The organism is Microcoleus sp. N3A4 (assembly GCF_036701805.1).
GTDB lineage: Bacteria > Cyanobacteriota > Cyanobacteriia > Cyanobacteriales > Microcoleaceae > Microcoleus.
On record NZ_JAUBRJ010000038.1, the window covers coordinates 13,367 to 71,037 of the forward strand.

Genomic DNA, 57,671 nt, shown 5'->3' on the forward strand with positions numbered 1-57,671 from the left:
CAGTTGAGCGAACGCGAAAGTTCGATCGCTTCTTTGCAGCAGCAATTAGCTACCGAAAAGCAAAATTTAGAAAGCCAATTGCAGGAAACTGTACCGAAGTCAAGTTACGAAAGTTTGCAGCAGCAGTTGAGCGAATGCGAAAGTTCGATCGCTTCTTTGCAGCAGCAATTAGCCGAAACAGAACACCGGGAACACGAGTTTCAGCAGCAACTATCAGAAAAGTCGAGTGCTCTGGAATCTTTGCAGCAGCAGTTAGCTACCGAAAAGCAAAATCTCGAAGATCAATTGCCAACAGAGTTGCAGCAAACCGTATCGAAGTCAAGTTACGAATCTTTGCAGCACCAGTTAGCAGAAAGAGAAAGTTCGATCGAATCTTTGCAGCAGCAATTAGCTACCGAAAAGCAAAATTTGGCACAGCAATTGCAGCAAACCGTGTCGCAGTCGAGTTACGAATCTTTGCAGCACCAGTTAGCAGAAAAGTCAAGTGCGATCGGCGACTTCCAACTTCAACTGACCAAGTTGCAATCTCTGGAAAATCAATTGAGCCAGAGTGCCTCGAAACAGCGAAATTACGAGGCTTTGCAGCAACAGTCTCAAGAACAGCTAAGAACCATCAAAGCTTTACGGGAACAGCTAGGTCAAATGCAGGCTGTGGCTGGGATTGGCGAAGCTTATCTCAACAAGTGGCGCCGTTCCTGATTCTCTCATCAGCACGGCACTGTCTAACGCTCCGGGTGCGCCCGGAGCACTTTACCCCTAAAACGTCCTCTAAACTAGGACTCCTTCCTCTTGTAGCGATAGATTTCAACCTGTCGCTACAAGAGCTTTTTATTGCAAAATATGAGCATAATATTAAGAAATATTACAATAAATAAATTATGACAGCCGATCGCACCCCTTTTGGCAAACCCAGTCCAGCAGACACTAAGGGCCGCGTCACGGTAATTGGAGGCGGAATCGGCGGGATCACAGCAGCCGCCCTGCTAGCCCGCAGAGGATACAAAGTGCTAGTCTTAGACCAGGCGATCGTCCCCGGCGGATGCGCTTCCACCTTCAAGCGCAAAGGCTTTACCTTCGATGTCGGCGCCACGCAGGTTGCAGGATTGGAACCCGGAGGCATTCACCACCGAATTTTTTCAGAATTAGACATAGAACTCCCCGCAGCCACACCCTGCGATCCCGCTTGTGCGGTGTTTTTGCCGGGAGAAACCGCGCCGATTAGCGTGTGGCGAGATCCGCAAAAGTGGCAGAAAGAAAGGCAGCGGCAGTTTCCCGGAAGCGAACCTTTTTGGCAATTATTATCTGCATTGTTCAAAGCTAGCTGGAACTTTCAAGGGCGCGATCCAGTTTTACCGCCCAGAAACTTCTGGGATTTCTGGCAATTAATTCAAGCAGTTCGCCCCGATACTTTAATTACTTTGCCTTTCACTTTTATGACGGTGGGTGATGCTTTGCGCTTGTGCGGGTTGGGGGACAATTTGCGCTTGAAAACTTTTCTGGATTTGCAGTTAAAATTGTATTCTCAAGTCGATACTGAAGAAACGGCGTTGCTGTACGCGGCGACGGCTTTAGGAGTTTCCCAAGAGCCGCAGGGATTGTATCATTTACAAGGAAGTATGCAGGTGTTGAGCGATCGACTCGTAAGCGCGATCGAACTCTACGGCGGCAAAGTCTTACTCCGTCACACAGTTGAAAGTATTGTCACAGCAAACGGCAAAGCAACCGGTACAGTGATTCGCAATCAAAAAACAGGCGAAGTTTGGACAGAAACTGCCGATCGCATTGTTGCCAACGTGACCGCGCAAAATCTAGTAAAATTGATGTCAAGGGAGCCTATTTTCGGTAATTTAACAGATAATTTATCCGTTAAATCAGACAGTTCAGAGACAAAAAACCCACTCCCAAATCAAATGGCAGGCTACAAATATCGAGTCGATAAATTGCCGCCCGCATCCGGTGCATTTGTCATATATTTGGGAGTGAATGAAAGCGCCATTCCAGAAAATTGTCCGCCCCACCTTCAGTTTCTCTACGATTACGAAGGCGAGATTGGGGAGAATAATTCATTATTTGTTTCTGTCAGCCATCCGGGTGATGGCCGAGCACCAAAAGGTATGGCGACGGTGATAGCTTCCTCATTTACCGATACTCGAATGTGGTGGAATTGTACGGATTATGAAGGGTTGAAGCAAAAATATACGGTAGGGGCGATCGCCCGTTTGAGCGAATATTTCAATTTAACAGCAGGGGCGATCGTACATCAAGAAGCCGCGACACCCCGCACCTTTGCCCGCTACACAGCGAGAGATAGAGGCGTTGTGGGTGGTATCGGGCAGCGAATACCAACCTTCGGCCCCTTCGGATTTGCCAACCGCACACCAATTAAAAACTTGTGGTTAGTGGGCGACTCCACCCATCCCGGAGAAGGAACGGCCGGCGTTTCCTATTCTGCTTTAACAGTAGTGCGGCAAATGGAAGCCGCCTCTAAAATCTAAGGAATGAGAATTAAATAACTTGCATTTTTTGTAGGTTGGGTTGAGAAACGAAACCCAACCCCACGCTTGATTGTTGGGCGGAGTGAAACGGAGGGTTCGTGCCACGGGCCCAACCTACGGAAGTTATTTAATCCACGATCCTAAGAGGACACGGCAATGCCGTTTCCCTACGCAAAAAATAATTAATCGCGCGAGAGATGTAACTATCGCGCGATTAAATTTAGGGAACAGTCAACAGTCAACAGTCAACAGTCAACCATCATTCCGGTTTCGCCGGAATTGATATCAACTACATTCTCTAACTACTTGATAGAAATCTTTGCGCCCACAGCTTCAAGCTGTTTCTTCAGTTCTTCAGCAGCTTCCTTAGCAATAGCTTCCTTAACTGCCTTCGGTGCGGCTTCTACCAAATCTTTCGCTTCCTTCAGACCCAGACCGGTAATCGCCCGGACTTCCTTCAGAATTGCGATTTTCTTGTCAGCAGGAACTTCTTCAAGAATCACGCTGAACTCAGTTTGTACTTCTACTTCTTCAGCAGGGGCCGCAGCGCCGCCCCCCATCATCATCATGCCGCCTACAGGAGCAGCAGCGCTGACGCCGAAAGCTTCTTCAATTTGCTTGACCAATTCAGAAGCTTCGAGCAAAGTCAGAGACTTAAGTTTATCCAAGATTTCGTCAGTTGCAGTAGACATTTTTTGAACTCCTAGTTCGATTGTAGATTTGGGATTTGGGATTTGAGATTTGGTCATTCATCATTAGTTTTTTGTCTCCAGTTTTCTATCTATTGCTAAATACTAATGACTGAGGACTAATGACTAATTACTAATGACTTACACAGATGCGCTTTCTGCTTCTGCTTCTGGTTGCGCTTCTGGTTCTGCTTCTGGTTGTGCTTCTGCTGCTACTTCTGCTGAACCGCCGTCTTTTTCAGCATAAGCTTTAAGACCGCGAGCGATCGAAGTAGGAACTTGATTGATACCCACAGCCAACTTGGTTGCGACACCGTTGATAGCGCCAGCAATTTGAGCCATGAGTTGTTCTTTCGACGGCAGATCGGCTAATGCTTTAACATCAGCTTCTTTCAGTACCCGTCCTTCCATCACGCCGCCGCGAAGTTCAGTCTTCTTAGAGACTTTTTGGAATTCTTGGTAAGCTTTAATCGCGCCGCCAATATCTTCTTGCACGAACAGAAACGCCGACGTACCCGTCAGTAATTCCTGTATCGGCTGCCAGGTTTCGTTGCCTTCAACCGCAATTCGCATCAGCGTGTTTTTTGCCACTTGGCAACTGCTGCCTTTCGGACGCAAACGCCGCCGCAAATCTGTGATTTCACCAACAGTTAAGCCCGTGTAATCAATCACGATCGCCAGTTGAGATTCGCTCAAGGTTTGCTTGAGGTCTGCAATAATCTCATTTTTTACTGCTAAAGTTTTGCCCATACTTATTTCACCTCCTTTTAGGATCGAAAACTGCCCGTCAAAAACCCCGACCTTCGAGCCGGGGCAGAGAATTAAAAATTAACAAGTCAGAATTAAAAATAGAAAATTTCTAATCTTTGAGTCTTGAGTTTTTATTTCTTCAGCCTCGGCAGGAAATTAAGCGATCGGCACCTGCGGTCTTCAGCTTATTGATTTTTGATTAGGCTATCATCAGAAGGCAGACATTAGCAAGGGTCTGGCGTAAGTCTTGTCAGAGATTTACACAGACAGCCGAAGCTGTCTTTTACCTTCTGCCTTCTGCTTAATTCTTTCTACGCAGCATCAAGTTTGGTATCGCGCAGAGCACTGATATCGACTTCGATCGACGGGCCCATTGTTGCGGATACGTACAAACTGCGCCAGTAGCGACCTTTAGCACCAGAAGGACGGTTGCGGTCAACAGTTTCTTGCAAAGCATGAAGGTTGACCAGCAAATCTTCCGCTGAGAAAGCTGCCTTGCCAAACATAACATGAACGATGCCAGTTCGATCGGCACGGAATTCTAGTTTACCACCTTTAAACTCGTTGATCGCCTGAGCAATGTCAGTCGTCACCGTGCCGCCTTTCGGAGAAGGCATCAAACCGCGCGGGCCCAACAACCGGCCCAATTTTGCCACCAACGGCATCACGTCTGGGGTAGCAATCAGGCAATCGAAGTCCATCATGCCCTTCTGAATTTCATCGATCAACTCTTCAGAACCAGCAATATCCGCGCCGGCATTCAGAGCTTCTTTAACTTTTTCGCCCTTAGCAATCACCGCAATTCTGACTACTTGACCAGTGCCTTTTGGTAGCGATACAGTTGTCCGCAACTGCTGGTCAGTATATTTCGGGTCAATTCCCAAACGGATGTGAGCTTCAGCAGATTCGCCAAACTTAGCGGTTGCTGTTTCTTTCAAAAGTTGCAGAGCTTCCAGCGGTAGGTAAGGTCTCTCTTCAACTTTCTTTTGAAGTTCTTGCAGTCTTCGGGATACTTTCTTTGCCATTGTTATCTCCTGGGGTCAGTCGATTTTAGATTTTAGATTTTAGATTTTAGATTGAACTTATCAGCCAATCCGATCTCTAAAATTTGTTCGGTTCGATTCTTAGCGAAGCTTTGCTTCTCCCCCTGAATCGATCGATTTTGGATTTTGGATTTTGGATTGAAGATTTTACCTTCACAATCAGGAATTACTGACAACTGCCAACTATCAACTATCAACTGACAACTGCCAACTATCAACTGACTTTAATCCGCGATCGCCACGCCCATATTTTTAGCCGTTCCTGCCACAATTTTCATTGCAGCGTCAACATCATTAGCATTGAGGTCAGGCATTTTGGTTTCAGCGATTTCTCGTAACTGAGCCTGTGTAATCGACCCTACTTGCTTGCGGTTAGGTTCTCCCGAACCCTTAGCAATGCCAGCGGCTTTTTGAATCAAAACCGACGCCGGCGGAGTTTTGAGAATAAACGTAAAACTGCGGTCTTCAAAAACCGAAATTTCTACCGGAACCACCAGACCTGCTTGGTCTGCGGTTCTAGCATTGTACTCCTTGCAAAACATCATAATATTGACGCCGTGCTGACCCAGGGCTGGGCCGATCGGAGGAGCTGGGTTGGCTTTTCCCGCCGTAATCGCCAACTTAATTACTGCAACAACTTTCTTTGCCATTAGTTAGTTCTGTTTCTGAACCTGATTGAACTCCAATTCTACAGGCGTATCGCGCCCAAAAATCGAGAGTAAAACTTTGAGCTTGTTTCGTTCCGGGCTAACTTCAATCACATCACCTTCAAAATCCTTAAATGGCCCGGAAAGTACCACAACGTGGTCTCCAGCAGACATCGATACTTTGACAACTGGTTCTGATTCCTGAGCGTTTCTGAAGATCCGTTCTACTTCCGAATGACTCAGAGGTAGCGGTTTGACGTGACCCCTGCCGCGCCCGTAGCGGCGTTTCTGCTCTGCCCCGACAAAATTAATTACATTCGGGGTATTCTTGATCACCTGCCACGTATCCTCGTCCATAAACATACGGATGAGTACGTAGCCGGGAAAGATTTTTTCATCTGACTGCCGCCTGGAACCGTCTTTGCCGACTTTGATTGCCGGAGTTTGCGGAATTTCGACTTGAACGATGCGATCGGCAACATCCAAAGTTTGAATCCGCTGCTGCAAGTTTGCCTTCACCCGCTTTTCGCAGCCAGAGGCAACTTGAACAGCATACCAGCGAGCATCAATCTCCGGCACATCTGGCGATGCTGCCTGTCCCGTCGCTTCTGTGGAATACTCAGATTCTTCTGATGCAAAAGTCATGGCCCAAACACCTTTCCCGCGCCCCAGTTAAAGAAATTATCCACAAAATAGATCAGACTTGCTGAGAGGATTACCATCAAAAGCACGGCCAAAGACTCGCTGATTAGCTGCTGCCGGCTCGGCCAAACCACTTTGTCGAGTTCTTCTTTCGTTTCCTTAAAAAAACCCGTAGGGTTAAACCCAGACGCCGTTATTTCTTGACTTTCTTGAGCTTCGTCTTTTTTCGCCACGATTGAATCCCCCTTGCGATTTTAGATTTTAGATTTTAGATTTTAGATGGTGTGAGTGGCTCGCGGCTCTCAGATTTTTTGACACTAACCACTTACGCCCAAGTCCTAAATCTCAAATCCAAAGCCACCACTTTTTTACAAGCCCAACCTATCAACTGTGTAACAGCCGATCGCCGAAACCGACGATCGAAAAGCCACACCGAGCATTTGTTGATGGCATTTTTTGCGAACCGCCCACAAAAACTAATTCTACCCGAAAGTTTGCGGTTTTGACTGTTGCCAGCCAATAATCCGGGCGCTTTCGGGCAGAATTTAAAGTTTGGTGATTCAGCGCGCCCTGGAGGACTTGAACCCCCGACATCAGGTTTTGGAGACCTGCGTTCTACCAACTGAACTAAGAGCGCACAGGTGAGGTTGCTGAAATTCGCTTAACCTCTAGATTGCTATTTTAACACAGTGCGCTCGTAAATGGGAAACTTTTTTTTGAAATTTCTCAATTTCCCATGAACCATTTCCCAATAGGAAGCTGGGTGCATTCCTACAGGGAGCGATCGAACCGCTGTTTGACGCGGGTAGCTTTGCCCACCCGATCGCGCAGGTAGTACAGTTTTGCTCTGCGGACTTTCCCGCGGCGCATCACTTGGACGGTGGCTATGCGGGGCGAGTGAATCAAAAACACCCGTTCCACTCCGACGCCCTGAAACACCCGGCGGACGGTGATTGTTTCATTAATCCCGCCGTTACGCATGGCAATCACAGTCCCTTCGTAGGGCTGAACCCGTTCTTTGCTGCCCTCTTTAATTTTCACGCCGACTCGAACTGTGTCGCCCACGTAAATTTCGGGGAGTTGTTTATTAAGTTCTTGCTTGACTCTATTTATTTCTGCCGTCTCGATCGAACGGATTATTTCTGCGCCTTTCATGGGATTTACCAAAACTCACAATCCCTTATCATATATCGAAATGCCCGTTTTATGTCAAAAAATTTTATGTTAGATACCTCTGGGGTCGTATTTCTGCAATTGGGCGCGATGGCTGCACTGGCATTCTACGTCGCCGCCAACTTGGGGGCAAACGATGTCGCTAACTCGATGGGGACATCCGTAGGCTCGAAGGCCCTAACGCTGTGGCAGGCAATAATTGTTGCAGGCATACTGGAATTTTCCGGCGCAGTGCTGTTCGGGCAAGGAGTTTCCGAAACTCTCGCAACAGGAGTTGTGAATGCAGAAGTGTTTGCGGCCAAACCGCAAGTATTTTTAATCGGGATGGTGTCAGTGCTGATAGCTTGCGGGATCTGGCTGCAAATCGCTACCAGTCGAGGTTTGCCGGTTTCTTCATCTCATGCAGTGGTGGGCGCGATCGCGGGTTTTAGCTGTGTTGCAGCCGGAATTAATGCAGTTGATTGGCGAACCATCGGCACCATCTCCCTAACTTGGGTGGCGACACCGATCGCCAGCGGTGCTTTAGCCGCGCTATTTTACAGTGGGGTGAAGTATTGGATTCTCGATCGGCCAGATCCTCTATTTCAACTGCGCGAGTGGATACCTTGGCTGAGTGCAGGAATGCTGAGCGTATTTGGCATAATTGTACTGCCGTCTGTTGTCGATGTCGCTTTGGTGCAGACAGGGGCGATCGCCTTTGTGTACGATCGACTGGGCTGGAATCTTCCCATTCACGATATTGTCATTGGCATCGGGAGTATTGGGGCGATCGGCCTCACACTCAATAGCTGGAAAAAATTAGAATCAGTTGAGAAGGAAGAAGAAAGAAGGAAGAAGGAAGAAGGAAGAAGGAAGAAGGAAGAAGGAAGAAGTACAAACACAAACTCTCCCACTCTCCCACTCTCCCCCCCTCCCACTCTCCCCCCCTCCGAAACTCCGAAACTGGGCCACTCTCTCATCGAGCAACAAATGGCGAGATTTCAAGTCTTGAGCGCCTGTTTTGTAGCATTTTCCCACGGTTCCAACGACGTAGGAAATGCAGTTGCTCCCCTAGCTGCGATCGCCTACATCCGGCGCACAGGTTCCTTTCCCTCAGACGATTTCAGCGTCCCCCTGTGGATTTTAGTCGTCGGAGGCGCAGGAATAGTCATCGGTTTAGCCATCTGGGGCAAAAATGTAATAGCCACAGTCGGCGAAAAGATCATCGAACTCCAACCAAGCGGCGGATTTTGCGCGGAATTAGCCACAGCCACCACAGTCTTGCTAGCATCCCGCTTCGGTTTGCCAGTTTCCACATCCCACGCTTTAGTCGGTGCAGTTGTCGGAGTCGGACTGATCAAAGCTTGGAAAACAGTACGCTGGAAAACTTTGCTGTCAATTGGTTCGGCTTGGCTGGTGACAATTCCGATCGCAGCCGCTTTGGGTGCTAGCATTTTCAGCATCGCCCAATGGATTTTAGCCAGATGAACGCAATTCGATCGATCGCGCCCAACGGCCGCTCAATCACTTAATTTCTGTTTCAAGCAAAGGTTTAGCTGTCTGGCCAGCACCTCAACACAGGGCTTTCTCAACATAGTAAGATGATTTCCTGGAACTCTAATTACCTCTACTTTTTGGGTGGTTAATTCGCTCCAGCCAAGAGTCGGATCTTGATGGCTCGTGCTTAGCTGTTCCGTCGATCTAAACAGAGTAATTCGCTGCGGATAAATTTTCGGTACATAGCCGAGAGTTGCTTGACTGTTAGCCTGAAATACAGTAAACATCGAGGGAATTGCCAGCTCGCGCCAGCTTCTTTCTTTTGACTCCCGAGATAAGATGCTAACCATAACGGCCTGTTTCCAATTCCAGCGATGCAAAAAATTAGCGGCCAAATTAAGCATCTTATTTAATTTCGGAAATCGCGCAGCAATACCGCCACTTTGAACATTTTCCGCAGCAGCCACCAAGCGAAAATAATCTACTACAAAAGGCCAGATAGAGCGCGAAACAGTAGTCAGAATAAACTTGCAACCGTCCCAAAAAGAAGGTTTGTTAGCAGAAACCGGCGCTAAACTATCCAGCACAGCAAGTAAAGCCACTTCATCCCCCGCTGCAAGCAACTGTTGAGCCATCTCAAAAGCAACCAAACCTCCAAAAGACCAGCCTCCTAAAAAATAAGGCCCTTTTGGTTGAACTGTACGCAAGGCTGCGATGTAGTCAGCCGCCATGTCTTTTATGCTAGTTAACGGAGAACTTTCGCCGTCAATACCCTTTGGTTGCAGCCCGTAAAACGGTTGATTTTTTCCTAGCTGAAATGCTAACTCGACATAAGGAAACACGACGCCAAAGATGGGATGGACGCAGAAGAACGGGGTATTTTTACCGCGAGGCTTAATTGCAACTAAAGGCGACCATTCCAGAGAATTTGTTTCTGAAGATAGCGAATCTGCTAAACCTTCAATTGTCGGATTTAAAAAAAGAGCAGACAGCGGCAACTCGCGCTGAAATTGCTGGTTGATCTCATTGATTAGGCGGATTGCCAGCAGGGAATCTCCACCCAAATCGAAGAAGTTGTCGTGAATACCAACGAGTTCGGCATTCAGGATTTCTGACCAAATTTTGGCGAGGGTTGATTCGGTTGGCGTGCGAGGTGCAATGCAGCTTAGATCTATTGAATTGCTAATTAGATTGCCCGGTGCAGGTAGGCGCAGGCGGTCAATTTTGCCATTGGGAGTTAGGGGCAGAAAATCCATCGCCACAAAGGCATTGGGAATCATGTAATTGGGGAGTTGTTGTTTGAGGAAATTGCGTATTTCCCCGGGATTAAGCGTCTGATTGTGATTGGGGACGACATAAGCAACTAGGCGTTTGTTGCCAGACAAATCCTCTTCAGCAACCGCCGCTGTTTCTTTGACTGCTGGATGCTGAACCAGCAGCGCTTCAATTTCTCCCAATTCTATTCGATAACCGCGAATTTTTACCTGTTCGTCAGTGCGGCCTAAAAACTCAATATTGCCGTCGGGAAAATAGCGAGCTAAGTCACCACTTTTATAAATTCGTTCTCCTGCTTTCGGGCTAAAGGGATTAGGAATAAATCGCTGGGCGGTTAATTCGGGGCGGTTCAGGTAGCCTCGCGCCAATCCGCTGCCGCCGATGTACAATTCACCGGGAATTCCAACGGGTACAGGCTGTAAATTTTTATCTAAAATATAGAGTTGAGTGTTGGGAATTGGGCGGCCGATTGGCGGTTTTTTGCACTCGCCAATTTCGGCTAAACTTGACCAGACTGTCGCTTCTGTAGGGCCGTAAGCGTTAAAAAATCTGCGCCCAGAAGCCCAGCGTTTAACAATATCCGGGGAACAGGATTCGCCAGCACAGATGATTGTTTGCAGTGCGGGAAGTTCGGCGTTTGGAAGGACAGCTAGCAGGGAGGGCGGGAGGGTAGCGTGGGTAATAGCATTGTCCTGCAAAAATTGGATTAATGTTTGTCCTGGCAACAAAGATTCTTTCTGGGCACAGTAAAGTGTTGCTCCGCTTCCCAAGGCCATGACAATCTCAAAGATTGAGGCATCAAAACTCAGGGAGGCGAATTGCAAAATGCGGTGATTTGAGTTTAAGTTAAAAGCTTCTATTTGAGCTATGGCTAAGTTGTAGAGTCCCCGATGTTCGATTAAAACGCCTTTGGGTTTTCCGGTTGAACCAGATGTGTAAATGACGTAGGCTAGGTTTTCTGGTAGGATATTTGTAGTTAGATTTTCTGGGCTTTGTCGGGCGATAATTTCTCTGTTGGAGTCCAAACAAACTACTGAAAAAACTCCGTAATTTTCCGGCTGCGTCAAGTTTTGGGCTAAGTGCTGCTGAGTTACCAAAATCGACACCTGAGCATCTTCTAACATGAAGTTAAGGCGCTCTTGAGGATAAGTTGGATCTAAAGGCAGGTAGGCTGCGCCTGCTTTGATAATGCCTAGCAATCCGACGATCGCATCTAAGGAACGTTCTACACAAAGGCCCACTAAAACTTCTGGTGCTGCTCCCAATTGCTGCAAGTAACGTGCAAGTTGGTTGGCTTTGCTGTTGAGTTGGCGGTAGGTTAACTGCTGGTTTTCAAAGACGGCGGCGACAGCATGGGGTGATCGCGCGACTTGCTCTTCAAATAGCTGATGGAAACACTGGTTTTGCGGATAATCTCTCTGAGTGTCATTCCAATCAATTAATAATTGCTGGTATTCTGGCGCTGTCAGCAAAGCCAAGTCGCTGAGGTGCTGTTTGGGATTAGCAACAATGGCTTCGAGCAGCGTTTGGAAATGTCCCGCCATGCGCGCAATTGTGGCGCTATCAAATAAATCTGTGCTGTAGACAAATTGCCCTTGAATACTTCCTGCATTTTCCCACAAGTGGCACTCTAAATCGAGCTTGGCGGTTCCCGCGTCAAAGTCGATCGCCTCGGAAGCGATTCCCGGCAATTCTAGCGCTGCTACAGGAGTGTTTTGCAGGCTGAAACTAACTTGAAATAGGGGGTTGCGGCTCAACTCGCGATCGGGCTGCAATTCCTCAACCAACTTCTCGAAGGGCAAATCTTGGTGGGCGTAGGCTGCCATTGCGACGTTTTTTACCCGATGCAATAGTTCCCGAAAAGTTGGATTTCCTGATAAATCTGCACGCAGCACCAAACTGTTGACAAAAAAACCGATTAATGCTTCTATTTCGCTCAGGTTGCGATTGGCGATCGGCGTTCCTACTGCAATATCTACTTGTCCTGTATAGCGGTACAGCAAAGTTTGAAAAGCGGCTAGTAGAGTGATAAATAAAGTCGCGCTTTCTTGCTGGCTCAATGACTTTAGCTGCTCGCTCAAAGCAGGTGATAGTATTATAAATTGTTTTGCACCTCGGTAGGATGAAACCGCCGGTCTTTGCCTGTCTGTTGGTAGATTGAGTGCGGTAATTCCATTTAACTGCTGCCGCCAATAAGCTAACTGGGTTTCTAATACTTCGCCCTGCAACCATTGGTGCTGCCATTCTGCAAAGTCGGCGTACTGCACGGGCAGTGCTGGTAAGTGCGATCGCCCATTTTTTACAAATGCTGTGTAGAGCGTTCCCAGCTCTCGAATTAGCACTCCAATCGACCAACCATCAGCCACAATATGATGTAAATTCAGCAACAATATATGTTCTGTTTCACTGAGTTGTAGCAGCGTTACTTTGAATAACGGCCCGGCGGCTAAATCGAAAGGGCATTGCGCTGCATCGGTTGCGAGTTGCAGCGCTGCGGTTTCCTGCTGAGTTGGCGAGAGATTTTGTAAGTCGATTGTGGGGAGGGATACGGTGAGAATGGGAGCAATAATTTGTACGAGTTCCCCTTCCAAAAGCGTAAATGTGGTGCGTAAAGTTTCGTGCCGCTGCACAATTTCGTTGAAGGTTTGCTCTAAGGATCTTAAGTTGAGGGAACCTGTTAAGCGGAGCGCAGTTGAGACATTATAGAAAGGATTGTCCGGTGCTAATTGATTGAGGAACCAAAGCCGCTGCTGAGCAAATGATGCGGGGAAGACGAAAACTTCTGTTTCTTGCTGCATATTTATCGAAATTGCACCAGTTCTACCGCCCTAATTTTTATTTACTTTCTTGATTAAAAGATGATAGCTTTCTCCGCCGACTATCGCGCGAAATCGCCACTAAAGCCGGAACTTCACTTTTAGCATTCTTATCTTTTAAATTTTCCACAATCTTAGATAATTCTGCAATTGTCGGTGCTTCAAAAACCCGGCGCAAAGGCAACTCTATCGCGAAAGTATCTCGCACTCTAGAAACAAGCTGAGTCGCCAGCAGCGAATGGCCTCCCAATTCAAAGAAATTGTCCCGGATACCCACTCGCTTTATCCCCAAAACCTCAGCCCAAATTTTCACTAAAACTTCTTCAATAGAAGTATGAGGCGCAACATAACTGCCAGCCCATTCTAACTTAATTGGCTCCGGTGCAGGCAAAGCGAGGCGATCGACCTTTCCGTTAGCCGTCACCGGTAGCGACTCCAGCACCACAAAAGCCGAGGGAACCATATATTCCGGCAGTTTTTCTGCTAGATAAGCCTGCAACTGCGGCACTAATTTCCGCGCTGCTTTAGCTTGTAAGGGATTGTTAGCATAAGAGCGCCAAGGACGCAAGCGATCGCTTCTGGTTTCTGGCACAAAATCTCTGGTTTCGCCCCGTGCAAACACTACATCGTAGCGCCCTTGACTGTCGGAATTAGACCAACTAATATTAACATTATACGGAGCTTGTAAAGCATACCAATCTTCTGGATATACTCCTAAATTATCGACTTTTTCCACAGCTTTCTGCAACTGACCTGCTGTTGGAAATTTATCGACAACAGACAGCAACTCTGCCGCCTTAACTGCTGCCGTTACCCGCGCATTAGGCACATTAGCAATTCTTAAAACATCGATTTGATTGTGCAATAATATTTGTTGCACCTTGGTAACAGTCAGATTCTGATTTTCAGCCGACCAATCCAGCCGTTTTTCGGCGCGTCCCTCCCCTTTTGGCGATGATTTTGGGCGTGCTGTTTCAGACGCAATATGCAGAATAGCATTGTACCGAAAATCAGTTAACTCATTGCGATCACTACCGCGAATTAATTGAATCTCTACGCCGCCAATCTGCGGAAAGCGGTGTTTTAATGCGCTAAAAAACTCTGGTTCAATAACTAACTCTGTTTCTTGAAAAATTTGCATTTGTACTCGCTGCTGCAACTGTTCGCCGGCGAGAGAAGGTTCGGCTTGATACAGTTGTACCGAAGCGTGAAAAGCTGCCAGCAACGGCAAGCTGCGGACATCTCCGATGAATATAAAGCCGCCGGGAGCAGTTGCTTTCACCGCACCTTCTAGCACCTGCACGAGGTAGTCGATATTCGGGAAATATTGCACGACAGAGTTGAGAATTACTGCGTCAAAATCTGCTGTCTCTACTCCTTCAAAGTCTGTCGCCATTTTCTGAAGCAGCGTTACATTAGCTAACTGTTGATTTGCCAAGTGCTGCCGAATATAGTTGAGCGAAATAGGTGAAAAGTCTGTTCCGCAATATTGAGTGCAGCGAGGCGCAATTTGGAACAGCAACAAACCTGTGCCGCAGCCAATTTCTAACACTCGGCTAGGCTGCAAAGCTAAAATTTGGGCTGCTTGATTGTTCGCCCAGTCGCGCACCTGTTCCGCTGGGATTGGCTGATTAGTATAACTGCTATTCCAGCCGACAATATTAAATGTTGGATCTGACTCAACAGCAGGTCGATCGTAAGTTTCATTGTAGAGCATTTGCCACTGCAAGACCTGTTCGTCCTGCAATTGCATTATTTGGTTTTTTTCGCGGGCAACGCTATATTCAGAATTCAGGGCAATATAAGCTACTAAACGTTTATCTCCCTGTCCATCTTCGGAAGCTATTGCTACAGTTTGCTGCACCGCCGGATGTTGAGTTAATACTGTCTCGATTTCTCCTAATTCGATGCGGAAACCGCGAATTTTTACTTGTTCGTCAATGCGTCCCAAAAATTCAAGGTTGCGATCGCCTCTGTAGCGCACTAAGTCGCCGGTTTTGTAAATGTGCTCTCCTGAATTTGGTTTAAAAGGATTGACAATAAAGCTTTGTGCGGTTAAATCTGGGCGGTTGAGGTAGCCGCGAGCGAGTCCGTTTCCGCCGATGTACAATTCGCCAACAACGCCGATCGCCACCGGCTGCAAATATTTGTCTAATATGTAGATTTGAGTGTTCGCAATGGGGCGGCCAATTGTCGGGGCGATGTCTGTTTGCTCTGTTACAGGAATATAACCGGAAGTTGTGACGACTGTGTTTTCGGTTGGGCCGTAATTATTTACTAGCTTAAATGGATGGGATTTTAAAGGATGTTTTTGCAGTTTTTCGCCGCCTGCGAGCAAGATTCGCAACGCTGTTGTTTGAGGCCAATCTAATAGCAAAACTTTCTCGGCTAAAGGTGTTGGTAAAAAGCTAATTGTAATGGCTTTTGATACTAACCAGTTTTGCAGTTTTTCAGGATCTCGCCTGATGTCATCTTCTGGAAAGTAGATGCTAGCTCCCGCGGCGAGATAAGGCCAAATTTCCCACCCGCAAGCATCAAAGCCGATCGCTGCAATTTGCGTGGCCCGATCGCCCGCTGACACCCCAAACTCTCTTTGATGCCAAAAAACGAGATTTAACAAGCTCCCGTGCTCAATTTCAACTCCTTTCGGCTTTCCCGTGGAGCCGGAGGTGTAAATCGCGTAAACCAGATTTTCGGCTGTGACTGCGCTGGTGGGATTGTCGGCGATTTCTTGGGAAATCATCTCCCAGTCTGTGTCTAGAAAAACAACCCTTGGATGGTCAATTTTATCGTCTGACTGTGTTTCTAAATTTTGCACTTCGCCATCATCCACCAGGGAATAAATTCCCTGGCTCATAGCTGAAGTCGGCTGAAGCCGACTGGAAACTTGTCCTCCTTCAGTCGTCTTTAGACGACTTTCGCTATTAGACAGGGAATTTATTCCCTGGCGGGTAAGCAATACTGACACTTGAGCATCTTTTAGCATAAAGCTCGATCGCTCAGCAGGATAGCTCGGATCTAAAATTAAGTAAGCTCCTCCCGCTTTCAGGATACCCAACATCCCCACAATCAGATCGAGCGATCGCCCGCAGCAAAGCCCGACTAAAACTTCCGCCCCAACCCCCATTTTTTGCAGATAACGTGCTAGTTGGTTGCTGCGGAGATTTAGCTCTCGATAGGTGACTCGCTCCTCTCCAAATACCAGCGCCACCGCATCCGGTGTCCGATCTGCCTGCATTTCAAATAGCTGATGGATGCACAAATCTTGCGGATAATCTGCCTGAGTATTGTTGCATTCAACTAACAAATGATAGCGCTCTTGGGCGCTCAAATATTGCAAATTTGCGATTCGCTGTTCGGGATTTGTCACAATGCTTTCTAACAGAGTTTGAAAATGCCCGATCAGGCGGGTAATCGTAGCTTCATCAAATAAATCGGCGCTGTAAATAACCATGCCGCTGATGCCTTCGGAGCTATCAACCCACAGCTTGTTGCTGGGCGATTGGTTGCTTCCCGAGCTGTTGGGCGATCGATCCCACAAATGAAACTCCAAATCAAACCGCGCTGTACCCACATCCAACTGCTGCGGGCTGAGTGTTAATTCTGGCAATTCTAACCGATTCCCCGGCGCGTTTTGCAGCGCAAACGCCACCTGAAATAAGGGATTTTGGTTCAACGCGCGATCGGGGTGCAGTTCTTCTACTAACTTCTCAAACGGCAAATCTTGGTGAGCGTAAGCTCCTAATGCTACCTCTTTGACTCGGTTTAAAAGTTCCCGAAAAGTTGGATTTCCCGACAAATCTGTACGCAGCACCAAACTGTTGACAAAAAAACCGATCAGTGCTTCAATTTCACTGCGGTTGCGATTGGCGATCGGCGAACCTACAACAATATCTTCTTGCTGCGCGTAATGGTAAAGCAACGTTTTAAAAGCTGCCAGCATTGTCATAAACAGCGTCACTCCTTCGCGCTGGCTCAAAGTTTCTAAAGCCTCGCTCAGTTGTTTTGGCAGTTGCAAAAATTGCCTTTTGCCTCGGTAACTTTGAATTGCTGGCCTGGGTCGATCCGCAGGCAAATTTAGCATAGAAATGCCGTTTAACTGCTGCCGCCAGTAAGCAAGCTGCGTTTCTAAAACTTCCCCTTGCAGCCATTCGCGCTGCCATTTTGCAAAATCAGCGTACTGGATCGACAAAGCCGGTAAAGGCGAAGGTTTTTCGCTAGCAAATGCCGTGTAAAGTGCGCCTAATTCCTGAATTAGCACTCCGATAGACCAACCATCGGAGACAATGTGGTGCATATTCAGCATTAGTAAATATTCGGCATCATCTAACTGCAATAATGTGACTCGCAGCAACAAGTCATTGGACAAATTGAAAGAGCGTTGAGCTTCCTCAGCGGTGAGCCTGTTTGCTTCAGTTTGTCGAGATTCCTTTGGCAAGTTTCGCAAGTCCACTACATTAATCGGGAGGTGGAAAGCAGCAGCTATTCTCTGAACAGGTTGGCTCGAAACTACTGCTAAAGTCGTGCGTAAAGCTTCGTGGCGGCGCACAATTTCATTGAAGGTTTGTTGCAGCGCCGAAAAATTGAGAGAACCTGTCAAACGCAATGCTGCGGGAACATTATAGAAGGGATTGTTCGGGACTAATTGGTCGAGAAACCACAAGCGCTGCTGTGCAAAGGAAAGCGGTAGATTTCCGTCCCGCCCCATAGGAACAATCGGTGTAGGAGTGAAACTATAAGTACGATTAGCTGCTTTTAAAAATGAAATAATTTCGGCTTTTTTATGAGAAATTTCGGCGCGCAGTTCGGGTGTAATAATTCCTTCGGGAGCGTTGCACCGCAGGATCTCGCCCTCAACAAAAACATTAATATCTAGACTGCGAAGGTAAGATAAAAACTCAACTAACTCTACCGTGACAGAATCTCTGGCATTTGGCGATGAGCTCGATATTTTTGGCTCGGGCATTTTGAGTCATCCTATCAATCGATTTTAGATTTTAGATTTTAGATTAAAGAATTGAAGCATTGACCCCACAGATAAATTCGGGGGGCAACTTTCATCGGATACAGGTTTTTTATTTCTGGACGGATGAATCCGGGGGCTTGTATCCTGGATGCTTTCGGTCATTACTTGGGCAAATCAATAAAAGAAATTCAACCAGCGCACAAATTAAGAGCTTAACTTACCGCTTGCTTACTGTGGTCTAACCTGAGTATGATTCTGTTTGAATCCGCAACCACAATCCTACCCAAGGTTTCAGCTTATGCCGTTCATGCCCTTCAATTTCCTGTTCCTATGGCTGGTGGGACTGCTGTCGATCGGAGTCCTTGGCGGAGGTATAGCCTTTCTCAAAAAGATGAGGTATGATTGATAGATTATATAACCACTTAAAGTAAGAGGGCTAAAGCCCAACTACGTACCTCATCTTTCTGAGAACCGCTATATATACATTATTTACGAATGGTACATCGGCGCACTTGTAGGGATTTCCTACTTAGTCAGCGGAGTGTTGATGGTTCTTTGGTCTGTTGGCTGCCGCTTTATCAGTTTGCCGCTGTTCCGCCGCCCCGGTACTGACGAATCCAAGGCGACCCGGACGGGTACGGTTCAGCGGGTAGCCGCTCTTGATTGTTGGGCGGAGTGAAACGGAGGGTTCGTTCCACGGGCCCAACCTACAAAAAATGCAAGTTATTTAATTCTCATTCCTTAAGGAAAATTGTAGCGAAAATGTTGGGCGGAGTGAAACGGAGGGTTCGTTCCCTCGGGGCCCAACCTACGCACTGATTCGGTCTAGTTCCTAGACCTCTTTGTTACCCTCCCACCTTTAACTGAAAATGCGCTTGAGGGCAGGAATACGAGCCAACACGAAATAATCCAACAGCAGAACGGTGACGAGTGAAAGTCCTACAAGCGGGAAGGCAATCCCTAAAACAGCAACGATTGCGAGTGGCACTTTCCATCCCTGAACATGGGTGGGCATTGCAGGCGCACCGAGCCAACCCGTCCCTTTCGGACGACGCTGCCACCACATCACCGTACCACTGACTGAAAGCACAATCAAAATTAAGGCTGCAAACAACATCAGTAGTTGATTGCTCAATCCAAAATATTTTCCCATGTGAATTGAAATTCCCATTGATACGACTTTGGGTACTAACCCGTAATCCTTCCACCGCACATCTGCTAATACTTTGCCACTGTATCGATCGATGTGCAAAGTGATTTCTTGCGCCGGATTATTTGGAAATGCCGAAACCGTATACACACCCGTTTTGGATTCTGGAAAACTAACACTAAATCCAGGGGGTGCGCCTTTTTCTTGAGCTAAATTTACAACAGAATCTAGATTTACGGACGTATCAGCAAGAGTTCGCTCGATAACTTCGTTGTGTCCTGAATGATGCTCATATCTAGGCGTACTCGATTTAGGAATTGGTAATTGCTCTACGGCCCAAGGCACAACTTGATTGCCCTGCTGATTGAGGGAGCCTGTGAGTGTTGTCGATTGAGGCACGTTATCCCGCATTTGTGCAGGGTAGTAGTTCGACAAACGAGCGAAGGTATCTCCCCAAAAACCTGTCCAGGGTAGTCCACTGAGGATGAGGAAGCCAATTAGCAATACCCCATAAAATCCCGAAACGGCGTGTAAGTCCCGCCAAAATACCCGCTTATTCTGGCTCCACACACGCGGAATCAGTGTTCCAAAAAAAGTTATTTTGTGGCGAGGCAACCACAGATACAATCCCGTAATCAGCAGCACAAGCCCCCAACACGAAGCAAGCTCTACTATATAATCTCCCAATTTTCCGATCATCAGTTCGCCGTGAATTTTGCGTGCGATCGCTTGGAGATTATTGTTTTCATCGCGATCGCCTAAAATCTTAGCCGTATAAGGATTCACGAAAACGGCTAGTGTTCTTTCATCTTTAGTCGCGATCGTCACTTCAGCACTACGATTAGACGCAACGCTCGGCGTAAATTTTGTTACTTTGGCATCAGGATAAGTTCGTTGAACAACTGCCACCTGTTGAGTATAAGGCATCACCGCATCCGCAGGCTGCACAAACATATTCTGGTGATACATCGCAGCATCTAATTGCGGTTTAAACAGGTAAATGATGCCTGTGATTGACAAAATCAGCATAAAAGGAATAACAAACAAGCCTGCATAGAAGTGCCATCGCCAAACGGTGCGATAAAAACGATTACTGGGAGGTTCAGCCACCAGTGAAGGGTTCAAAACGCTGTTCAATTTACTCATTGTCGTTTGCCAAAATATCGACAAAAAACCATTGTGATACACAAGTATGAACAATGTCAAAAGACAGGCTGTCAAACAGAGATGCTCCCCACTTTTGGACGGTCAATCGATTTTAGATTTTAGATTTTAGATTTTCGATTGACCCCACGGATAAATGCGGGGGCTTGAGGATTTTCGATTTTAGATTTTGGATTGATTCCACGGTTCGATCGCGTGGCGGGTACCACCTTTGAAATTCTTGGTCATTCCACAAAACAATCAAAATCATCCCGCAATTATGTAAGCCCTTAAAATTCCACATCTTCTCGCTCTTTTTCGTCGGTTCTGGGAGCATCCAAACCTTTCGCGGCCCAGCGCATTGTTTCAATGTATTTTGCCAGACTGGCCACAGTCGGAGCCTCAAACAAATTGCTGACCGGTAACTCAACTTGCAAAGCGTCTCGGATGCGAGAAATTAACTGAGTTGCTAGCAGGGAATGCCCGCCTAGTTCAAAGAAATTATCGTAGATACTAACCTGCTGTTTTCCCAAAACTTTAGCCCAAATTTTTCCCAGCATTTCTTCGAGCTCAGTCCTAGGCGCTACATAATTTTCTGTTAGATCCTCGCTGTCTGTATCTATATCGGGCAAGGCGCGGCGGTCTACTTTGCCATTAGGCGTCAGCGGCATCTTCTCCAACACTGCATAAGTTGCAGGAACCATATATCCTGGTAACTTTTCTTTCAAAAATTGGCGCAAGTCACTTGATTTTAGATTTTGAGTTTCGGATTTTTCATTAATGCCGTCAGGAATAACATAAGCTACCAAATGTTTATCATTTGGGATGTCTTCCCTCACAATTACTACTGCTTCGCGCACTTGTGGATGCTGGCACAAAGCCGCTTCAATTTCTCCCAATTCGATGCGGTAGCCGCGAATTTTTACTTGGTCGTCAATGCGACCTAAAAACTCGATGTTGCCGTCAGCTAAATAGCGGCCTAAATCACCTGTTTTATAAAGGTACGAACCAGGTTTATTGCTACAAGGATTGGGAACGAATGCAGCAGCAGTTAAATCTGGCTGGTTGAGGTAGCCTTTCGCCAATCCGTCACCGCCGACGTACAATTGACCTATAACACCGATCGCCACCGGCTGCAAATCCGCATCGAGGAGATAAATCTGCGTGTTGGCGATCGGGCGGCCGATGGGGATAGATGTTGCGGTTTCGGGTACGTCTTGCACGCAATAATAAGCCGAAAATGTGGTATTTTCTGTAGGCCCGTAAACGTGAATTAATTGAGTGGTTGGATTTTCTTTTAAAACTTTTTTAACCCATCTCATATCGACGGCTTCTCCGCCAAACAGCAAGCAGCGCAGCGAATTAAAAGCTTGCGGTAAAACTCTAGCAATTTGTTGAAATAAGGCAGTTGTTAAAAATAAGACGGTGATGCCTTGTTGGCGCAGTTCTAAGGCTAAATCGTGAGGCGAAAGGGTAATATTTGTGCTAATTCCCACGAGTTGAGCGCCGTTAAGCAAGGCTCCCCAAATCTCGAATGTGGCTGCATCGAATGAAGCGTTTGATGCTTGGGCAATTTTATCGGTAGGTTCTATTTTTATATAGTTGGTGTTGAGTACCAGCCGATTTACTGCTTTGTGGGTGACAGCAACTCCTTTCGGTTTTCCTGTTGAGCCAGATGTGTAAATAACGTAAGCTAGGTTGTCTGCTGTTACGGTGTTGGCGGGATTTTCGGCGCTTTCTTTGGCTATGTCTTCCCAATCGCGATCGAAGTAAATCACCGAGTTTGAGAAGTCTCGGAAATTCTCAATCAATTTATCTTGAATTAGCAAGACTTTAACTCGAGCATCTTCCAGCATCAAGTTTAGCCGATCGCGCGGATAGCTCGGATCTAACGGTAGGTAAGCCCCTCCCGCTTTCAGTACAGCCAACATCCCCACAATTAGGTCGATCGATCGCTCTGCACAAAGCCCCACTAAAACCTCCGCCCCGACGCCCAGTTTTTGGAGGTAGCGCGCCAGTTGGTTGCTGCGACTGTTGAGTTCTCTGTAAGTGAGGTGCTGGCTGTCGAAAGTTAGGGCGACATCCTCCAGATGCTGCCGGGCTCGCTCTTCAAATAACTGATGAATGCACTTATTTTGAGGATAATCTGTCCGAGTATCGTTCCATTCTCTAAATAATTGATTCACTTCATCCTCGCTCAATAAAGGTAAGTTAGCAATTCTTTGTTCTGGATTAGCAACAATGCTTTCCAGCAGCGTTTTAAAATGCCTCAGCATTCGGGCGATCGTAACTTCATCAAATAAATCTGTATTGTACACAGCTAAGCCTCTGAGACCTTCCGAATCTTCCCAATGTTCGCCGTATCTGCTCCTAAAGTTATCGGAAGCTTCCCACAAATACAGCTCTAAATCAAAGCGCGTGGTTTGAGTCTCCAAAGGAAAAGAACTCAACTTTAATTCTGGCAATTCTAGCTCGTCCAGCGGCGCATTTTGCAGCCCGAATACAACCTGAAACAGCGGGTGGCGATTCAGAGATCGCTCTGGGTGCAATTCCTCGACTAGCTTCTCAAAAGGCAAATCTTGGTGAGCGTAAGCTCCCAGGGTTACTTCCCGCACCCGGCCCAAAAAATCTCGAAATGTCGGGTTTCCCGAGCAGTCTGTTCGCAGCACTAAAGTATTGACAAAAAAACCGATTAATGCTTCTATTTCGCTGCGGTTGCGATTGGCGATCGGCGAACCGACAACAATATCTTCTTGCTGGGAGTAGCGGTAAAGCAAAGTTTGAAATGCTGCGAGCACTGTCATAAACAAAGTCGCTCCTTCTCGCTGCGAGAGCGCTAAAAGTGCGTCCTTCAGCTTTTTAGGCAGTTCTAAATATTGAGTTTTTCCGCGATAATTTTGCCTAGCTGGTGCAGGGCGATCCGTCGGCAAATTTAACACAGAAATTCCGTGCAATTGCTGCCGCCAATAAGCTAGCTGAGTTTCTAATACTTCACCTTGCAGCCATTCGCGCTGCCACTCGGCAAAGTCGGCATATTGAAGTGATAATTCTGGTAGGGGAGATGGCTCTCGATCGATCAAAGCTGTATAGATAGCCTCCACTTCTCGAATTAGCACACCGATCGACCAATCATCGGAGGCTATGTGGTGCATATTTAGCAAGAGAATATGCTCGGTTTCTGTCAGCCGCAGGATGGTTACTCGCATCAGCGGCCCGGTGGATAAATTGAAAGGGCGAAGAGATTCTGCTGCGGCGAGTTTTTTTGCTTCTGTTTCCCGTTTTTCTGGCAGCAAATTTTGCAAGTCTAATACTTTTAAATTAGTCTTGAAAGCGGGAGATATTATCTGCACTGGTTGCCCTGATACTGCGGCAAAAGTCGTTCGCAAAGTTTCGTGGCGCTGCACTATTTCGTTGAAGGTTTGCTCTAAGGCTGTTAAGTTGAGGGAACCAGTTAAGCGCAGGGCTGTTACTACATTATAGAAAGGGTTTTCCGGTGAGAATTGGTCGAGAAACCACAACCGCTGCTGGGCAAATGATGCCGGAAAGACAAAGACTTCGGTTTCTGAGGAAATATTCAGTTTTTGTCGATCGTTTGTAAAGGAATTGTCATAAATTTCTGATGCCATATCTATTGCTCTTGGGGGATGAGGTGTGTTAATTTTTTGATGGCGCGGGGGGGCTTTTTGACCGACAGCATTCAGGATACAAGCCCGCGGATTCATCCGTGGAGAAATAAAAAACCTGTATCCGAGAAACTGGCCCCCGAATTTATCCGTGGGGTCAATGCTTCAATGCTTCAATCTAAAATCTAAAATCTAAAATCTAAAATCGATTGACGGTGCGATCGCCTCTTAAAACTTTCGCGAGCAAAAGATCGGAACCTTTAATATAATAAATCTGGGTGCGGGAGTGCGGGAGAGACGCGGACAAAAGAAACCGGGTTTCTGGCTGTACGATCGAGTTATCCGTTGAGGGGCTAGGAGTGCCACCCCCCAATCAAATTTAGTCGCAGAAGGGGTCATTAGGCTTGTGATTCGGGTGCAATCGGGTGAGTTAGATGCGAGAATTACCGGGAGCAATCCGTGGAGAGGTCAAGCTGTAGTATGATTTCTAATTGCACAAAGTGTTCTTGGGGCGATTCCCTTCGGGATAGCTTTGCTTCACGCAAATTTTTCACATCTCCAACTGAGCGACTACTATTGATTAAACAGTGTTCGCAATCTTTTAGATCAACTCACTATAACTTGCGACCTGATTGGCCAAAATACTTAAGAACACTGAACGTGCAGTTTAAATTAGAGGTTATAGGCTAATGGCGCAGCGGAACGTATACTCGTCAAAGGGCGAGCCAGAGGATGCACAATCAGCAGAAGAAGTCCTCCACTCAGTAATGCAAGAACTGGACGCTTTGCATCAAAATGTTAAAGGCCAGTTAAATCAAGACATTACTCGGCTGCAAACTGAAAAAAATCACCTGATTGACGATATTGAAGACCTCCGGGAGCAATATCGCAAATTGCAGTCTCAGCAAATGGAATCTCTGTCGGGGCGATACATTCAGCAGCAGCAATTGTGGCTGAAGCAGTTGGCTCAAGTTTTGGCTCACAATTTGCAAGATTTGTTGGTGCAGCGCTTCAACGAACTCAGCGCTAACTCGGGACATTCTCTCAGCAGCCCGATTCCCAGCGGTGAGTTCCCGATACCCCTGCCGCCGAGCAACTACGACGAACGAGCCTCGGAGTTGTTGGCGGCGCTGGATGAAAGGATCGATCGCAGTTTCCAGATGCTGGAACAAGATTTAACCAGTTACGAAAGCGAGCTGTCGGTGCGGCTCAACAACATGAAAACCCTTGAACTGCAAGGGGAAGAGCTGTTACAAAATCTCGTCAACCGCATCAGGGAAGAACTCGAAGAAGAAGAAGCATATCTTGAGAATCCTTTCGATGCTCAAGATTCCTATCCCGAGGAATCAACTAATTCTGTCCGCGCGCAAACTCTGCTGCCAACACCTGCGGATGCGCCGCGGGAATCTGTGCCACAGCCTTCTTCAGCGCCTGCTGCAACTGCTAAAGCATCTTCTCAAGTGCAGGCAGGTTTGGTGCTGGCTTTGTCTTCGGCGGTGGTATTGTCGCTGTTTAATGTTTGTTTAAGAATTTTGATTAAAACCAAAAATCCTCGGATGGTTTTTGGCTTGTTTGAATTTCCGGGGGTGGTGACTCCAGGTTTTGGAAATTCTTTGTTAATTTTGTTGATGCGGCTGATCGTGGTGATGGCTTTGATGCCGATATTGGCGACATTTCTGTATCCTTCTGTGTGGAAAGATATTAGGCGGTTGTTCCAGTCGGGCGATCGAGCTTTGTGGGGCAAGGTTTTAGGAAGTGCATTTTTTCTGTTTTTGTCTCAGGTTTTGATTTATTTGGCGATCGGCAATATTCCAGCGGGGATTGCGATTACGATTTTCTTTATTTACCCGATCGTCACCGTACTGGGTTCTTGGATCTTGTTTGGTGCTCGCCCCAGCACAGTCGGCTTTTTGGCGATGTTGGGAATTACCGCAGGTCTGATTTTGGCTGGATCGCCCAGTTTTGCGGCGCAAGCTCCCGGCGGCGGCAATGTCGGGGTGGGAGTCACGGCGGCACTGGCTTCTGGGATTACCTTTGCAGGTTACGTATTGCTGACGCAAATGGCCGCGGGCAAGCTGCACCCGATTCCTTTTAGTTTAGTTAATTTCGCCGCGATTTTTGTATTTTCCTCCCTGAGTTTGTGGGTGCCCCTGTCGGAAAATTTTGCTCCTAAAATCGACCAAAATGTTTGGCCCGGTTTGATTGTGGGAGGCGTTGTTTTAGGGGTGCTGACGCTGTTTAGCTATCTTTTGAATAATTTTGCCATCCGGTTTGCGGGGGCGGCCTTAGCGTCAGTAATTGGCACTTTGGGGCCGGCGATGACCGCACTCTTCGGGTTTCTAATTATCAATGAGAAGTTGCAGCCTGTGGCAATTCTCGGCATGGCTGTGGTGACATTGAGCGTGGCTGCTATGAGTGTGGAACGCATGGTGGCTCCTCAGAAGAAGGCTAGTTAAGGCAATAATTTGTCCTTGATAATAGAGATCGGAACCCCGATTTTTTCAAAATCGGGGTTCCGATCTCTATCCTATTTAAAATCTAGGCATTGCTGAATCAAGAGATGAAGAACAGGTACATTTCCTAGAGGAGGTCTATTTAGGCTGAAAAAAGTCTTATTAGGATTGAAGTCAGAGACTTACGAACATCCTTTCGATCGCAAAGCTTTAGCATCTCTTGAAAAGATGCCTGGAGTTTCTTTATTGCTCAAGAAAGTGAATGAGTACGGTATCGATCGCCTACTCCGTTTGCAATGTTTGGGCAGTGATTTTCGCGTGACTCCCACCAATTTTCCGGGGTTGTCTCAGGCGTTGGAAGAAACTTGTCAAATTCTTGATTTATCTCCTTGTCCAGGTTTATATTTGTTTCGCGGTTGGGGGCATATTATTACCGTTACGATTGGTATTGAAAGTCCAATTATAACGGTGAATTTAGAAGCCTACGAATGGCTTTCTAGCCAGGAACTGATTTATGTATTGGGGCATGAAGTCGCCCACATTAAGAGTCAGCATTTGCTCTATCATCAAATAGCGATGGTGATGCCGCTTTTAAAGACTTGGGTGAATGCAGCGACATTAGGATTTGGCGGTTTGGCGGCTAATGGGGTAGAACTGGCGTTCTGGAATTGGTTAATGATGGCAAGGTTTACAGCGGATCGGGCGGGGTTACTCGCTTGTCAGGATGTGGATGTAGCGATTACCGCGTTGATGAAACTTGGCGGTTTACCCAGTTGCTATGTAACACCGGAAACGATCGCTGATTTCCTCGTTCAAGTGCGCGAATTTAGCGAAAACAGTGTAGAGTCTCAAGATACACTTACTAAGTTGCTCAGTTTCAACGAGTCCACGCAATCTTGGGTCGTGATGCGCGCTTCTGAACTCCTAAAATGGGTCGATTCAGGAGACTATAAAACCTTACTCGAACAACCCAATCAACCGCCACCATTATTATTAGACCCAGACGCTACAGAAGATTGGAATTTTCTAACGTCTTGGTAAATTCCGTATGCTAACAACTTGTCTCTAATAGAGTTGTTGGGAAATACAACCAGTTTTGAGACAGGGTTTTCCCGATGCTCTTCCACATTTCTCTAGCATCTAAATAGAAGTTCCACAAGCCTGATGCGCTCAACATTAAGCGGTCATAGAAATCAGGCACACGATTCCTATACACCTCTGTTACAGCGTTGTACAGCAGATTGCAGGTAAATACAGTACAATCAAGGGAGTCGATCGAAGGGGATAATGAAAGCATAAGTAGCGAGACAGGACAAATTACTGATACTTACAACTATGATGCTTATGGTAAGCTACTAAATTCAACTGGTAGTAGCGACAATAGCTACCTTTACCAAGGCGAACAATTTGATTCTAATCTCGATTTACAATAGACCTCTTGCAAAAGTAGGCAAGGATCTCGCGATTTGTACCCTGGTAAGAGCAACGATCGCGCCCGGTCGAAGTGCTGCAAATATGTTCTCGTAAGATGTATAATTTTAAGCTGGAATAATTTAGGCTGAGACACATAATCAGCTACTTGGATGTAAAAAACCTGAGCTCGGAAAACTTTAAGCATTTGTGCCCAGGACGTCCAGAGACATTTAAATAGACTGTTGAGGTAGTGCGATCGGATAATTTATGTGGATGGGCCTTCTTGCTTGTCCAACTCCAGCAGAAGTATTATAGATAAATATCCGACCCGGATGCACTTTAGCATTGAATGAGCGGAGAAAATATTGCGACTTGCTAACAAGCTGATGCTCTGCTCGTTTAATTTTTCCCTACAGGCGATCGAACATAGCTATCTCAGGTTCCCATCTATCAATTCCATGCCTGAATAATCGGACTCATCGAAAAAAACATATGAAAACCACGCTCCTCGGTTACAAACTCTTATCGTTGCCCCTTCATGAAGGTGTCAATACAGTTATTTATCGGGGGGTTCGGGAGTCCGAGCAAACTCAGGTTATAATAAAAACCCTCAAAGCCGAGTATCCCACAATAGAAGAAATCGCGCGGTTGAGACATGAATATAAAATCCTCAAAACTCTCGACATGACAGGGATTGTCAAAGCTCACTCTTTGGAAAAGCATAATAACGGTCTGGCGCTGATATTAGAAGATTTTGGGGGGAAATCTCTGAAAAACCTAATCGCAGCTAAACACCTTGAAATAAGCGAATTTCTAAGTCTGGCAATTCATCTGGCAGAGACCCTAGCTCATCTCCATGAAAATAAGATTATCCATAAAGATATTAAACCGCAGAATATCATTATCAACTCCAAAACAGATCAAATTAAAATTATAGATTTTAGCATTTCCACGTACCTAGAGCGAGAAAACCAGAGCCTCAGCAATCCCAACTTGCTAGAAGGCACCCTCGCCTATATGTCTCCAGAGCAAACCGGGCGGATGAATCGCTCAATTGACTACCGCACCGACTTTTACTCATTAGGTGTCACCTTTTATGAAATTCTGACTGGAAAGCTGCCCCATCAAGCCACCGACCCCCTGGAATTAATTCACTGCCATATCGCTAAAAGACCAGTGCCACCCCATCAGCAAATCGGTGAGATTCCCGAAGCGATTTCTGACATCGTAATGAAATTATTAGCCAAAACCGCTGAAGACAGATACCAAAGCGCCCTGGGACTAAAAGCTGACCTAGAAATATGCCGTCATCAAATGCAAACGAAGGGGAAAATTGACAACTTTCCCATCGGTAAGAGGGATAAATTTGGACAATTTCTCATCCCGCAAAAGCTCTACGGTCGCGAGCAAGAAGTAGCAACTTTGATGGCAGCCTTTGAGCGAGTCTCCGGCGGAAACAGCGAAATGATGCTAGTGAGCGGTTACTCAGGGATTGGCAAATCTTCCTTAGTGAATGAAGTTCAAAAACCGATTCTCAGGCAGCGCGGCTATTTTATCTCCGGTAAATTTGACCAATTAAAGCGAAATATTCCTTATGCTTCTTTGATTCAAGCTTTCGCCGGCTTGATGGGACATCTGTTAACAGAAAATTCGGAAAAACTAGCGATTTGGAAAGAGCAACTCTTAGAAGCTTTAGGCTCAAATGGCCAAGTCATAGTAGATGTCATTCCCGAAGTCGAACTGATTGTCGGCCCTCAAGGAGCTGTTCCGCAATTGGGGCCATCTGAATCCCAGAATCGCTTTAATCGGGTGTTTAAAGAATTCATTCATGTATTTACTAAACCCTCACACCCGCTCGTCGTCTTTTTGGATGACTTACAGTGGGCAGATTCGGCATCGCTCAAGTTGATTCACCTGCTGATTTGTGACCCGGACAGCCAGTATTTACTGCTGATGGGAGCCTATCGAGATAACGAAGTTAGTCCGACGCATCCGTTGATGCTGACGTTGGATGAGATTCAAAAGAAGGGGGCGGTTGTAAATAATATCACCCTCCGTCCTTTGGATATTGGCAACGTCAGCTTGCTGGTAGCGGATACTCTGAATGAGTCTTCCGCTCCGAGAAACCGAGTTTCTGAATTGTCCCAGCTACTTTTCAATAAAACCCAGGGCAACCCTTTCTTCTTGACTCAGATGTTTGCTACTCTGCATCAAGAAAAGCTATTGACCTTTGAATTCAGTGCTGGGTGCTGGCAGTGGTCATTGAACCAAATTCAAGCGGTAGGCATCACGGATTATAATGTCGTCGAACTGATTGCCAGAAATATTCAAAAACTCCCGGAAAAGACGCAGGATGTCTTAAAATTAGCCACCTGTATTGGAGACAAATTTAATTTAGACGTTCTGGCTATTGTCAATGAAAAATCTCAGTCGGAAACGGCGGCTGATTTGTGGGAAGCGCTTCAGGCTGGCTTGGTTTTGCCCCTGAGCGAAGCCTACAAAATCCCTCTCGTTTTTACCTCCGATGAAATGAGCAGGGAAGTAAAGGAGAGAATAGTTCCAGATTCTCCTCTGGTATCATGCTCACCTGGCCCTTTGCCTTACAGCCATCACGCGCCTATCGCTTACAAATTTCTCCATGACCGGGTGCAGCAAGCGGCGTATTCTCTTATTCCGGAATCTCAGAAACAACAGACCCACCTAAAAATTGGTGAACTGCTACTGGAGCATACTCCTGCAGAGGAGATTGAAGAAAATATCTTTGAGATTGTCAATCAGTTAAATGTTGGGGCTGACTGCATCACGGATCAGGCAGAAAAAGATCGTCTAGCCCGATTAAATTTGATAGCCGGCAAAAAAGCTAAGGCAGCAACAGCTTATGAAACTGCCGCCAGACAACTACGGGTGGGGCTAGAACTCCTCAGAGAAGATAGCTGGGAAACTCAGTATGACCTGACGTTCCCTCTGTATGCGGAAGCGGCGGCGGTGGAATTTCTAAACATCAACTTCGAGCGAGCAAAAATCCTTTCTGAGGATGCTCTTAAACACGCGAAAACTCTGCTCGAAAAAGTCAAAGTTTATGAAATCCAAATGCAGTTTTATTCCCAGCAAAACCAGATACAAGTCGCGTTCGATATTGGGCTGCAAGTTCTGGGTATGCTGGGTGTCTCCCTTTGTTCGGAACCTCCACAAGAAATGAATACTGATGCGTTAGCTAATCTGCCAGAAATGACGGATCTCAATAAGCTAGTGGCGATGGGGATATTATTGAAATCTGCTCCTCTTTCTTATCATGTGGCTCCTGCCTTATTTCCCCAATTTGCATTTACAATGATTGATCTGTCTATCCAATATGGTAATTCGCCCCAGGCCACTGCTGGGTATGCGGTTTATGGCTTACTTCTATGCGGGCCATTCGGTGAAATAGAGGCGGGATATAGATTTGGACAACTAGCCTTAAATTTGTTGGAGCGCTTTGATGCCAAAGAACTAAAATCTTACGTATATGTAGTTTTTAATGCTCATATTAGACACTGGAAAGAGCATGGCAAGGAAAGTTTAGCGCCAATGGTTGAGGGAATTAAAAGCGGTCTGGAGACTGGAGATTTAGAAGATGTTGGTTATAATTATATCTACTATTGCGATCATATATTTTTTACAGGTCAACCGCTGGAATTAGTTGCTCAGAAGCAGGCGCAATATATTGATTTACTGCTGAAACTTAAACAAGATTCGCATATTCCTTACTTAAAGACGTGGAGAGTAATGGTATTACAATTACTCGCCGCCTCTGAAGAGGAATATATGCTCAAGGGCGAATTGTTGAATGAAGAAGAACTCCTGCAACAGTCAATTGCCGATAATAAACATATGTTTATTTTTTTTGCTCACCTGACAAAATTGATTCGACTTTATTTGTTTAAAGATTACGCTCAGTCAGTCAAGAGCGCCCGCTCAGCAGAAAAATACAAAGATGGTGTGCCCGGTCTGATGAGTGGTGCGGAATACAATTTATACTATTCTCTGGCTCTCCTTGCTCAATATCCCCAAGTTTCCAGCAGCGAACAAAAAGAATCCTTGAAGCAAGTGGCGAAAAATCAGAAAAAAATGCAGCAATGGGCTATACATGGGCCGATGAATTATCAACACAAGTACGAATTAGTGGAGGCGGAGAAAGCCCGGGTATTGGGGAAAATTGGAAAAGCGATGGAGTATTATGATGCTAGCATTCAAGGAGCCAGAGAACAGGGATACATTCAAGAAGAAGCCCTAGCTAATGAACGGGCCGCCGAGTTTTATTTCTCTCGCGGCCGGGAGAAGATAGCGGAGATTTATTTGACGGATGCTTACTATGGCTATATTCGCTGGGGAGCGAAGGCCAAAGTAAAAGATTTATCAGAAGAATATCCTGAATTCTTATCGCGAATACTGACTAAAGAAGCCCCCAGATTCGACGGATCGCGGACGACGAGCTCGACGACTACGGGGAGTTTGGCAGCACTGGATTTCGCCTCTGTCATGAAATCTTCTCAAGCTATTTCTGGCGAAATTGTTCTGGAAAGTCTGCTTTCTAAGTTATTGAAAATTGCGATCGAGAATGCTGGGGCTGAAAAAAGCTACTTCATTTTAGAAAAAGATGGTCAACTGGTGGTAGAAGGGACGGCAACCATAGATAATGATGAGGTCGTAGTCCTGCAATCCACACCGATAGAAACTACTCATAAATTGCCGTTTTCTATCCTCAATTATGTGGCTAGAACTCAGAAAAATGTGGTCTTAAATGATGCAACTCAAGAGGGAATTTTTACCAGCGATAGCTATATTGTTAACGCCCAACCGAAGTCAGTTTTATGTATGCCGGTCGTCCATAAAGGAAAGTTCATTGGTCTGCTTTACTTGGAAAATAATCTGACAAGGAGCGCGTTTACTCCCGATCGCCTGGAAGTTTTAACCGTGCTCTGTTCTCAAGCGGCGATTTCCCTGGAAAATGCCCGGCTCTATGCCAATTTATCTGAGGCGACTGACAACCTGAAACAAGCCAATGAGCAATTAGAAGATTACAGCCGGACTTTAGAACATAAAGTGGAAGAGAGGACGCAGGAATTAAAGGAAAAAAATCTGCTCCTGAGCCAGGAAATTCGCGATCGCGTGCAGATAGAGCAAGCTCTGCGACTATCAGAAGCGCAATTAAAAAAACAAGCCGAACAACTAGAGCTTTCTTTCCAAGAACTCAAGCGCACCCAGACCCAGCTAATTCAGACTGAGAAAATGTCCTCCCTCGGACAGATGGTGGCAGGGGTTGCCCACGAAATCAATAACCCGATTAACTTCATATATGGCAACCTGACTCACGTCAGGACTTACAGTGAAAATATACTAGGACTGGTGAAACTCTATCAAGAACAATACCCCCATCCCACAGCAGCGATTGTTGAGGATATGGAGGCAATCGAATTAGAGTTCTTGATGGAAGACTTACCCAAAGTGCTGGATTCGATGAAGGTGGGCGCAGACCGAATTCGCGAAATTGTCCTCTCCCTGCGAAACTTCTCGCGACTGGATGAAGCGGAAATGAAAGAGGTTGATATTCATGAGGGCATCGATAACACCCTACTGATTTTGCAGCACCGACTGCAAGCTAAACTAGACCAGCCTGCTATTCAAATCATTAAAGAGTACGGCCCGCTGCCGCTGGTGGAGTGCTATGCCGGCCAACTGAACCAGGTGTTTGTAAATTTACTGGCGAATGCGATTGACACTCTCCATGACCAAAGGGGGCCGCGGGCGATCGCAATTCGCACCTCAGTGGGGTATGGGGAAGGAGAAAAATCCCCGATTTCCAATCCCCCCCTTGCGGAAAGCTCTACATTTTCTTCGGCTGAGGTGGATTCCCACAACCTCGCCCCGACCCGGAAAGGTCCCCAATTTGTTGTGATTCGCATTTGCGACAATGGCCCCGGTATGACAGAGGAAGTGAACCGGCGGCTGTTCGACCCCTTCTTCACGACGAAACCCGTAGGGAAGGGCACCGGTCTGGGGCTGTCAATCAGCTACCAGATTGTGGTAGAAAAACACCGCGGACAGTTGAAGTGTGTTTCTCATCCCGGTCAGGGGGCAGAGTTCATCATTCAGATTCCTATTCGACAGGACTATCAAAAATTGGCTGTCCAAAGCCAAACCTGATGAGTAGTTGTTATTGGTATTTCCAGTAGTCCTAAACAGACAATGATATGTTCTAGTGCTGACTTTACTCTCCTTGAATATCGTAAAATCATGCTCTCTTCCCTTGGAATGTGCTAGACAAATTATTTCCTGTGTTACTTGGTTAAAGACAATTTGCGACTTAAGTGTATCGGGACTTACGCAGGCACACTATATATAGCAATCCTAAATGATTTTCTATATATATAGCAATCCTAAATGATTTTCTCTGTGTAAGTATATTGACGTATTTTGGGGAAATCAAATTTATGTTCGTTAGTAAAAAACTCAAATAAAAATTTGACAATCTTAAAAGACCTACATAAATACCAATACTTTCTTAAAAAGTTTTTAGCTTGTAACCAAATATCTTCAACGGGATTCTGTTGGTCCGCATTGGGAGCAAATAAAATACAAGTAATTGACCAATTCTCAGGTTCTTTGTCACCATTTAGTTCTAATAAAAAGTCTCTAAATTCTCCATATTTATGATAACTAGCTCCATCCCAAATCGAGATAATCTTGCGATCTTTATATTTATTTTGTAAGTATTTTATAAATTTAACTGTTGATTTTCCATCACCAGATGGATGGCTCTGAATATGGAATTCTTTGCTTTGATAATTGAGTGCACCAAAATAAGTTTGTCTATCTTTTTCATTGGTAATTGGGACTTCAATTCTGATTTTTGATTGACCCCAAACATAACCAGTTAAATCACCATGAAGTAGATGACATTCATCTAAAAACAATACTATTATTTCCCCAGACTCTATGCCAGCCTTGTTTTTAAATAAAATATCGTTAATTTCTTCCGGATTTTTTTTACCAGTTCTTTATCAAATTTAGGATTGGTTTTTTGAGTTTTTTTCCAACTAATTTTCGCCCGATCGAAAAGTTCATAGTAACTTTGTTTTGATTTATATATTACACCAAATTCTCTATCTAAATAAGTAACCAATTCATCTAAATTCCAATATTCTTTATTCTTTAACCACTCGATTAATTCAGTATTTTGTCGAGCCGTTAAATACCCTTTTGACCCTTTATGTCCTAATTTGAGTCCGGCGATGCCTTGGGTTTTAAATTGCTTTTTCCAATAACCAATGAAAAACTTACTTACACCCAAAATCTTGCTAATTTCATGGTAGATATTACCTGAGATCGCCATCGGATCAGCTATTGCTCGTTTGAGTTCTATGGCATCGATATCACTTTTAATGAAAGATTCTAAACAATCTATTTCTTTTTCCCTATCTTTTTGTGGCAGTTGTAAGTTATTCATTGTTTTATTCACGATCGAGTATTGCATATAATTGTATCATAGTCTTGACAATGATTTAGGATTGCTATATTTATATTGTGTGATGTTAATCCTCCGGGTGCGTCGCTGCGACTTTTTAAATGGAACTTGCAGATTGACTCTGAAAGCGACGCACCTTACTACAAGATTGTGTGTACTACATATACATGGAATATGCTGTAAGTAGTCATTGCGAGGGTCACTCCGTGAAACGAAGCAATCGCAACACTTCCGATCGATTTACATTTTGTTATACAGCATATTCCAGGTTCATGAAGTACACTTTTCAGCTATATTTTGTGGTACGTGTTATGTAGGGTGCGTCGCTGCCACAGGTTCAATGGAACTTGCAGATTGACTCTGAAAGCGACGCACCTTACTTACTACAAGATTGTGTGTACCACAGATACATGGAATATGCTGTATATAGCAATCCTCGCATCAGTCGCCAAATCGAGCGAGACCAGCATCCTTGCAGTGCGAGCCAGAAAGCTCGCGTATAATAAATCATTTAGGATTGCTATAGTTTGGTTTATTGGCGCCTACCTACTTAGTTTGCGACTTTTTTAATCTTGTCTAAACAACAGAAACCACCACTCGAAAACCCACAATACTAGCCTTACAATCCGCCTGATATCTAAGGCGGCACGCGCTGCGACAATTCGGAGGACGATCGTTCCAAGAACCCCCCCGCAACAACCTCAGCGAAGAGTCGCCGTCAGACTGCCAAACGCTGCCATCAGCAGGCGCACCGTTATAATTATTGTGCCAAGAATCCGCGCACCATTCCCAAACATTTCCGTGGAAATCGTACAATCCGAAAGCATTAGGTTTAAAACTGCCAACATCTGTAGTTTGAAAGCGATAAACTCCCTTCGGCGCCTCAGCGTAATGAGAATTTCCGTTGTAATTTGCTAACTCGCTGGTAATCTTTTCTCCAAAGTGAAACGCCGTCACAGTTTTGCCCCGACAAGCATATTCCCATTGCGCTTCGCTAGGTAAGCGATAATTCTTACCAGTTTTTTTAGAAAGTCTAGCGCAAAACTCCACCGCCTCGTACCAAGATACATTTTCTACAGGTCGATTTTCACCTTTAAAACGGGCAGCATAGGGATTGAGAAATATTTGAATTTCCGGCAGCGCCGCAACTGCTGTCCACTGTGCTTGAGTGACTGGAAATTTGCCAATATAGAAAGCTGCTAAAGTTACTGGGTGCTGAGGTTTTTCGTCGCTGTCACCCCGATCGTTTGGGGAACCCATGAGGAAAGTACCGCCAGGAACAGATATCATTTCCATGACTGTACTGCTACCGAGATATTCTTTAAAAAAACGCGCTTTGCCGATGTTAAGATTAGTTTGGTTCCCGCTATTGTCTACTGTCACTACTTGAAATTCAAAAGTGCTTTTGACGGCAGCAATTCTTTGCACTCCCTTGTTCAAATGCGGACTGGTGTTGGATTTTTTACTCGGATTGACAGAGATATTGCTGTTGATTTGCCTGCTTTGATTGAGCGGGGTATTGATAGCAAGTTGTCCTCCCTTGGTCAGAGAAGTATTTAGAGCAAGTTGTCCTCCACTGACAAAAGGGGGTTGGGGAGGTAAAGAATAGAGATTTAAAGCTTTGATTACTTCATCAGCAGATTGATATCTATGTTTGAGATAATCTTGAATTAATTTATCTAAAATGTTTGCCAACTCGCTGCTGACTTTTGTGTCGGCGGGCAAACGTTCTCTCCAAATCCAGCCGCCGTTAATCGGGTCGTAAAGGTCATCGGAACCGTCAACTTTTGGCAAACATTGAGTTAGCAGTCTCAGGCAAGTTATCCCCAAACTGTACAAATCGCTTCCGGGGAAAACTTGACCCCGCATTTGTTCCATCGGCGAATATCCGGGTGTTCCTACCGTGGTGCCTACTTTGCTCATCAGCGAGCCCGTCACTTGTTTGGAAACGCCGAAATCTATCAAAACTAATTCTCCCCGTCCTCCCCTGCGGAAAGCTGAATTGCGAAAATTTCCCGTCTTTTGCAGGGATGAGCTAACAGAGGTGCGGCGGCGGATGATATTCTCAAGTTTGATGTCTCGGTGAATGACTTTGCGATCGTGCATAAATTTCAGAATTGGCAAAATATCTGCCAGCAACTGCCAAATTTTTTCTTCGTTAAAAACGCCCTGCTGAGTTAATTCAGCCAGTAAATTTTGCCCTTCAATCAACTCTTGTACTAAATAAAGTCGCTTGTCTTGTTCAAAATAAGCAATTAATCGAGGAATTTGGGGATGTTCGCCGAGTTCGTAAAGCCGTTGCGCTTCTTGCTGAAACAGTTCTGTTGCCTTAAAAAGTGCTGATGTTCCCTGAACTTGGGGCACAAACTGCTTGATGACGCAGGGATCTTCCATGCGATCGGTATCTACCGCTTCATAAGTTCTGCCAAATCCCCCTTCGCCCAACAGTCGAATCACGCGGTAGCGGTTTCTGAAGAGAGGCGTGAGGCTTTGCGATCCGCAACTTTGACAAAATTTGTAGTTGTCAGGATTGAAAGGATTAGAGCACCTTGGATTAGAACAGTAGAACATATCTGGGAAGAAATGATCCGGTTAAGATAATGATATATCTTTTCGGGTTCCTCATGGAGCAGTCTCCGATCGATACATACAAAGCCCTCGATTTCTCCAAAGTAGGGCAGCAATTGTGCGTTTCACTGTCTAATTCGCTTCCAGGTGATGTTTCATCTCGGCACCCACGGCACCAGCAGCCGGATCTAAACTCTGTAGCAGTGTATTTGACACTGTTTCCCGATCGACTTGGCTGCGATTTTGACTGAGCTTGTACTTTCCTTCCAATCGAGTTACAGCCATCTCAAATCCTACAATACCATCCATCATCCCTTCACGGAATTGATTCGATAAACCGTGCCAATGCGATTTGTAGTTAGCTTCGTAGGTGTCTAAGCTGTTGTGCATTTAAACCACTAACTTGGCTGTTTTGGGTGCGTCATCCGCGAACACGCTCCGCTTAAACGGGAAACACTTCGGACGCCCGGCACCATACAATCTGTTTTAAATGTTCAACAGCTTATATAGCAATCCTAAATGATTTGCTTGCATTATACGCGAGCTTTCTGGCTCGCACTGCAAGGATTTTGGTCTCGCTCGATTTTGCGACTGATGCGAGGATTGCTATAGGTATTTGTTTCTTTATTGTTGAGTCTGGGAATTAGAATCGTATCACAACACGATTACCCCGATTTACTGGTTATGGAAATAGATCGCCTGCCATTTCTGAATCGCCTCCGGCGCACTATGTCCTCAGCGGAAACTTGGGGGTTTAGTGTGGTTGGATATCTGATGTGGTTTACCTTAGCGCCGTCGATGCAAGCAGAAATTGGCTCCGCATCGCTGTTGGTCTGGATTCCTGGTGCGATCGTCGGAATGTTGATGAACCTTCAAGTTCAGAGTTTGGGTGAGAAATATCCAGATGTATCTGGGGGAACACCAAATTACATCACCCGACTGCTCCATCGTTACCCTGCCCTTTCCCGCTACTTGGGGATTGCCTACTTCTTGGGGTGGGTTTCCTTTCCGGCCATTAATGCGATCGCGATCACAGATTTGATCCAATTCCATTTAGAGCCGATGGGGCTGAATATTCCAGAAAAAGTGTTTGAGATCGGTTTTACCGCGATCGCTTACTTTTTAGCATTCAGTGGCACCCGCGCCGTCGCCATTCTGCACCTCTTTTTTGTCTTTCCTTCGATCGGCTTTTTACTCCTCTTCTGCGTTCAGGGTTTAGGCTGGCTTGCCTTTTCGCCCCAAAGCCCCGGACTCTTGCCCAGCAGCATTGATGCCATCAGTGTCCAGGACTGGCTGAAATGGTACTTGTTTGCCGCTTATAGCTTCTATGGCTGTGACACAGCTTCATCCTTTGTAGCAGACAGTCTCCACCCAAAAGACACCCTCAAGGCCCTGTCTTGGGTTGCCTGGTTGATGCCTCTGGTGTTTGTCGGTGGCACTTTAGTGTTGGTGCAGTTGGCAACCGCTTCCGGTTTAGAAGGCAATTTGTACGGCAATTTCTTGGTGGCTGCCAAGCCTTTCTGGGGAGACGCTGCCCCTGTCATAGTCACTTTGCTGGTTGCGGCTAGCTGTTTGTTGGGATCTGCGACTAGCGTTTGCAATACGCCCCGCATCCTTTTCCAACTCGCGCAGGATGGGCTGTTGTCTCCAGTGTTTGGCGCAGTGTCCCGTCGAGGTTCCCTAGAACCCGCCCTGCTGCTAACCTTTATCTGTAGTTTAGGATTTTTAGTATGGGGCAATACCACTCGAATTGTCGTGGTGTCAGGGGTGAGTTTTTTCATTTCTATCATGGGGTTGCACTTGGGGCTGTGGATGCAGCGCCACGATCGCGCCGTGCGTTGGGGGCGACTATCCTTAGTATTGCTGGTGCTGGAGTTCATTTCCCTGGTGGTGGGTGGTTTTGCTTGGGGATGGATGGATTTTGGCATCGGGTTGCTGTTGCCGTTGGCGGTAATGGCGATCGACGCTGCAATTCGGCGGATTCCTTGGGCACCTTTGCACTTACCCTGGTGGGATCGACTCCATGCCAAGCCAGTAAACCATCCTAAAAACGAAGATTTTGTAGTGCTTCAGATCGGAGTTTTGATTGCGCTGATTTGTAGTGCAGCGACAATCAGTTGGCTGATCAGATCCTGGCTGCGGGTAGAAGTCGGAACCAACAATCCCTATCTGATGATTATTGTGTTGATGACGCTGGCATTTGTGGGAGTAGCGATTGCTTGCTGGACAACTCTGCCCCAGGTTGCTGCGATCGAAGAACTAGCAATTTCTTCGATCGCGCAAGCCAAACAACTGGAGACGACCCTAAACGAACTGAAAAAAGCCCAGATGCAAGTTATCCAAAGCGAAAAAATGTCTAGCCTGGGACAGTTGGTGGCGGGAATTGCCCATGAAATCAATAACCCGGTCAACTTCATCCACGGTAATCTCACCTACCTGGACGAATACACCCAAGATCTGCTGCAGATGATCGAACTCTATCAACAGCGCCATCCCAGCAACGATCCAGACGTGCAAGCAATGGCAGAGGAAATTGATTTGGATTTCCTCACAGAAGATATCCAAAAGATGATCTCATCTATGAAGGTAGGCACCGATCGAATTCGCAGTATTGTTCTCTCGTTGCGAAATTTTTCTCGCATGGATGAAGCAGACTTCAAAGATGTTGATATTCATGAGGGAATTGAGAGCACTTTGATGATTCTGCAACACCGACTCAAAGATCGATCGGAGCATCCAGCCGTGGTAATTATCAAAGAGTACGGTGCATTGCCCAAGGTGGAATGTTTCCCCGGACAACTCAATCAGGTATTCATGAATATTTTGGTGAATGCCTTGGATGCCTTGGACGATCTGAATACCAAACGCTCCTATCAGGTGATTAAAGACACCCCAAACCAGATTACGATTCGGACTTCTGCGATCGACAATCGATGGGTGGAGGTGGCGATCGCTGATAACGGAATCGGTATGCCAGACGCAGTGAAGCAGCGCATTTTTGACCCCTTTTTCACCACCAAACCCATCGGGAAAGGTACGGGTTTGGGGATGTCGATTAGTTATCAAATCATTACTGAAAAACATCGCGGTAAAATCAAGTGTTTTTCTACACCTGGCTCAGGTACTGAGTTTGTGATTCATATCCCCATTCGGCAACAGACAATTTCAGCATTCCCGATCGCTGCTGAATCTTAACCGCTTCGCGTTCAGTGCAGCCGTCAAACAATCTGAGGCGGTACAATAATCGATCGGAGTGTCAATTACCGCCAACTGCTCGAGCTGAAGCCGTAAGAATCAAAGATAGCGCGATCGCCCTTGAAAAAAATCGCACTCTTGGCATAACAAGAAGGATAGAAATTAAGAGAGCGATCCTCTTCGAGGGCTTCGCTAACGCAATACCGAATTGAAGGGCGATCGCGCAACTGGTAATTTTGAAGTATTCGGTATTGGTATTGCGATCGAGTGTGGGAAACTACAATTCATCAAATGAATGATTAAATATTACTTTGTAGTTTGGGGCAACAATTGATTTAGTGCACCGCACAAGTATCGCTTCACCGTGTCTTTACTTGCACCCACGCCACTCGGAATGGTAAAGATCATCTCAACATTTAATAGATTGCCGTCCATTGACGCAAATACGTCAATTGGCAAAGCACGCTGAAATGCTGTTGCGGGATTTTCGGCTTTCATGACACCTAAGTTCAGATCCGTGCTGAGAGTCTTGATGCCCTCGCGGGCCAAAATGGGTCGCAATTGGGAAAATGCTCTCTCTATCGATAACCCCTCAACCTGAACACGTGCAGAAAAGGCGGCACCATTCAAAAAGTCCCCCTTTTTTTGAAAGCTTTCCTCGCAGGTTGTGGCAACAGCGGGGGTGCCTAAACACATGAGACCTAGAGTCAAGACAAGCGATCGCATATTAACTGAGTTATAAGAATGAAACAATCATCAAGATCATGATGAACCATCATAGGATTGTTTGGCAAGTGATGCAAATGCCTTCGATGGTTTTTAGCATGAGTTGCAGTTCGATTAGTATTGGCTTCTATTCTAGCAAGTATCGGAACTAGAAGAATTAAGGGTAAAGACTAAAAGGGCGATCGTATTGAATTAAAGAGCGATCGACCAACTGGTATTTTGCAAGTATTGGGTATTGGGCTAATTTTTTATTGACGTAATATTGTAACCACCTCGGAGACACCCCGGTTGCTCGGACTATTCGGGCCAAGGATATCAACTCTTATAAAAGTTGAGCTATGATTTCTTTTGTTTCTTGGGTTGGGGTTGATGTCTAGGTTCAAGTACGAACTGCCTAAGCTGTTCGGTATTTAAAAGACGATTGTAGGGTGCGTCAGTTCTTTCATCGTTTCCTATGTAAGCGGAGCGTGTTCTAGCTGACGCACCATACCTAGATCGTTAGTGGTTTAAATGCTCCACAGCTTAGCACACTCCTGACATTTAAAGTTTTGCTTTCCACGCTTGTGTCTGCCCATTTTTCATGACATTTTTAGAAGCGCATCGGGGACAATTCATAGAAGAGCAAGTTAAAATAGTTGTACTAAATGATTGTATCCAATTTTCCTGACTGTGCAGCACTACCTGTCATTCGATTTTAGATTTTAGATTTTAGATTTTAGATTTTGGATTGACCCCACGGATAAATTCGGGGGCTTGAGGATTTTATATTTTAGATTTTGGATTGATTCCACGGATAAATCACGTGGCGGGTACCATCAAGAAATTCGCTTGTCAATATTGCAACCCTTAAAAAAATACAGGACTTGCCCCAGGGAAGCTAGAAACCAGGTTTCTTCACCGGTACATGGCTGTCAAACCCAAAATTTATTACCAGAAACCGGGTTTCTGTTCGTCTATGGCTCAGAAACCCGGTTTCTGGGTCGATACCTCGTTACCAAGCCGAAGATTTCTGGTAGAAATCGGGTTTCTTTTCATAAGTCCTAAAATAATGGTTGTACAAAATCAGCTTTTTTAACACTTAGTTGCCTAAACTTAGTAAAGTTTGCAACAATATGATTGATAGTTCCCTAATTAAAGTCACTAATGATAGCCGTAGAAACAGAACGCAACTGGAAACCCGTTATTAAAGAATTTGAGGCTGTAGTCGGCAAAAACGGCGTCGTACAGCGCCGCGAAGAATTGATTGTCTACGAGTGCGACGGACTCGCCAGCTACCGCCAGCGCCCCGCCGTGGTGGTATTGCCTCGAACTACGGAGGAAGTGGCGCAAGTGGTCAAAATATGCGATCGCAACTCAATTCCCTGGGTTGCTAGAGGTGCCGGCACCGGCCTTTCCGGCGGCGCTTTACCTGTAGAAAACTGCGTGCTGATTGTCACTGCCCTGATGCGAAAAATCCTGAAAGTAGACTTAGAAAATCAGCAAGTAGTCGTGCAACCGGGAGTAATTAATAACTGGGTAACGCAAGCAGTTAGCGGCGCTGGTTTCTACTACGCGCCAGATCCTTCCAGTCAAATTGTTTGTTCGATTGGCGGCAACGTTGCCGAAAATTCTGGCGGCGTTCACTGCCTCAAATACGGAGTCACAACCAATCACGTTTTAGGATTAAAATTGGTACTTCCCGACGGTTCAATTGTCGATGTCGGCGGCGAAGTTTCCGAAATGCCCGGTTACGATTTAACTGGTGTATTTGTCGGTTCCGAAGGCACTTTAGGAATCGCCACAGAAGTTACTCTGCGAATTCTCAAAGCGCCGGAATCGATTTGCGTTCTCCTAGCGGATTTTGCCAGTATAGAAGCAGCGGGCGAATCGGTTTCGGATATTATCAGCGCTGGCATTATTCCCGGCGGCATGGAAATCATGGACAACATCAGCATCAATGCTGTAGAAGATGTGGTGGCAACTGGATGTTATCCCCGCGATGCGGCGGCAATTCTCCTCGTAGAAATCGACGGTTTAGAAGTGGAAGTTGCCACAAATAAACAGCGAATTGCCGATATTTGCAAGCATAACGGAGCGCGAAATATCACGACAGCAAGCGACCCGGAAACGCGCCTAAAAATTTGGAAAGGGCGGAAAGCTGCTTTTGCGGCTGCGGGTCATTTGAGCCCGGATTATTACGTGCAAGACGGCGTAATTCCGAGAACGCAAATGGCTTATGTTTTGAAAGAAATTGAGGGTTTGAGCGAGAAATACGGTTATCGAATTGCTAATGTATTTCACGCGGGAGACGGGAATTTGCACCCGCTTATTCTCTACGATAACTCGGTAAAAGGTGCACTGGAAAATGTGGAAGAATTGGGCGGGGAAATTCTCAAGCTTTGCGTCAAAGTCGGAGGCAGTCTTTCGGGGGAACACGGCATCGGTGCTGATAAGAAGTGTTTTATGCCGGATATGTTTTCGGAGGTAGATTTGGAGACAATGCAGTGGGTGCGTCAGGTGTTTAATCCGAAAGGTTTGGCAAATCCCGGGAAGATGTTTCCGACGCCGAAGACTTGCGGGGAAGCGGCGAGGGCTAAGGTTGAAACTATTAAGAAGTTGGAGGGTGCGGAGGTTTTTTAATTCGCTATTTATGCGGGTAAGGTGAGCCGAAAAGCACCTTAAAATTGTATCTCAATTGGGAATGCAAAGCCTCTAAGTATGCCTTACCAGCCAGAGTCGGGGAACGAGAAAAAACGATTTTTCTCGTTTTTTAGGAGTGCGAGCGTCCCGCTCGCTTGTTTGCCTATATATCAAGTTTGTAAGGTGCAGATTGCACATTCCGCGCTAATGTGCGATCGGAATTCTGATAGTAAATTCCGTGCCCTTGCCCAATTCCGAAGTACAATATAATTCGCCTTTGTGTCTTTCTACAATAATTTGATAGCTAATTGACAAACCCATTCCCGTGCCTTTCCCAATGGGCTTGGTTGTAAAAAATGTATCGAATATCTGCTGTTTGACTTGCTCAGTTATTCCCGGGCCATTGTCGGCAATTTTAATTTCTACAAAATTGCCGACTACTTCCGTGCAAATCCTAATTTGGCAGGGATTTTCGGTCATTTCTTGACAATTTAGCCTACTGTTCGCATCATCTAAAGCATCGATCGCATTACTGAGAATATTCATAAAAACTTGATTGATCGGCCCGGCAAAACACTCGACAGGCGGCAAGTTTCCGTATTTTTTTACAATTTGAATTGGTGGCATTTCTGCGTTTCCTTTCAAACGGTGATTGAGAATTAACAGCGTGCTGTCAATGCCTTCGTGGAGGTTAACGGGTTTCATCTGTGAATCGTCGTGTCGCGAAAAGTTACGCAGCGACTGAACAATCTGGCAAATGCGATCGACGCCAACGCTCATTGAAGACAGTATTCTGGGTAAATCTTCAGCTAAAAAATCGAGATCGTTTTCTTCTCTTTTCTGTTGAATTTCTACGGCTGGATTAGGATAATGCTTTTGGTAAAGTTCGAGGTGGTGAAACAAGTCTTGAGTATAATTTGTGAGATGAGCGAGATTGCCGTAAATGAAGCTGACTGGGTTGTTAATTTCGTGAGCTACTCCGGCAAGTAGCAATCCCAAACTAGACATTTTTTCGCTTTGAACTAATTGGGAATTAGTGGCTTTGAGTTTGTTAAGTGTGGCTGCTAGTTGAGCGGCTTGTTCTCTGCTTTGTGCTTCAGAATTATGCAATGCTTCTTCGGCTTGTTTGCGATGAGTGATGTCTCTCTGTACGACAATAAAATGAGTTAATTTGCCGGTTCGATCGCGCACGGGAGATATTGAGAAACAATTCCAGAAAGCGGTTGCGTCTTTGCGGTAATTCTTTAATATTACCTTGCATTCGCTTTCTGTTTGCAAGGCTTGGCGAATTATTTCTACTGCCGCCGGATCGGTATCGCTTCCCTGCAAAAATTGGCAGTTTTTGCCGATAATTTCCTGCCGCCGATAACCTGTCATGCTTTCAAATGCGGGATTGCAATAAATAATTGGATGTTCTGGGTGAGTGGCGTCAGAAATTGTAACTCCGGTGCTAGTAGCTGCCATAGCTCGATCGTACAACCAAAGCATTTCTTCTGCGCGCTTGCGATCGGTAATGTCCCGCAGCGTAGCTAAATAAGCCATTTCTCCTTCCCATTCCGTTTCCACCACCCGCATTTCTACTACAGCATTTGCTTTGTGCTTGCGAATAGCTTCAACTTCTGTTTGTACGACGCGGGTTCCTGCTGCTTGTGTTTCTCCAACTTGGGGAATAATATCCGTGTCAATTTCAATGTCGCAAGCTGAACCTTCTACTACCAAATCGCCAAAAAATTCTTGACCTAAAAGTTCTTCTGATTTGCAGTTAAACAGCGCTTCTGCTGACGGGTTCGCAAAACAGACAAGTCCTCGCTTGTTGACGATTGCGATGCCGTCGGCATTTTTTTCGATCGCATTCCGAAACCGAGATTCGCTAGCTTTCAAATCCTGCTTTAGCTGTTCTATTGCTCGCTCCATCTGCTGCATTTCGCACAAACTAAGACTATAAGCTTCTGAAATGTTGGCCACTGTCGAGTTCTCGGCTGATTTTTTTGGCATCTCTTGATAGTTTGCTCTATCGGTAATGTTTTTCGCCATTTTTTTCTGGCTACTGCTAATATTACTGAGCTTGTTTTCTGGATTGGCTTCTTGAAAAAACATATTTAAACCCTACCAAATTATTTTTTAGATTAAGGTGTTGCGATCGCCCAATTTTTCCGTAAATTTGCGGAGATAGCAATTTACACCCGATGCTAGCACATTACTTTTAGAATTCATCATAAAACATCGTTAAAATTCAAGAGCGATCGCCATCGAATTATCTATTACACTTTATTAAGTAATTTAAACAACATTGACACTTACGTAGCGAGACGAAATCTCAAGGCTGGAGATGGCTTCAATCCCCCTGGCACGGGACAAAATAACCATATCCACGCGCAAGTCCTAAATATTTAGAAACCACTGGTCAGTATAAAATGTTATATAACTTTTACAAAAAATCAGGTCAACAACAAGCAAACTCATCCTTATAATTTCAAAAAGAATCATAGTTACCAATTACCAAATCATGTCCCTGCGACCAGATTTGATATAAAATATAACCTGTCTATTTTTGCGACCGCAACTTCAAACCAATGGCACGTCTAGCACTTCTGAGTACATCCAATAAAACCGGACTAATCGACTTAGCGCGCAGTCTAGTAGAAGAATTTGAATTTGACATAATTAGCAGCGGCGGGACAGCAACTGCCCTCAAAGAAGCAGGAATTCCAGTGACCAAAGTTGCGGAATATACGGGTTCTCCAGAAATTTTGGGAGGGCGAGTCAAAACACTTCACCCGCGAATCCACGGAGGTATTTTAGCACGCCGAGATGTACCGCAAGATCTAACAGATTTAACAGAAAATCACATTCGCGCGATCGATCTAGTTGTAGTCAATTTGTATCCATTTGAAGAGACAATTGCTAAACCGGGAGTAACGCTAACCGACGCAATAGAGCAAATAGATATCGGCGGGCCAGCAATGTTGAGAGCTTCAGCCAAAAACCACGCTCATTTGACAGTTTTGTGCGACCCCGAACAGTACAATACTTATTTAAAAGAATTGCGGGAAAATGGCGGCGAAGCATCCTTAGAGTTTCGGCAAAGATGCGCCCTAGAAACCTTCAAACATACAGCAAACTACGATCGCGCGATCGCAACTTATCTCAGCAGCCAATCCGCTGAAAAATCTTCGCTACCAGAGCAGTTTAATTTATCAGGAAAAGAGTTGCAAACTCTCCGCTACGGCGAAAATCCCCATCAAGCCGCCACCTGGTACCAAAGCGGAAGTACACCGACAGGCTGGACGACTAGCACCATCCTGCAAGGCAAAGAATTAAGTTATAACAATTTAGTAGATTTAGAAGCAGCAAGACGGCTGATCGTAGAATTCCCCGACACACCCGCCGCTGCTATTTTGAAACATACAAATCCTTGCGGCACAGCCTTGGGAACAACTATTTCTGAAGCGTATCAAAAAGCCTTCGACACCGATTCAGTCTCGGCTTTCGGCGGAATTGTCGCCCTCAACCGCCCGATTGACGCTGCTACCGCAACGGCGTTAACTAAAACATTTTTAGAATGTATCGTCGCGCCGGGGTGCGAACCAGAAGCTGAAGAAATTATCAAGAAAAAGGCGAAAGTTCGAGTGTTAATTTTGCCAGATTTGACTCAAGGGCCTCCACAAACTGTTAAAATAATCGCAGGCGGTTTGCTGGTGCAAGACTCAGATAATATAGTAGAAGAAACTAGCAAATGGCGCGCAGTTACTGAGAAACAGCCGACGGCGGGAGAGTTGGAAGAATTGCTGTTTGCTTGGAAAGTAGCGAAACACGTCAAATCAAATGCGATCGTTGTGACGCGCGATCGCACTACAATCGGTGTCGGCGCCGGACAAATGAATCGCGTCGGCTCAGTTAAACTAGCATTAGAACAAGCAGGAGAGAAAAGCAAAGGAGCGATTTTGGCCAGCGACGGTTTCTTCCCCTTCGACGATTCAGTCAAAACTGCGGCTGAGGCGGGAATAATTGCGATCGTCCAACCGGGAGGAAGTATGCGCGATCGAGATTCCATCGAAGCAGCCAACCAACTCGGAATCACAATGATTTTCACTGATATTCGGCACTTTTTGCATTAGGAATAATACCTAAAGCAATTCTCAATTGTGTACCATATTGTAGGAATACAAGAGTGTTTATTGGTCTTAACTTAAGTCTGAAATTCTTTGTATCTCTGGTTTCGATCCAAGTCTCGATCCCCCTAAATCCCCCTTAAGAAGGGGAACTTTGAGAAAACTCCTGTCCTCCCCTTCTTAATGGAAAGTTAGACACTCTTGTCCCCCCTTTTTTAAGGGGGGTTAGGGGGGATCTGGAAGGCTATGACACCAATCAACACTGTTATGTCGTACCAAATTCCCAGTTGCGTCCTTAAAAAATTATGACTTACACTCAACAGCAAATTAAACCCCAAGACGTAAAAGTCAAAATCCTGCTCACCGGCGGACATCAGTGTACCGTCACCCTCAAATCTGATACACCATTATTGCACAGCCTTGTCAAAACATTAGTCGATCGCACGCAACAAACACCCGGTTTTTCCACCTTATTTCAAATCCCTATAGACGGAGGTCGTTCCGCCCTTTCTTTTCCCGGCGAAAACCTAGTCGGATTAGTCACCGAACCCCCAATTTACTTGCAGGAACTGCAACCGCAGCAGCCAGCAATTCCCGTAGAAATTCCCGCAGAAATTCCCGCAGAAATTCCCGCCCCTGCGCCGCCTGTAAATGACGATTTAATATCTCGCTACGCCCAAATAGACAACTTCCTGACACCTGCAGAAAAGACTAAACTCATCAAATATGTCTTAGCAAAAGAATCAGAATTTGTGAGTACCAGCACCTCAACTAATGCCGAAGATTACCGCCGTTCGATGGTACTCCATTCGTTCCCCGAATTTTCCGAACTGATGGTTAATCGCATCAAAGCAATTCTCCCGGACGTGCTGAAAAAATTAAATATCCCCTCATTTCCGCTTGGTGAAATAGAAGCTCAGTTAACACTGCACAACGACAACAACTTTTACAAACTTCACAACGACAGCGGCTCTCCAGATACCGCAACCAGATTTTTTACTTACGTTTACTATTTCAATCGAGAACCCAAAGCTTTTTCAGGTGGCGAATTGCAGATTTATGACAGCAAAATCGAGAACAATTTCTATGTGGCCGCCGAGACATTCAGAACCGTTGAACCCCGCAATAACAGCATCGTATTTTTTCTTAGTCGCTATATGCACGAAGTTTTGCGAGTTAGCTGTCCCTCGAAAGCTTTTGCTGATAGCCGCTTTACTATTAACGGCTGGGTACGCAAAGCAAATTGAGACAAGATTGGCGGATTAAGCTGGGTGCGTAAAGATGAGACGGCGGTTGAAACCGCGTCTACAAAAACAAAACCCGCCTCCGCGGGTTGAAGAATGGACGCTTAACATGATATTTTTTTATTGACACCGTATTTTCCTCAGTCCGCAGAGGCGGACTTGGTTTGACAAGACGCGGTTTCAACCGCCGTTTACGTCTCCCGCGATGCTATATTTACTCCTGTGCTCCAGCACTTTTGAGCAATTTCACCACACTAGAATAACCCTTAAACTCAGCCAGCATTAAAGCTGTATAATTTCCCGGATTTTTATGGTTTAGTTCTGCACCAGAATCAATTAAAATCTTTACTGCATCAGCATAACCCCGATGTGCGGCCCACATTAAAGCGGTTGCGCCCGAATCATCCAGCAAGTTGACATCCGCACCTTTTTCGACTAATAATTGGACGATCGCCATATAACCGCGATCGCACGCCTTCATTAAAGCCGTTTTCTCCAAATCCGCCGGGATATTCGCATCAGCACCGCCGTCAAGCAAAGCCTTTACCGTCTCGGTATGTCCGTGAAAAGCCGCCAGCGTCAAAGCCGTCTCCCCAAAGTTTTTCGCATTCACAAACTCAGCCTGATTTGAGTTTACTTTTTGCAGCAAAGCCGATACGATCGCACTATGGCCGTGAACAGCCGCCACCAGTAAAGGCGTATCGCCCAACCGATTTCTAGAACCGACACTAGCACCTCGGTTTAAGAGCAATTCCACCACATCTTCGCAGCCTTCAACCACAGCAAAATTCAAAGCAGTTTCATCATCTTTATCCTTAGCGTTGATATCTGCGCCAGCATCGAGTAAGATATGAGCGATCGGCGCATTTCCCCCAGCAGCCGCCGCCATCAAAGCCGTGCCCCCATCTCCATTTTTCACATTCGGATTAGCACCCGCACCCAGCAAAGCTCGCACCGCATCAATATTGCCGAAATCCGCAGCCAAAGTTAAAGCAGTTTCGCCGTTTTTGTCGGGAATTTCGACATCAGCACCAGCAGCCAACAGCGCCTCCACAACAGCCAAATTGCCCGCCGTCGCAGCCTGCATCAAAGCAGTTTTGCTCTCTTGATTTTTAACATTAGCATCCGCGCCGCAATTAAGCAAAATTCGGACAATTTCAGCGCCACCTTGACTGACAGCTAAAAACAGCATAGAATTGTCAGCAACAGCACCCGCATCAGTCAAAGCTTTGACAACAGCTTCGTGACCGGACAAAGCAGCTATTTTCAGAGCCGAATCTCCATCTTTATCTCGGACATTCACATCAGCATTAGCATCAAGTAAAAGCCGCACAACCTTGATATCGCCTTTCAGAGAAGCCGCCATCAAAGCCGTACTACCATCATCATTTTTAGCATTAACATCAGCACCCCCAGCTAACAAAAGCCGCGCAGAATCAGGCTGTTTGTGAGCCGCCGCCAGCATCAAAGCCGTCAGCCCAAAACGCCTGCTCGCTTGATTGACATTAGCGCCATTGTTTAGTAAGATACGCACGATTTCCGTATAGCCCTTTTGGGTCGCAAACATCAAAGCCGTCGTCCCCTCAGAGTCTTTGGCATTAGCGTCAACTCCCTTAGCGAGTAAAGCTTGGACGTGAATAATGTTGCCGGTCTTGGCGGCTTGAATCAATACAGCGTCTTGTTTAGTGGCAGGCATAATAGTGTCTCATCCCGTATATTTTTACCGTCGCATGAGACGGCCTGACTGGTATGCTAAGTTTTATGAAGTATGTTTGCTAATCCTGAGAACACCATGAATCTCGAAATTCCGCAGTCTGTTAAAGTTTGGAGCCAATTCTTTCACCCAGTGTTAATGTGGGTACTGCTGGCCATCTCCTTGTATGCTTTGTATCTCGGCCTGCAAATCCGCCGTACCAGAAGCGCCGAAGGCGAAGTCAAAAAAGAGTTAATTAAGGGCAAATTCAACATCAAGCACCACCAAATGGGTTCTTTGCTGCTAGCCTTGATGGTTACGGGTGCAGTGGGCGGGATGGCTGTCACCTACATCAACAACGGCAAACTATTTGTCGCCCCGCACTTAGTAGCAGGATTGGGAATGACGGCAATAATTGCCATTTCTGCCTCGCTGACTCCTTTGATGCAAAAAGGCAATGATTTGGCGAGAAACACTCACATCTTTCTGAATGTTGTGCTCTTGGGGCTGTTTGGCTGGCAAGCGGTATCAGGCGTAGAAATCCTCCAAAGAATTATCAGCAAAATGTGATGATTTGAGTAAGAAGATATTGGGTAGGGACACGGCAGTGCCGTGTCCCTACATTTTTATGCTCAAAATGGTGTTATAATGAACGTATAAGTAAGCCAATTAGTCTCAATTCAACTTCTCTTAGCAAAGACAAGAAAACTAATATGCCTGATTTAAAAATACATCGCCAATATCAATCCGGCATCGAAAAAATTATAGCCTTGGACAGCTCAGTGTTTGAGGTTATTTTGACTGTGTTGAGAAAAACAGTCCCTGCGTTGCCTATTGATGATTTAGTCAGAAACGTAGAGTCAGAGGTAGAAAACACGAACCATGATGATTTAGTCAATATACTAGAGAGTATTATTGCTATATACGCTTTAAAGAAAACTTATGCTTGGACAGTGGAAGAACTAGCAGATGAGCTTATTGCGGCTGTTGATGAATTTGAAGAACTATCTAACTTATCACCCGAAGAAAAAGAGCGATTTTGTGAAAAGCTTAATAGCTTGTTGATGCCGAATAGCTTTTTAGAATCGGCATCTAAAGCCAAAGATATTTTAAAAATATATTTGTTGCATTCAGGAATTCCTGCTGATGACTTCCCGATTAAAAGCAAGGTAGAACTGGAAGCAGAGTTTAAGAAGTTCGCCGAAGAATGGCGCGTAGAGACGGGGATGCTATCATTAGTTACACAGAAATCAATGCACCAGGCTTATCAGAGAATTATCGGCATGGGACAGCCAGTTATCCCCTTGATTTTGCGTGACCTCGAACAAAAGCCAGACCATTGGTTTTGGGCGTTGAGGGCAATTACTGGTGACAATCCGGTAAAACCCGAACAGCGCGGCCGGATGAAGCAAATGGCCCAAGCGTGGATACAATGGGGAAAAGAACACGGTTATGAGTGGTAAGCTAGAGTACCGAAAAATATTGAGATTTCCTAACTTAGAGCTTACTGAATATCAAGTAACAAGTGAAGAAACAGTAGATTATAATTGCTTTGCTTTTGCTGCTGGAGAAGAGGAATGCAGATGGGACCCGGTAGGCCCTGATGGGTACTGGCCGGATGGTGTTTCAAGAGAGTTAACGCTAGAAGCTTTTATCCAAGCTTATCAAACTATTGGATATGAACCTTGCGAGAATCGTGACCTTGAACCGGGGTTTCAAAAAATAGCAATATACACCTATAACGGCCAGCCACAGCACGCAGCCAGACAAGAAGAGGATGGTAAGTGGAAAAGCAAACTAGGGGATTGGGAAGATATCGAACATGAATTAGAAGGGTTAGAAAATCCTAACTATTATGGGGTGGCTCAACAAATATTAAAGCGACCCACAATCCCGATCAATATTTCTTAGACTGCAATTCAACTTTTGAAAATTACACTCTTGGACGCACACACTCTATTTGTTACCCGTAGCTATTTTTTATCTGCTTTAATAGCCAAGCTTCCCTTTCGATGATATAATAGACTAAAGTTAAATTTACCGAACAAGTTATAAAATTAATTAGGGAGCTTTTTGAAATCGAAAGGAGGAAATCTATGCTAGAAAACCTGATCAAATACTTTGTATACGCAACAAAAGGCTATATTACAAAAACGCAGTTAATCAAGTTTGTGTACTTAGCCGATCTTTATTCGGTCAAATGGACAGACAAGCAGCTTACTGATTTAGATTGGCGTTATTATTACTATGGGCCTTGGAATGAAGGCATAGACGCTGTTTTAAATCAAATGAATGGCAAAGAGATTGTTCAAGAATCTCACGGAGAAACTATATTCATCAGACTTGGTGAGAGAGCTGGTAAGGTGGATGATTTAAAGTTACCTTTAGGTCTGAAGCTCATGCTTGACAACATCAGGAGAGAATGGGCAGGTGCAGGAGAGGATAAACTGAATCAGTTACTAGAATATGTCTATAGCACTGCTCCCATGCTTGAGGTTAAATATAGCCACGAACCAGAGGAACAGGTGAGACTTAATCTGTACAAAGAAAGAGAAAAGTTAATGAGTGAATTGGGGTGAGCGAGTGGCTGGACAAAAACCGCGTCAAGGTTGGATTTATTTTATCAATTCCTATAGAGTATCTCTTCGTTGCAAACTCGGTCATCATCATATTTATGAGATAAATGAACTAGGGGAGATTGAGTGCAAGACAATTTCTTGCACTCAGGTGATTAATTCGAGTCGGGTTTTTCGGGGAGAGCATCCTTATATCGTTTGGACAAGTGACCAATTTCAAGATGACTCTAAATACATCCAAACCTTGACGCTGATTCCATTGACTTCACAAGAAACGTATAAAGGTTTGCCAACTGTATATCCGATTAATTCTACAAGCACAAATGGTCTTTCTTATAATTCCTTCGCTCTAGTGCATCAGATATGTACTGTTGATGCTAACTGTTTTAAAGACTCGCAAGGGGATTGGCTTAAGCGAGTTGGACAACTGGATAAAGCAGATAAGGAAGCGATAGAGGAACGTTTAAAGTATTTTTTAAATCTTGGGGATAATCCGGGTGAAGATTGGTTTATCAAAAATGCGTCTATAGAACTTTTACAGAAAGTGTTTAATTATCTGCCCGATGAAACCACAAAAAGTATGGCTATAGAAAAACTGATCGACGATTTGCGATCGTAATTTAGAGTCTTCTCGATCGCCGCTTGAGAGTCTTAGCTATTTTTGACATACAAATAAAAAAGGCGGCACCCAGATTTGAACTGGGGGTGGAGGTTTTGCAGACCTCTGCCTTACCACTTGGCTATGCCGCCGTCACGTCTGAAAATTGACGTTTTCTTATAGTACACCAAATCTCGATTATTTCAACATATTTGTCAAAAATTTCGTGAAGCGAAGCTATCCCGTAGGGAATCGGTCTTTTTTTCACACCCCCAAAACCCATCCGAGGCTATTCTAGAACTACATCGATCGCCCGCAACACAAGCCATGACACCCGCTTCTCCCCTACTCGTCGCCCAAATCACCGACACTCACTTGTTTGCAGAGCTCGATCGCACTTGGAAAGGCCTCTCAACAGCCCGCACCCTCCAAGCAGTTCTCGATCGCCTGCAACAGATACAGCCACGGCCCGACTTACTCCTACTCACAGGCGACTTGTCCCAAGATGAAACACCCGAATCATACCAGCGCCTCGTCTCCCTCATCGCCCCCCTCGGAATTCCCGCCTACTGGATACCTGGGAACCACGACAACATCCCAGTCATGTCAGAAATCTTAAATCAGTCGCCTCTTTCCCCAGAAAAATCATGGATGTTAGGAAACTGGCAATTTCTGTTGCTTTCGAGTGTGGAAGCCGGATGCGACGGCGGGCGGCTTTCGCCAGAAAGCTTGCATTGGCTGGACTCTCAACTGCAACAAACGGGCGATCGACCTGTTATCATTGCCTTGCACCATCATCCTTTGCCGATCGACTCTGAAATAATGGATGGAATGATGCTGCACAATGCCGATGAATTTTTAGCAATTGTCGATCGATATCCTCAAATCAAAATCGTTCTTTGCGGCCACATTCACCAAGAATTTCAACAACAGCGGGGCTCAGTTACCTACTTGGGGACACCCAGCACCTGCATCCAACTTTTACCGAAAAGCCATCCGATTATCCTTGACGAAATCCCCCCGGGATTTAGATTGCTTGAATTGGCGATCGACGGTACTTGGAACACCAGAGTTGAGCGAGTTGCCACACAATCGCCACCAGATTAATATTTTTCTATCTGCCTAAAGTAATAAAAATTATCAAATTTACATTTTGTTGTCAATATATCAACAGATAGATTGTTTTTAGCAACCCCATCTTTTATGATATTTATTAACCATAGATTGCAGACATATGTAAACTAGCAAGCTACGAACATAAATGTCGATCGCAATTTGACAAAACAGGAAAAACTAAATTTATGTCTGAACTAAATGGCGTGATGATGCAGTATTTCCACTGGTACAGCCCCGACGACGGGAACCTGTGGAATCAGCTAGCGAAATCTGCAAAAGATTTAGCCAAAATAGGCGTTACATCCCTGTGGTTGCCGCCAGCCTATAAAGGAACCGGCGGGGGTATGGATGTAGGTTACGGCGTCTACGACTTATTCGATTTAGGCGAGTTCGACCAAAAAGGGTCGGTACGCACGAAATACGGCACAAAAGATGAGTATTTGGCCGCGATTAAAGCTGCACAAGATGCTGGAATTCGGATTTATGCCGATGTTGTGTTCAACCACAAATTAGGTGCCGATGCAGAAGAAGAATCCGAAGCCACACCCTTCAATCCCGACAACCGGAATGACACCGTAGGCGAATATCAAAAAATCAAAGCTTGGACGCATTTTACTTTCCCCGGCCGCGACAAAAAATATTCCAGCATGGAGTGGCATTGGTGGCATTTTGACGCCATTGATTACAACGTTTACAACACAGAAACCCATGCCATTTACCTGCTCAAAGGCAAAGAATTCGATCGAGGAGTAGACTTAGAAAAAGGTAATTTTGACTACCTGATGGGTTGCGATTTAGATATGGACAACCCAGAAGTCACCGGGGAATTAAAATACTGGGGTGAGTGGTATGTCGATACAACAAACGTTGACGGCTTTCGCTTCGATGCCGTCAAACACGTTAAAGCAGAATTTTTCCAAGAATGGTTGGAACACGTTCGTAACTATGTCAAACGCGAGTTATTTGCAGTCGGCGAATATTGGTCTTATGAAGTTGAAGCTTTGCACAGCTTCATCCAAGCAACCGATGGTAAAGTCACCTTATTTGACGCACCCCTCCACTACAACTTCCACGCTGCTAGCAAGGCCGGCAATAGCTACGACTTGCGAACAATTTTTGATAACACCCTCGTCCAACAGCAACCAACCCTCGCCGTTACCTTGGTTGACAACCATGATTCTCAACCATTACAATCCCTAGAATCTGTTGTCGAGGCTTGGTTTAAACCTCTTGCCTACGCTTTAATCCTGCTGCGAAGCGAAGGATATCCGTGCATTTTTTACCCGGACTATTACGGCGATAACTATAAGGATACAGCAAACGATGGCAACGAATACGAGATTTGGTTAGACAAACATCAGTTTCTTCTCGATAAATTCTTGTTAGCGCGCCAAACTTATTCCTACGGCAATCAGTACGATTACTTCGACCACGCCAATACCATTGGCTGGACGCGACTCGGAACTGAAGAACATCCGGGCGGCATGGCTGTGGTACTCAGTAACGGAGACGAGGGCACCAAGTTTATGGAAGTCGGACAACCGAATCGAACTTATATTGACATCACCGAACACATCAAAGAACCCATCACAACTAATGACGATGGTTGGGCTGATTTTCGGTGTAACGCCGGTTCTGTTTCGGTCTGGGTGCCACAGCCGTAAGAACTGCGTAAAAATTGACGTACTCCTCTGCCTAAAGTAGGGTGTGCAGTGCACACCTTACCGCTATAATTAGCACGTTAAACCACTTTTTAGTTTCATGATTTTGATGACGGAAACTTGTTTGTAGTTAGGACTTTAGTCCTTTCTATCTAGTCTTATTTTTTATGCTATGCGATCGCGCAAAAAATTATTTATATAAAAAAATATGAAACTTTCAACAAAAGTTGCCGTTATTACCGGCGGTGGGTCGGGAATTGGTCGTGCAGCAGCAGTTTTAATGGCTAAGGAAGGCGCAAAAGTTG

The 57,671-nt window shown here is 45.5% G+C and carries 39 protein-coding genes, 2 tRNA genes, 1 pseudogene and 1 other annotated feature (1 of these 43 cut by a window edge); of the genes and pseudogenes, 21 read left to right on the forward strand and 21 right to left on the reverse strand.

Annotated elements, in window-relative coordinates; all coding sequences use genetic code 11:
- A pseudogene (locus QUA56_RS21195) lies at positions 1–699 on the forward strand (CopG family transcriptional regulator); the annotation flags it as partial.
- A 179-nt stretch (positions 700–878) separates the two neighbouring features.
- Positions 879–2,495, forward strand: a complete 1,617-nt coding sequence (crtD, locus tag QUA56_RS21200; RefSeq protein WP_333361178.1) for a C-3',4' desaturase CrtD — start codon at positions 879–881, stop codon at positions 2,493–2,495.
- Positions 2,496–2,797: 302 nt separating this feature from the next.
- On the opposite strand, the gene rplL is transcribed toward crtD, so the two are convergent.
- The 9 genes from rplL to rplS form a co-directional block, all read right to left on the reverse strand.
- Positions 2,798–3,187 carry a 50S ribosomal protein L7/L12 gene (gene rplL / locus QUA56_RS21205; RefSeq protein ID WP_333361180.1) on the reverse strand — a complete coding sequence of 130 codons (390 nt, stop codon included), beginning with the start codon at positions 3,185–3,187 and terminating at the stop codon, positions 2,798–2,800.
- A 138-nt stretch (positions 3,188–3,325) separates the two neighbouring features.
- Positions 3,326–3,934: a 50S ribosomal protein L10 gene (gene rplJ, locus QUA56_RS21210; protein WP_333361182.1), complete on the reverse strand. Its 609-nt coding sequence runs from the start codon at positions 3,932–3,934 to the stop codon at positions 3,326–3,328.
- Between the two features lie 29 nt (positions 3,935–3,963).
- Positions 3,964–4,136 (reverse strand) — a sequence feature (ribosomal protein L10 leader region).
- Between the two features lie 109 nt (positions 4,137–4,245).
- Positions 4,246–4,959, reverse strand: coding sequence for a 50S ribosomal protein L1 (rplA, locus tag QUA56_RS21215; RefSeq protein WP_333185418.1), 714 nt, complete (start codon positions 4,957–4,959; stop codon positions 4,246–4,248).
- A 242-nt stretch (positions 4,960–5,201) separates the two neighbouring features.
- A complete protein-coding gene (rplK, locus tag QUA56_RS21220) occupies positions 5,202–5,627 on the reverse strand; it encodes a 50S ribosomal protein L11 (RefSeq protein ID WP_333361185.1) in 426 nt (141 codons plus the stop codon).
- A gap of 3 nt (positions 5,628–5,630) precedes the next feature.
- Positions 5,631–6,269, reverse strand: coding sequence for a transcription termination/antitermination protein NusG (gene nusG / locus QUA56_RS21225; protein WP_332953948.1), 639 nt, complete (start codon positions 6,267–6,269; stop codon positions 5,631–5,633).
- Entirely contained in the window at positions 6,266–6,499 is a 234-nt protein-coding gene (gene secE / locus QUA56_RS21230) for a preprotein translocase subunit SecE (protein ID WP_333361187.1), read from the reverse strand. The genes nusG and secE overlap by 4 nt, the downstream gene beginning before the upstream one ends.
- Positions 6,500–6,650: 151 nt before the next feature.
- On the reverse strand, positions 6,651–6,860 hold the full coding sequence (locus tag QUA56_RS21235; RefSeq protein ID WP_333361189.1) for a hypothetical protein: 210 nt from the start codon (positions 6,858–6,860) through the stop codon (positions 6,651–6,653).
- Positions 6,831–6,903 (reverse strand) — tRNA-Trp (locus tag QUA56_RS21240). Before QUA56_RS21240 ends, QUA56_RS21235 begins: the two co-directional genes overlap by 30 nt.
- Before the next feature lie 134 nt (positions 6,904–7,037).
- Complete coding sequence (rplS, locus tag QUA56_RS21245) at positions 7,038–7,421, reverse strand: 50S ribosomal protein L19 (RefSeq protein ID WP_333361191.1); 384 nt, start codon at positions 7,419–7,421, stop codon at positions 7,038–7,040.
- A gap of 66 nt (positions 7,422–7,487) precedes the next feature.
- On the opposite strand from rplS, the gene QUA56_RS21250 reads away from it, so the two are divergent.
- Positions 7,488–8,906, forward strand: coding sequence for an inorganic phosphate transporter (locus QUA56_RS21250; protein WP_333361192.1), 1,419 nt, complete (start codon positions 7,488–7,490; stop codon positions 8,904–8,906).
- Between the two features lie 32 nt (positions 8,907–8,938).
- Here QUA56_RS21250 and QUA56_RS21255 read toward each other — a convergent pair whose 3' ends face one another.
- Together QUA56_RS21255 and QUA56_RS21260 are read right to left on the reverse strand one after the other, a co-directional pair.
- Complete coding sequence (locus QUA56_RS21255; RefSeq protein ID WP_333361194.1) at positions 8,939–12,988, reverse strand: amino acid adenylation domain-containing protein; 4,050 nt, start codon at positions 12,986–12,988, stop codon at positions 8,939–8,941.
- Positions 12,989–13,025: 37 nt separating this feature from the next.
- On the reverse strand, positions 13,026–17,972 hold the full coding sequence (locus QUA56_RS21260; protein WP_333361196.1) for an amino acid adenylation domain-containing protein: 4,947 nt from the start codon (positions 17,970–17,972) through the stop codon (positions 13,026–13,028).
- Between the two features lie 249 nt (positions 17,973–18,221).
- On the opposite strand from QUA56_RS21260, the gene QUA56_RS21265 reads away from it, so the two are divergent.
- Positions 18,222–18,374 carry a hypothetical protein gene (locus QUA56_RS21265; RefSeq protein WP_333361198.1) on the forward strand — a complete coding sequence of 51 codons (153 nt, stop codon included), beginning with the start codon at positions 18,222–18,224 and terminating at the stop codon, positions 18,372–18,374.
- 145 nt (positions 18,375–18,519) lie between these two features.
- A complete protein-coding gene (locus QUA56_RS21270) occupies positions 18,520–18,651 on the forward strand; it encodes a hypothetical protein (protein ID WP_333361201.1) in 132 nt (43 codons plus the stop codon).
- A gap of 180 nt (positions 18,652–18,831) precedes the next feature.
- Here the strand turns inward: QUA56_RS21270 and QUA56_RS21275 are convergent, their stop codons facing one another.
- Together QUA56_RS21275 and QUA56_RS21280 are read right to left on the reverse strand one after the other, a co-directional pair.
- Positions 18,832–20,268, reverse strand: a complete 1,437-nt coding sequence (locus QUA56_RS21275) for a PepSY domain-containing protein (RefSeq protein ID WP_333361203.1) — start codon at positions 20,266–20,268, stop codon at positions 18,832–18,834.
- A gap of 287 nt (positions 20,269–20,555) precedes the next feature.
- Positions 20,556–23,891 (reverse strand): amino acid adenylation domain-containing protein, encoded by a 3,336-nt coding sequence (locus tag QUA56_RS21280; RefSeq protein WP_333361205.1) that lies wholly within the window; start codon positions 23,889–23,891, stop codon positions 20,556–20,558.
- Between the two features lie 686 nt (positions 23,892–24,577).
- On the opposite strand from QUA56_RS21280, the gene QUA56_RS21285 reads away from it, so the two are divergent.
- The 4 genes from QUA56_RS21285 (at position 24,578) to QUA56_RS21300 (ending at position 33,937) form a co-directional block, all read left to right on the forward strand.
- Positions 24,578–26,344 (forward strand): EamA family transporter, encoded by a 1,767-nt coding sequence (locus QUA56_RS21285; RefSeq protein WP_333361207.1) that lies wholly within the window; start codon positions 24,578–24,580, stop codon positions 26,342–26,344.
- Positions 26,345–26,509: 165 nt separating this feature from the next.
- Positions 26,510–27,382: a M48 family metallopeptidase gene (locus tag QUA56_RS21290; protein WP_333361209.1), complete on the forward strand. Its 873-nt coding sequence runs from the start codon at positions 26,510–26,512 to the stop codon at positions 27,380–27,382.
- Between the two features lie 188 nt (positions 27,383–27,570).
- Positions 27,571–27,774 carry a hypothetical protein gene (locus QUA56_RS21295; RefSeq protein ID WP_333361211.1) on the forward strand — a complete coding sequence of 68 codons (204 nt, stop codon included), beginning with the start codon at positions 27,571–27,573 and terminating at the stop codon, positions 27,772–27,774.
- A 472-nt stretch (positions 27,775–28,246) separates the two neighbouring features.
- Positions 28,247–33,937, forward strand: coding sequence for an AAA family ATPase (locus QUA56_RS21300; protein WP_333361213.1), 5,691 nt, complete (start codon positions 28,247–28,249; stop codon positions 33,935–33,937).
- A 233-nt stretch (positions 33,938–34,170) separates the two neighbouring features.
- Here QUA56_RS21300 and QUA56_RS21310 read toward each other — a convergent pair whose 3' ends face one another.
- The 4 genes from QUA56_RS21310 to QUA56_RS21325 form a co-directional block, all read right to left on the reverse strand.
- Entirely contained in the window at positions 34,171–34,707 is a 537-nt protein-coding gene (locus QUA56_RS21310; protein WP_333361215.1) for a transposase, read from the reverse strand.
- Positions 34,708–34,727: 20 nt separating this feature from the next.
- Entirely contained in the window at positions 34,728–35,240 is a 513-nt protein-coding gene (locus tag QUA56_RS21315) for a winged helix-turn-helix domain-containing protein (RefSeq protein ID WP_333361217.1), read from the reverse strand.
- A gap of 594 nt (positions 35,241–35,834) precedes the next feature.
- Entirely contained in the window at positions 35,835–37,829 is a 1,995-nt protein-coding gene (locus QUA56_RS21320) for a bifunctional serine/threonine-protein kinase/formylglycine-generating enzyme family protein (RefSeq protein WP_333361219.1), read from the reverse strand.
- Positions 37,830–37,958: 129 nt separating this feature from the next.
- The gene (locus tag QUA56_RS21325; protein WP_333361221.1) at positions 37,959–38,216 is read right to left on the reverse strand and encodes a hypothetical protein; all 258 of its coding nucleotides are present in this window, start codon (positions 38,214–38,216) and stop codon (positions 37,959–37,961) included.
- A 294-nt stretch (positions 38,217–38,510) separates the two neighbouring features.
- Here QUA56_RS21325 and QUA56_RS21330 point away from each other — a divergent pair, with 294 nt between their 5' ends.
- Positions 38,511–41,021 (forward strand): ATP-binding protein, encoded by a 2,511-nt coding sequence (locus QUA56_RS21330; protein WP_333361223.1) that lies wholly within the window; start codon positions 38,511–38,513, stop codon positions 41,019–41,021.
- Positions 41,022–41,327: 306 nt separating this feature from the next.
- Here the strand turns inward: QUA56_RS21330 and QUA56_RS21335 are convergent, their stop codons facing one another.
- Positions 41,328–41,651 carry a hypothetical protein gene (locus QUA56_RS21335; RefSeq protein WP_333361225.1) on the reverse strand — a complete coding sequence of 108 codons (324 nt, stop codon included), beginning with the start codon at positions 41,649–41,651 and terminating at the stop codon, positions 41,328–41,330.
- A 1,239-nt stretch (positions 41,652–42,890) separates the two neighbouring features.
- Here QUA56_RS21335 and glcD point away from each other — a divergent pair.
- Positions 42,891–44,366, forward strand: coding sequence for a glycolate oxidase subunit GlcD (gene glcD, locus QUA56_RS21345; RefSeq protein ID WP_333361227.1), 1,476 nt, complete (start codon positions 42,891–42,893; stop codon positions 44,364–44,366).
- 204 nt (positions 44,367–44,570) lie between these two features.
- On the opposite strand, the gene QUA56_RS21350 is transcribed toward glcD, so the two are convergent.
- Positions 44,571–46,463: a PAS domain S-box protein gene (locus QUA56_RS21350; RefSeq protein WP_333361229.1), complete on the reverse strand. Its 1,893-nt coding sequence runs from the start codon at positions 46,461–46,463 to the stop codon at positions 44,571–44,573.
- Positions 46,464–46,939: 476 nt separating this feature from the next.
- Between QUA56_RS21350 and purH the strand changes: the two genes are divergently transcribed.
- A complete protein-coding gene (gene purH / locus QUA56_RS21355) occupies positions 46,940–48,484 on the forward strand; it encodes a bifunctional phosphoribosylaminoimidazolecarboxamide formyltransferase/IMP cyclohydrolase (RefSeq protein WP_333361231.1) in 1,545 nt (514 codons plus the stop codon).
- Positions 48,485–48,783: 299 nt separating this feature from the next.
- A complete protein-coding gene (locus QUA56_RS21360) occupies positions 48,784–49,725 on the forward strand; it encodes a 2OG-Fe(II) oxygenase (protein WP_333361233.1) in 942 nt (313 codons plus the stop codon).
- 211 nt (positions 49,726–49,936) lie between these two features.
- Here the strand turns inward: QUA56_RS21360 and QUA56_RS21365 are convergent, their stop codons facing one another.
- The gene (locus tag QUA56_RS21365) at positions 49,937–51,418 is read right to left on the reverse strand and encodes an ankyrin repeat domain-containing protein (RefSeq protein ID WP_333361235.1); all 1,482 of its coding nucleotides are present in this window, start codon (positions 51,416–51,418) and stop codon (positions 49,937–49,939) included.
- A gap of 96 nt (positions 51,419–51,514) precedes the next feature.
- On the opposite strand from QUA56_RS21365, the gene QUA56_RS21370 reads away from it, so the two are divergent.
- The 5 genes from QUA56_RS21370 to QUA56_RS21390 all read left to right on the forward strand — a co-directional run bounded on the left by QUA56_RS21370 (position 51,515) and on the right by QUA56_RS21390 (position 54,610).
- Entirely contained in the window at positions 51,515–51,985 is a 471-nt protein-coding gene (locus tag QUA56_RS21370) for a DUF4079 domain-containing protein (RefSeq protein WP_333361237.1), read from the forward strand.
- A gap of 143 nt (positions 51,986–52,128) precedes the next feature.
- Positions 52,129–52,878, forward strand: coding sequence for a hypothetical protein (locus tag QUA56_RS21375; protein ID WP_333361239.1), 750 nt, complete (start codon positions 52,129–52,131; stop codon positions 52,876–52,878).
- Positions 52,868–53,326 (forward strand): DUF7689 domain-containing protein, encoded by a 459-nt coding sequence (locus tag QUA56_RS21380; protein ID WP_333361241.1) that lies wholly within the window; start codon positions 52,868–52,870, stop codon positions 53,324–53,326. Before QUA56_RS21375 ends, QUA56_RS21380 begins: the two co-directional genes overlap by 11 nt.
- Before the next feature lie 185 nt (positions 53,327–53,511).
- Entirely contained in the window at positions 53,512–53,994 is a 483-nt protein-coding gene (locus tag QUA56_RS21385; protein WP_333361243.1) for a type II toxin-antitoxin system antitoxin SocA domain-containing protein, read from the forward strand.
- Positions 53,995–53,998: 4 nt separating this feature from the next.
- Positions 53,999–54,610: a type II toxin-antitoxin system PemK/MazF family toxin gene (locus QUA56_RS21390; RefSeq protein WP_333361245.1), complete on the forward strand. Its 612-nt coding sequence runs from the start codon at positions 53,999–54,001 to the stop codon at positions 54,608–54,610.
- A gap of 60 nt (positions 54,611–54,670) precedes the next feature.
- Here QUA56_RS21390 and QUA56_RS21395 read toward each other — a convergent pair.
- Positions 54,671–54,741, reverse strand: a tRNA-Cys gene (locus tag QUA56_RS21395).
- 175 nt (positions 54,742–54,916) lie between these two features.
- Between QUA56_RS21395 and cpdA the strand changes: the two genes are divergently transcribed.
- The 3 genes from cpdA to QUA56_RS21410 form a co-directional block, all read left to right on the forward strand.
- Positions 54,917–55,696 carry a 3',5'-cyclic-AMP phosphodiesterase gene (gene cpdA, locus QUA56_RS21400; RefSeq protein ID WP_333361248.1) on the forward strand — a complete coding sequence of 260 codons (780 nt, stop codon included), beginning with the start codon at positions 54,917–54,919 and terminating at the stop codon, positions 55,694–55,696.
- A gap of 194 nt (positions 55,697–55,890) precedes the next feature.
- Positions 55,891–57,369, forward strand: a complete 1,479-nt coding sequence (locus QUA56_RS21405; RefSeq protein ID WP_333361250.1) for an alpha-amylase — start codon at positions 55,891–55,893, stop codon at positions 57,367–57,369.
- Between the two features lie 205 nt (positions 57,370–57,574).
- Positions 57,575–57,671 carry the start of an SDR family NAD(P)-dependent oxidoreductase gene (locus QUA56_RS21410; protein ID WP_333361252.1) on the forward strand. Its footprint extends 680 nt past the window's final position, so 97 of the gene's 777 nt are visible here — the first part of the coding sequence; it begins with the start codon at positions 57,575–57,577; its stop codon lies off the right edge, out of view.

What these genes read in the sequence shown, in the direction of transcription:
- rplA (WP_333185418.1), bottom strand. Translation starts at nt 4,959, where the DNA reads ATGGCAAAGAAAGTATCCCGAAGACTGCAAGAACTTCAAAAGAAAGTT.
- rplK (WP_333361185.1), bottom strand. Translation starts at nt 5,627, where the DNA reads ATGGCAAAGAAAGTTGTTGCAGTAATTAAGTTGGCGATTACGGCGGGA.
- QUA56_RS21370 (WP_333361237.1), top strand. Translation starts at nt 51,515, where the DNA reads ATGAATCTCGAAATTCCGCAGTCTGTTAAAGTTTGGAGCCAATTCTTT.
- QUA56_RS21285 (WP_333361207.1), top strand. Translation starts at nt 24,578, where the DNA reads ATGGCGCAGCGGAACGTATACTCGTCAAAGGGCGAGCCAGAGGATGCA.
- QUA56_RS21300 (WP_333361213.1), top strand. Translation starts at nt 28,247, where the DNA reads ATGAAAACCACGCTCCTCGGTTACAAACTCTTATCGTTGCCCCTTCAT.
- QUA56_RS21365 (WP_333361235.1), bottom strand. Translation starts at nt 51,418, where the DNA reads ATGCCTGCCACTAAACAAGACGCTGTATTGATTCAAGCCGCCAAGACC.
- cpdA (WP_333361248.1), top strand. Translation starts at nt 54,917, where the DNA reads ATGACACCCGCTTCTCCCCTACTCGTCGCCCAAATCACCGACACTCAC.
- rplL (WP_333361180.1), bottom strand. Translation starts at nt 3,187, where the DNA reads ATGTCTACTGCAACTGACGAAATCTTGGATAAACTTAAGTCTCTGACT.
- QUA56_RS21275 (WP_333361203.1), bottom strand. Translation starts at nt 20,268, where the DNA reads ATGAGTAAATTGAACAGCGTTTTGAACCCTTCACTGGTGGCTGAACCT.
- QUA56_RS21330 (WP_333361223.1), top strand. Translation starts at nt 38,511, where the DNA reads ATGGAAATAGATCGCCTGCCATTTCTGAATCGCCTCCGGCGCACTATG.
- QUA56_RS21255 (WP_333361194.1), bottom strand. Translation starts at nt 12,988, where the DNA reads ATGCAGCAAGAAACAGAAGTTTTCGTCTTCCCCGCATCATTTGCTCAG.
- QUA56_RS21250 (WP_333361192.1), top strand. Translation starts at nt 7,488, where the DNA reads ATGTTAGATACCTCTGGGGTCGTATTTCTGCAATTGGGCGCGATGGCT.
- glcD (WP_333361227.1), top strand. Translation starts at nt 42,891, where the DNA reads ATGATAGCCGTAGAAACAGAACGCAACTGGAAACCCGTTATTAAAGAA.
- QUA56_RS21260 (WP_333361196.1), bottom strand. Translation starts at nt 17,972, where the DNA reads ATGCCCGAGCCAAAAATATCGAGCTCATCGCCAAATGCCAGAGATTCT.
- QUA56_RS21375 (WP_333361239.1), top strand. Translation starts at nt 52,129, where the DNA reads ATGCCTGATTTAAAAATACATCGCCAATATCAATCCGGCATCGAAAAA.
- QUA56_RS21385 (WP_333361243.1), top strand. Translation starts at nt 53,512, where the DNA reads ATGCTAGAAAACCTGATCAAATACTTTGTATACGCAACAAAAGGCTAT.
- QUA56_RS21280 (WP_333361205.1), bottom strand. Translation starts at nt 23,891, where the DNA reads ATGGCATCAGAAATTTATGACAATTCCTTTACAAACGATCGACAAAAA.
- QUA56_RS21235 (WP_333361189.1), bottom strand. Translation starts at nt 6,860, where the DNA reads ATGTCGGGGGTTCAAGTCCTCCAGGGCGCGCTGAATCACCAAACTTTA.
- QUA56_RS21265 (WP_333361198.1), top strand. Translation starts at nt 18,222, where the DNA reads ATGATTCTGTTTGAATCCGCAACCACAATCCTACCCAAGGTTTCAGCT.
- purH (WP_333361231.1), top strand. Translation starts at nt 46,940, where the DNA reads ATGGCACGTCTAGCACTTCTGAGTACATCCAATAAAACCGGACTAATC.
- rplJ (WP_333361182.1), bottom strand. Translation starts at nt 3,934, where the DNA reads ATGGGCAAAACTTTAGCAGTAAAAAATGAGATTATTGCAGACCTCAAG.
- QUA56_RS21360 (WP_333361233.1), top strand. Translation starts at nt 48,784, where the DNA reads ATGACTTACACTCAACAGCAAATTAAACCCCAAGACGTAAAAGTCAAA.
- QUA56_RS21320 (WP_333361219.1), bottom strand. Translation starts at nt 37,829, where the DNA reads ATGTTCTACTGTTCTAATCCAAGGTGCTCTAATCCTTTCAATCCTGAC.
- QUA56_RS21350 (WP_333361229.1), bottom strand. Translation starts at nt 46,463, where the DNA reads ATGTTTTTTCAAGAAGCCAATCCAGAAAACAAGCTCAGTAATATTAGC.
- QUA56_RS21405 (WP_333361250.1), top strand. Translation starts at nt 55,891, where the DNA reads ATGTCTGAACTAAATGGCGTGATGATGCAGTATTTCCACTGGTACAGC.
- rplS (WP_333361191.1), bottom strand. Translation starts at nt 7,421, where the DNA reads ATGAAAGGCGCAGAAATAATCCGTTCGATCGAGACGGCAGAAATAAAT.
- QUA56_RS21380 (WP_333361241.1), top strand. Translation starts at nt 52,868, where the DNA reads ATGAGTGGTAAGCTAGAGTACCGAAAAATATTGAGATTTCCTAACTTA.
- crtD (WP_333361178.1), top strand. Translation starts at nt 879, where the DNA reads ATGACAGCCGATCGCACCCCTTTTGGCAAACCCAGTCCAGCAGACACT.
- QUA56_RS21270 (WP_333361201.1), top strand. Translation starts at nt 18,520, where the DNA reads ATGGTTCTTTGGTCTGTTGGCTGCCGCTTTATCAGTTTGCCGCTGTTC.
- QUA56_RS21315 (WP_333361217.1), bottom strand. Translation starts at nt 35,240, where the DNA reads ATGAATAACTTACAACTGCCACAAAAAGATAGGGAAAAAGAAATAGAT.
- nusG (WP_332953948.1), bottom strand. Translation starts at nt 6,269, where the DNA reads ATGACTTTTGCATCAGAAGAATCTGAGTATTCCACAGAAGCGACGGGA.
- QUA56_RS21325 (WP_333361221.1), bottom strand. Translation starts at nt 38,216, where the DNA reads ATGCACAACAGCTTAGACACCTACGAAGCTAACTACAAATCGCATTGG.